Source organism: Mesorhizobium ciceri biovar biserrulae (genome assembly GCF_001618845.1).
Lineage (GTDB): Bacteria > Pseudomonadota > Alphaproteobacteria > Rhizobiales > Rhizobiaceae > Mesorhizobium > Mesorhizobium ciceri.
Map to the genome: position 1 here is coordinate 5,783,562 of NZ_CP015064.1, position 56,220 is coordinate 5,839,781.

The window sequence follows — 56,220 nt, forward strand, 5'->3', positions numbered from 1 at the left end:
CGCGAAAAATAGCGTTGCCACAAGACGGGTCATCTGACACCTCCTTGCGCCAGACGATGTCCCCGAAGCTGTCGCCAGCGCCGTTGCTTGATCTGCCGTACCTCCTTGCGGCAGGACTGCAAACCAAGACGGCAGATGCCCACTTGGTTCCATCACATTAGCGTTCACGCAGATAGGGTCGTCGCCGGACTGCAAAAAGGCCCGGGCGCGAGCGCCCGGGCCTCAAATTCAAAATCAATCTGTTGTCCGGTCAGTTCATCGTCGGGATGACGAATTCGGCACCGTCCTTGATGCCTGCCCGCGCGACCGCAGCCGAAGGCGAGGACGCGTAACCAGGAAATCGTCCGGTCAGTTCATCGTCGGGATGACGAATTCGGCACCGTCCTTGATCCCGGACGGCCAGCGCGAGGTCACCGTCTTGGTCTTGGTGTAGAAACGGAACGCGTCCGGGCCGTGCTGGTTGAGGTCGCCGAAGGAAGACGCCTTCCAACCGCCGAAGGTGTAGTAGGCGATCGGCACCGGGATCGGCACATTGATGCCGACCATGCCGACCTGGACACGGCTTGCGAAATCGCGCGCGGCATCGCCGTCACGAGTGAAGATGGCGACGCCATTGCCCATCTCGTGGTCGTTGGCGAGCTTGATCGCGCTCTCATAGGTCGGCGCGCGCACAACCGACAGCACCGGCCCAAAGATCTCTTCCTTGTAGATGCGCATGTCCGCGGTGACGTTGTCGAACAGGCAGCCGCCCATATAGTAGCCGTCTTCATAGCCCTGCATGGAGAAGCCGCGGCCGTCGACCACCAGCTTGGCGCCTTCCTTGACGCCGGTGTCGACATAGCCCTTGACCCGCTCCAGGGCTTGGCGCGTCACCAGCGGGCCGAAATCGGCGGAAGAGTCGGTCGAAGGACCGACCTTCAGGCTTTCGACGCGCGGGATCAGCTTTTCCATCAGCCGGTTGGCGGTGTCGTTGCCGACCGGGACGGCAACCGAGATCGCCATGCAGCGCTCGCCGGCCGAGCCGTAGCCGGCGCCGATCAGCGCGTCGACCGTCTGGTCCATGTCGGCATCGGGCATGATGATCATGTGGTTCTTGGCGCCGCCGAAGCACTGCACGCGCTTGCCGGCGGCCGTGCCGCGCGAATAGATGTAGTGGGCGATCGGCGTCGAGCCGACAAAGCCGATGGCCTTGATGTCGGGATCGTCGAGGATGGCGTCGACCACGTCCTTGTCGCCATTGACAACATTGAGGATGCCCGCCGGCAGGCCAGCTTCGAGGAACAGTTCGGCGATGCGCATCGGCACGCCCGGATCGCGCTCCGAAGGCTTCAGGATGAAGGCGTTGCCGCAGGCGATGGCCGGCGCGATCTTCCACAGCGGGATCATTGCCGGGAAGTTGAACGGTGTGATGCCGGCGACGACGCCGAGCGGCTGGCGCATCGAATAGACGTCGATGCCGGGGCCGGCGCCGTCGGTGAATTCACCCTTCATCATGTGCGGCGCGCCGATGCAGACTTCGACCACTTCGAGGCCGCGCTGGATGTCGCCCTTGGCGTCGGCGATCGTCTTGCCGTGCTCGCGCGCCAGGATGTCGGCCAGTTCGTCATAGTCGCGGGCGACCAGTTCGAGAAACTTCATCAGCACGCGCACGCGACGCTGCGGGTTGGTTGCGGCCCATTTCGGCTGCGCAGCCTTGGCGTTCTCCACCGCAGCGCGCAGTTCCGCCTGTGATGCCAGCGCCACCGTGCCGCGCACGGAGCCATCCATCGGCTGCATGACATCCTGCTTGCGGCCGCTGGTCCCGGCGACATGCTTGCCGCCGATGAAATGACCATAGTCGATCATGATTTCTCTCCCTTGTTTGTGATGCTGCATTGTCCGCCTTTGGCCGGCGGATGGCAACGCGACGGAGAACGCAACCGTTGTGCGGAAAGTAGATAGCGGTTGACGGACGAGCATCAATTCTCGCAAATGCGGAGACCCGTCTGATAGCAGCAGGGATTGAGAGATTGAGTTCCCACCACAGGACGCGGCGTCAGCGATTGTCATCTGGACCATCCCCATGAACTGGGATGACGTCCGCATCTTCCTTGCCGTGGCGCGTGCCGGCCAGATCCTTGGCGCCGCCAAACGGCTGGAGCTCAACCACGCCACCGTCTCACGCCGCATCGCCGCACTCGAGGATGCGCTGCGGACAAAGCTGTTTCGCCGGCTGACCACCGGCAGCGAGCTGACTCCCGCCGGCGAGCGCTTCCTCGACATTGCCGAGCGCATGGAGGGCGACATGATCGCCGCGCGCTCGACCATATCAGGCGAAGGCGACGATGTTTCCGGCACGGTGCGCATCGGCGCCCCGGACGGTTTTGGCGTTGCCTTCCTGGCCAAGCGCCTTGGCGCGCTGACCGCCCTGCACCGCGAGTTGACGATCCAGCTGGTGCCGGTGCCGCGCTCCTTCTCCCTGTCGCGCCGCGAGGCGGACATCGCCATCACTGTCGAGCGGCCGACCGAAGGCCGGCTGGTGGCGGGAAAGCTGGTCGACTATTCGCTCGGCCTGTTTGCCTCGCGCGCTTATGTCGATGCCAATGGTCTGCCCAAAACAGCGGCCGAACTCGGCCAGCACACCCTTATCGGCTATGTGCCGGATCTCATTGTCAGCCCTTCGCTCGACTACGCGGCCGAATTCAGCGCGGACTGGCGCACCAGTTTCGCCATCTCCTCGGCGCTCGGCCAGGCCGAAGCAGTGCGCTCGGGCGCCGGCATCGGCATCCTGCACACCTTCGTCGCCCGCTCGATGCCGGAACTCGTCCCGGTCGATGTCGTGGCACCCATCCGCCGCGCCTACTGGCTGGTCTATCACGAATCGGTCAGGCCGCTGCGCCGCGTCCAGATCGTCGCCAGCTTCATCACCAAGATGGTGGAGCGGGAGCGGAACCTGTTCGTCTGAGGCATGTCGCCCAAAACTGATCTCGGTTTTGGGCGAACGACATGCATAAACTAAGACGCTAAAGCGCATCGCATGAATCCGATCAAACGCGATACGCTTTGGCCGTGCCGCCTTTTCCTTGCCACAAAACCGGCCAGTGTGGCATCAGGCGTGCGGTCACCGGCCACGGGCAGGTCGCCGGGTGGGAAACCTTTCAGAAAGCTGGCGCGGATAGACATGCGAGCCGTTCTTGCCATCCTGCCGCTGCTTTTCGTTTCCGCTTGCGCCAATCCGTGGACGAAGGTTCCGGAGGCCGAACTGCCCAAACCGATCCGCTACGCCATGGCGCGGCCTTCGCCTTTCGTCTTCGGCAATTATTGCGGCCCCGGCACCCGCACCGGCGATCTGTCGGCCCGACCGGCCGACCGCCTCGACGCGGCCTGCCAGACGCATGATGCCTGCTACATCGCCCGCCACAACCATTGCGACTGCGACGGCGCCCTGGTCGCCTCGGCGAAAGCGATCCGTGACGACAACGCAACGCCGCGCAAGATGCGCGGCGAGGCCGAACTGCTGATCGCCACCTTCGCCATTCCCGTCTGCAAGGTCTTCCCCCAGGGCTTCATGCCGCCGCGCGATCCGGCGCAATTGAGCGCTCTGAAGACCGGAGCGGCCGGGTGAAGGGTCGCGCATTCATCGCCGTCGTTCTGTTCGGGCTGGCTGTCCTTGCCGGCTGTGCCGGTACTGGTCGCAATGCCTGCGATCTCCTGCAAGGCCAGAGCGCTTGCGCGCGACCCGCGCTCTCCGCGGAGACAGCTGGGCCACGGATCGTCGCCGCGCAGTTTTTCGGCGACGCCGGCACCAGCGACTACGAAAAACGCTTCCTGGCGCTGCTCGCCCGCCATCAGCTTGGCGCCATGGACCGCGCCAACGGCACCGGCCCTTTCGGCCACGACCGCCATGAGATCGCCAACAGCGATTTCCAGGCGACCTACCGGACGCTGCAAAAACTCGCCGGGCCGGTCGCCGAAACGCATCTGCCGCCAGCCGGCGCCAACAGCGGCGAGGGTCATTTTGACGGACGCTGGCGGGTGTCGCGACAGACGCTCTACATCGATGCGGCGGCGCGGCCTTCGGCGCCCAAGACCTTCGATTTCTCCGGCCTGCAAGCGCGCAGCGTCGAGATCGTGCTGCGCCAGGCCGGCAAGCAACCGGCCGACATCGAAGGCGTCTGCGACGGCACGCTGGCGATCCGTGCCGGCGGCGCTTCACGCACCATCGCCACGGGCACGGCATTTCGCTTTCGCCTGTCCGGCGAGGACGATACGGTCAGCCTGTTTCCAAGTGACGGCCTGAACCGCTGCGCGGCAAGAATCCGCTCCAGCCTTGCTCCGGCCGGCGCGCCGCTCACCATCCGACGCGAAGAGACCGCCGATCCGGCGCTTGCCGCTTTCGACAGTCGCTACGAGCGTTGCCCGACGCCAGACCCAACCGGCCTCGATCCTCTCAGCCGCGCCTTCTATGCCAGCCGTTGGCTGTCGCAGACCTGTGCCTTGCCGATCGGAAAGCCGCGCCTGCTGCGCAAATCGCGCGATGGCTTCAACGCCAAGGTCGAGGCGCTGATGGGAGCGCCGCTGTCCGACAGCGCCATCGACAAGGGCGACCCGGAGCTGCCGCTCGACTTCTCCAGGGCCCCAAAACTGAAGCTGATCTATCTGTCATCCCTGGAGTTCAAGGCCGACTTCTCCGGCCGCATCATCGAACGGCTGATCCGTCATCATGCAGCCCTCGGCACCAAGGTGCGCATCCTGGTCACCGACGTGCTGGAGCGCGACAAGGACGACGCCATGCTGCATCGGCTGGCGACCGAATTCCCCAATGTCGGGCTGCAGGAATATCGCTGGCGGGCGGACCGGGGCGCGCCGATCGACGAGCAGATTTCACAATTGCACAAGGTCCATCACGTCAAGATGCTGGCGACGCTTGCCGACGATCCACGGCGGTCGCGCGCCATCGTCGGCGGCCGCAACATCCATGACGGCTTCCTGTTCCACCAGCCGATCGATCTGTCGCGCTATCCAGATCTTGAGCAATACGGCAAGACCGACGGGTTCTCGCTGAACTACTATTCGAACTGGAGCGACTTCGACATCGAGTTCGCCGATCCGGCCACGGTCGAGACCCTTGCCGCGCATCTTTCGACAGTGTGGCTGCGCGACGCCGACACCAATCTGGTGCGCCCCTTCTCCATTCCGGTCCGGCCCGACGGCGCCCGTCCTTCAGGCACGGCACGACACTTCATTTCGGTGCCTTACGAGGATGGCCATGCGCTGGAGGACTATTTCGTCGAGTTGGTCGACGCCGCCCAGCACCATATCCAGATCGTCAACCCCTACCTCAACCTGACGCCCAAGCTTGCCCAGGCTGTTGACCGGGCGCTCGCGCGCGGCGTCAGGATCGACATTGTCGGCCGCATCGATCTCAAGGGCGATATCGGCGGCAAGTTCCTCACCGCGCTCAACAAGCTGTTCGTCGAGAAATATGGCGATCGCATCAACATCCGCGAGTTCAAGGCGCCTGACGTGGTGCTGCATTCCAAGATCATGATGATCGACGAAAGGCTGGTCGCCATCTCGTCGGTCAACCTCAACAACCGCAGCTTCTTCCACGACAGTGAGAACGGCATGATGGTGCTCGATCCGGCCTTCTACACCAGGATGAAGCCGATCTATGACGACTATGTCGCCCACTCCAAACCGATCGCCACCAATGTGACGATCCCGTGGGCGTATCGGCTGCTTTTCGACGAGGACTGGGTCCGGCAGGCGTTCTGACTCTCTAGCGCAGATAACGCTCCTGCGCGAGGTCGCGGACGTCGATGTCGGGCACCCGGCTGGAGATGATGTCGGCCAGCACCTTGCCCGAGCCGCAAGCCATGGTCCAGCCGAGCGTGCCGTGGCCGGTGTTGAGATAGAGATTGGAAAGCTCGGTGCGGCCGATCAGCGGCGGGCCATCCGGCGTCATCGGCCGCAGCCCGCACCAGAACGTCGCGTCCCGCATCGCGCCGGCGCCAGGAAAGAGGTCGCCGACCGAGTGTTCCAGCGTGCGCCGCCGCGATTCGTGCAGCCTGAGGTCGAAGCCGGAAATCTCGGCCGTGCCGCCAACCCGGATGCGGTCGCCAAGCCGGGTGATCGCCACCTTGTAGGTCTCGTCCATCACCGTCGACACCGGTGCCGCGGCGGCGTCCTTGATCGGCACGGTGATCGAATAGCCCTTGACCGGATAGACCGGGATCGGCCGCTTCACCCGGCGCATGAAACCCGCCGAATAACTGCCCAGCGCCATCACATAGGCGTCGGCGGTCTTCCAGCCCTTGCTGGTGCTGAGATTGGCAATGCGGTTGCGGCTGCGGATGACGCGCCAGATCGTCACGTCGTACTCGAACTTGACGCCACGGGCCACACAGAGTTCGGCCAGCCTGTCGGTGAACATCTTGCAGTCGCCGGTCTCGTCGTGCGGCAGCCTGAGGCCGCCGACGAACTTTTCGCGCACCCCGGCAAGGCCAGGCTCAGCCGCGATGCAACCGTCCTGGTCGAGGATCTCGTAAGGCACGCCATACTTCTTCAGCACCTCGACATCGCCGCCGGTGCCGTCAAGCTGCTTTTGCGTCCGGAACAGCTGCAGCGTGCCCTGGGTCCGCTCGTCATAGGCGATGCCGGTCGCTTCGCGCAGCGCCTTGAGCGTATCGCGGCTGTATTCGGCCAGCGGCACCATGCGCGCCTTGTTGATCGCATAGCGCTCGGCCGTGCAGTTGCGCAGCATCTTGATGAGCCATGTCCACATATGCGGATCGAAGGCCGGCCGCACCACCAGCGGGCCATGCTTCATCAGCAGCCATTTGATCGCCTTCAGCGGAATGCCGGGCCCGGCCCAGGGCGAGGCGTAGCCGGGCGAAATTTCGCCGGCATTGGCGAAGCTGGTTTCCAGCGCCGGGCCTTTCTGGCGGTCGAGAACCGTCACCTCGTGACCGGCCTCGGCGAGAAAGTACGCCGTGGTCACTCCGATGACGCCGCCGCCCAGCACCATGATCTTCATCGTTTACTCCTTGCCGCGTCGCACGCCCTTGAGGACGCCTGGACGCGGCGCATTCCGATTTGCGCATGATCCCCGGCGAAAATCGATGCCGATTTTCGAGATCATGCAGTGTTGCCTGTTCACGCCGCCGCAGGACCGGGGTCGTCATCCCCTGTCTGCCGCATTCCGGCCCTTTCGCCAAGGGGCCGCCAATCGGCTGCGGCGCTGTAGACGAGGGTGAGCCCATGCGGCCGTCGCGCCTCGGCCTGGGATTTCTCCCTGACGGCACGCCGCGCGGCCTCCGGCTGGTAGAGCACGGTCGCGATCAGGACCGACTCCCGCCTGCCGTCGGCCTGTTCGATCCATGCAGTCTGGCCCTCGGCCATGCCGAGCATGCAAAGCCCCCGCCTTGTCATGATCGACAGGCTGGAGCCGACCGGGCCGCGCACCTCGTTCTGCACCAGGGTCCGGGTCTGGGCGGGGCCGGCATCGACACGGAATACCAGCCTGCTGTTCAGCGTCACGATATCGGATCCGACCGAATCGATCGCGACGACCTCGGCCTTGGAAAGCTTGTCTTCAAGCATTGGAACAATCGGATCCGCGAAAGCCCGCCGACGCTCCAACATGATTTCGAGGACGGCGAAGTCCTTTGTCGTCAGCTGGAAATTCGCGCCTGTCATCGCCGTCTCCATGATCAGGCCCCCTCCCGCCCGCAGGCCGGCGTATCGACCACTTCGATGGTCGCCGACAGTTCCCGGCCGCCACGGCTGCTCCAGCACACCGTCTGCCCAGCGGTCGCGCCGATGAGCGCCGTCCCCATCGGCGTCAGCACCGAGATCCTGTTTTCACTGATGTCTGCTTCGCCGGGATAGACCAGCGTGACGCGCTGGATGTTGCCGCCATCGTTGCGGATTGTCACCGCCGAACCCATCCGCACGACATTGGCCGGCATGGAAGCCGCTGCCGTGACAACGGCACGGTCCATCTCCGAAAGCAATTCTTCGGCCGTCTCGGGCACGCGGTCGAGCGACGCCCGCGCCAGGCCCGTCAGCCTATGATGGTCGGCATCGGTTACCAGAAGCCGGCTCGGTGGACGCAATCCTGTTGCATGTTGCATGGCAAACCTCATGACTTGGCGCATCGAACAGACGCGCGCCTGCCGCCGCGCAAACGGTGGCTTGATGAAAAACCGGCAGCCGCGAAGCTGTCTGGCTCGGGAATGATAATGTCAGGTAGAAATGCCCCGGTTCGGACGGACGCCAAAAGGCGACCGCGCCGGGGCTACGATCCCGCGATCGGGCAGACCCTGAACAAGGTTCTGATATAAGCTGGGTTGCTCATGCATGGAGCCTTGCCGACAGGCGTCCGCTTGTCAAGCGCGGCCAAACCGCTCAACCGCCGACATAGCGCCGATGGAAGCGCGGGCCGAGGCTGGTCAGGATCTCGTAGCCGATGGTGCCGGCATGGCCGGCAGCGTCATCGACACTTTGCGAGGGACCGAGCAGTTCGACGAGATCACCCTCGCGCAGCCTGCCGGCCGGCAGGGCGGAAATGTCGAGAATGATCGAATCCATCGACACCCGCCCGACGAAAGGTAGCCGCACGCCCTCGAACCAGGCGGCGGACGCGGCGCGGCGTTGCCAGCCATCAGCGTAGCCGAACGAAATCGTCGCCAGCCTGAGCGGGCCTTGCGCATGATAGCTGTGGCCATAGCCGACGCCGGCGCCTTTTTCGACGCTTCGCGTCTGTGCCACCTTTGCCTGCAACCGCACCACCGGCAGCATCGGATTGGACTTTGGCGGCGTCGGATTGATGCCGTAGAGGGCGGCACCGGGGCGGGCGAGATCGTAGTGAAAGGACGGCCCAAGAAAGATGCCGGAGGAATTGGTCAGCGAGGCCGGTGCCGCCGGCAGCATCTTGCGCAGCTGCTCGAATGCCAGTCGCTGCAGCTCATTGGCCGGGTGCTCCGGCTCGTCGGCGCAGGCCAGATGGCTCATCACGTAACGGATGTCGATGCCGTCGAAAGCCTGCGGATCGGCGGCGATGCGCTCCACATCCCGGGGCGCCATGCCGAGCCGCGACATGCCGCTGTCGACCTGGACCGCGGCCGGCAGTTTTCGGCCGGCGCGGCGGGCCGCAGAACGCCAGGCTGCCAGTTGCTCGGGGCTGTTGATAACAGCGCAAAGGTTTGCTGCCACGGCGTCCGTCTCGGCACCGGGCGGAATGCCGTTCAACACGAAAATGGCAGGGCCGGCCCCAAGCGAGCGGCGCAGGGCGACGCCTTCGCCCAGAAGCGCAACGAAGAAGATATCGCAGCCTTCGCGCAGCAGTGCCGCCCCGACCTGGCCGGCGCCAAGGCCGTAGCCGTCCGCCTTGAGCACACCAGCGCAGGCAACATCGCCCAACCGCGCCTTCAGCCGCCGGTAGTTTTCACGGATTGCACCGAGGTCGATGGTGAGGATGGCCCCAGCCGCCACTTCGCTTGTGGCGGTGACCTCTTCTGGCGGCGATTTTTGGAGGGCGTCGTTCATGGCGACCGTTCTTGTGGTGGATGGGTTAGTCAGTAGTCAGTAGTCAGTAGTCAGTAGAATTTGGCGCGGACCGCAACAGAACATTCAACCCTACTCCCCTACTCCCCTACTCCCCTACTATCGCACCAGATGCCGGAACGCCGCCACCACATCCTCATAGACATGGCGCTTGAACGGCACGATCAGGTCGGGAAGGTCCTGCATCGGCCGCCATGCCCATTTGTCGAACTCGGCGGTGTGGCCACCCGGCGGCGGATTGATCTGGATCTCGCTGACATCGCCGTGGAAACGAAAGGCGAACCATTTCTGCGTCTGGCCGCGATACCGGCCCTTGAAGGCGATGCCGACGAGATGCTCCGGCAAATCATAGTTGATCCAGTCCGGCGCCTCGGCCAGTAGCGAGACGCCGCGCATGCCGGTCTCCTCATAGAGCTCGCGCTCGGCCGCCTGCAGGGGCTCCTCGCCCTCGTCGATGCCGCCTTGTGGCATCTGCCAGAGCTGCGTCGTGCCGGCAAATTCGCTGTCCGGTTCGGCAATGCGGTGCCCGACCCAGACCAGGCCCTCGGCATTGAGGATCATCAGCCCGACGCAGGGTCGGTAAGGCAGCGTTTCGCGGTCGATTTTGTTCGTCTTTGGCATCAGTCACTCTTTCCAGCCGTCTTCCGAGGGCTAGCCTTTTTGCGGATCGATAGCCACCGCTGAAATCGGCACGATCTCGATGCCGCGCTTCTTGGCCTCGACCACCCAGGATGACACGGTATCGACCGTCAGGTCGAAGGCCGAACCGATGCCGACGGCAGTGCCTTTGGCCCGCGCGGTCGCCTCCAGGCTGTCGAGCTTCTTCAGGATTTCGCCGCGATCCTGCACGGCATCGATCGCCATGTCGCCGGCGACGAAGGGCACGCCGTCCTTCAGCGCCAGATCCGGCGCCAGACTGCGCGACGACGAGCCGTCATCGATATAGGCGAGGCCGCGTTTGCCGAGCTCGGCGATGAACGGCTCCATCGCCGCCGCGTCAGCGGAAAAGCGGGCGCCCATATAGTTCATGACGCCGGTATAGTTGGTCGTCCGCGACAGCGCCCAGTGCAGGCTCTTCAGGTTCTCGTCCGCGCTCGCCGCCACCGTCAGCGTGTTGCGTCCCGGATTGACCTTGGGATAATCGAACGGTTCGAGCGGCACCTGCATGACGATCTCGTGGCCGCTCTGCCTGGCTGCCTGCATCCAGCGGCCGATGCTGTTGCCTTGCGGCGCGAAGGCCAGCGTCACTTCCGCCGGCAGCTTGGCGATGGCCGCCTGGGTGCCGGTCTGCGAAACCGAAAGCCCGCCGATGACGATCGCCACCCGTGCGCCGCGCCCACCCGACCAAGGCCGCGCATAGACGTCGAACGGCCGCCTGCCATCGGCGGCGCGCACCGGCAAAGGCCCGGTCTCGCTGGCCTCGATCAGCGCCTTGTCGGGAATATGCGCGATCTTCAGGTTCTGGCCGACGGTCGACGGGTCGCGAATGACGATCGCTGCCTTGGGCGGCCCATCGCCCTCCTCCGTCTGCACATGGATGATCTGCGGCCCACCTGATTTGACCGGCGCCTCCGGCTTCGGTGCCGCCGGGGCCAATGCAGGCGGCGCGGCGGCAGGTTCGGCCGCCGCGGTCACTTTCGGCGTTGAAACGGCAACCTCTTGCGGCTTACGAAACGGCTTTTCCCTGAGCGCGATCGCGCCGGAGATGCCTGCCACCACCAGCACGGCCACTGTCGCCATGATCGCACCGCCGCTGAGCTTGCCGGCGGCGCGCGGCGGCCGGACTGCCTGTCCGAGCGGGCGTTCGATGTCCTTGCCGATATCAGTCAAGCGTAATCCCCGGGCGCATGGCTCCGAAGGCGAAGCCACTTCGAAACGGCATGCGCGAATTCATCAATCCCGGCGCACCCCCGCGCCATGCCTTGGGAGCTTTGCCTCGCCCCCGAATCAAACTGCCGGAACCTTTCGGTCCCGGCAGCATCGCATTGCTTCCATCATGCTCAAACAGAAAGATGGAGCGGCGCGTGCGCCGCTCCAGATCCCTACTGGTTGAGAACCGCCTTTTGCGGATTGGGCGGGAAGGACGGATCGGTCTTCTGGCCACGCAGCAGCTGCTCGGCATAGATGAGCTGCAGATCGTCTTTCGGATCCGGCGGCACATAGGCCGCAGAGCCCGAACCCGTCGTGCTCTCGTCGGCGCCCTTGATATGGCCCTTGAGATCGGATTCGCCACGCGTCAGATCCCTGCCCTGCAGTTCCGGCGGCAGTGGCTGTTCGACCTTGATGTCGGGCGTGATGCCCTTGCCCTGGATCGACTTGCCGGACGGCGTGTAATAGAGCGCCGTCGTCAGCCTGAGCGCACCATTCTCGCCGAGCGGAATGATGGTCTGCACCGAACCCTTGCCGAAGGACTGCGTGCCGACCACCGTGACGCGGCGCAGGTCCTGCAGCGCGCCGGCGACGATTTCCGAGGCACTGGCCGAACCGCCATTGACCAGGACGATCATCGGCTTGCCGTTGATGTCGTCGACCTGCTTGGGCTTGGCGTCGAAGCGGGTGACGTCCTTGGGGTCGCGGCCGCGCGTCGAGACGATCTCGCCGCGGTTGAGGAAGGCATCGGACACGCTCACCGCCTGGTCGAGCAGGCCACCCGGATTGAGGCGGAGATCCAGAACGTAGCCCTTCAGCTTGTCGTCGGGAATCTGCTTCTTGATGGTGTCGATGGCGTTCTCGAGGTCGTCGTAGGTCTTTTCGGTGAAGGAGGTGATCTTCATGTAGCCGATGTCGTTCTCGACCCGGAACTTGACCGCCTTGACCTTGATGATGTCGCGCACGACCGTCAGTTCGATCGGCTTGTCGGCGCCCTGGCGCAGGATGGTCAGCTTGATCGGCGTGTTGACCAGGCCGCGCATCTTGTCGACCGCATCGTTGAGGGTCAGGCCGCGAACCTCTTCGCCGTCGATCTTGGCGATGTAGTCGCCGGCCAGCACGCCTGCCTTGGCGGCCGGCGTGTCGTCGATCGGCGTGATCACCTTGACCAGATCGTTCTCCATGGTGACTTCGATGCCGAGGCCGCCGAACTCGCCCTTGGTCTGGACGCGCATATCCTGCGCCTGCTCGGCATTCATGTAGGAGGAGTGCGGGTCAAGCGAAGCCAGCATGCCGTTGATGGCATTCTCGACCAGCGACTTGTCGTCGGGCGGCGTCACATACTGTGCCCGCACGCGCTCGAAGATATCGCCGAAGATCGCCAGTTGCTTGTAGGTCTCCGACCCTGCAGCGTTCGCCGCCGAGCCGGGTGCGCCATAGACCAGGCTCATGGCGGACGCGCCCATCAGCGCACCGGCAAACAGAAGCGACAGTTTCCGCATTATTCACGTCCTTCCAGAAAAACGGTCCGCCCACCATGGGGCCGGATCGACGGGTTTTCCATCCTTGCGGAACTCGACATAGAGTTCCGGCGTGGCATTTCCATTCTTCGAAACCGAGGTGCTCGCCACCCGGGCCTCTCCCATCGCACCGATCGGCTCTCCTGCAAGCACTGATTGACCGGTCGCGACGCTGATTCTGCTCATCCCCGCCAAAACGACATGATAGCCGTCGCCTGCGTTCAGGATCAAGAGTTGACCATAAGAGCGAAACGGCCCCGCATAAAGCACATTTCCATCCGCCGGCGCGGTAACGATGGCTCCCGATTGTGTCGCAACCATGTCGCCTAGCATCACCGCGCCGTTACCGTCGTCGGCGCCGAAACGCCGCTTGATGCGGCCGGTCACCGGCAGTGCGATCTGTCCCTGCAGCGCCGAAAAGGGCACCGCGGCGGCAAGTTGGTTGCTTTCCGGAACGGGCAGCGACGCCAGTTCCGCCGGCGCGGATGTCTTGTCGCCATCCGCCGTCTTCTGCTCAGCGGCCTTGGCGGCATCGGCGGCCTTGCGGCTCTTGTCGGCCTGCGCTTCGAGCGAGGCGATCAACTCTTTCAGGCTGCCGGCCTTGGCCGCCAGCGCTTCGGATCGCTGCTTTTCCGCGGCCATTTGCGTTTGCGTGTCGGCTTCGAGCTTCTGCTTGGCCTCCAGCAGCATGCCGAGCCGCTTCTTTTCCGCCGTCTGGTCGCCGACCGCCGCCGTCAGCCGCGCCCGTTCGGCCTCGATCGACGCCGTAATCCTGGTCTGTTCCTTGAGATCGGCAAGCAGGCTATCGGTCTGCTGGCGCAGTTCCGGCACCACCGCGCCGAGCAGGATGGCGCTGCGCACCGACGACAGCGCGTCCTCGGGCTTGACCAGGATCGCCGGCGGCGGGTTGAGGCCCATGCGCTGCAGCGCGCCCAGCACTTCGGCCAGAACGTCGCGCCGCGCCATCAGCGAGGCGCGGATCTTCTGTTCCTGGCCCTTCAACCCTTCCAGCCTGGCGCCGATGTCCTCGATGTCCTGGCCGAGCTTCTGCTCGGTCATCGCCGACTGGATCAATGCGGCGGTGATCGAGGCGTGATCCTTCTTGATCGTCGCGATGTCGGCGGAGAGCTTGGCCAATCGTTCCGACGACAGCGAGATCTCCTTCGAGACCCGTTCGTATTCGGCCCGGCTCTGGTCCGGATCGGGAGCCATGTCGAGCGTGTTTTCCGCCCGCCCCACATGCAGCGACAGCACAAGCACCGCCGCCGCGATGCCGCAGCGCGCGCGCCATGAGCCCGTTCTTGATTTTCTGTCTTCAGACATTGAAGCCCGACTCTATGCGTGGCTTCGTTAACGAACAATCAACCATGTTCGAAACCGCCCACTCGATGCAATGTTACGTTGGCATTGGGGCGGAAATCCGGGTGTGTCGCACCAATTCACCGGCTTACGAGCGATGGTAGGGATGTCCCGAAAGGATGGTGGCCACACGATAAAGCTGCTCTCCCAGCATCACGCGCACCAGTTGATGCGGCCATGTCAGCAATCCGAACGACATCACCAGTTCGGCCTGGTCGCGCAGCGACTGATCGTGGCCGTCGGCGCCGCCGATGGCGATGATCAGCGCCTTGCGGCCACCGTCACGCAACAGGCCGAGGCGCCCGGCGAAATCTTCCGAGGAAAAGCTTTTGCCGCGTTCGTCGAGCAGGATCAGGGCGGTGCCGGGCTGCAACTGCGTCTGCAGTTTCTGGCCTTCCTCACGCCGGCGCTCGTTGGCAGTCTGGCCGCGCCCCTCGGCTATTTCGGCAATGCCGCCAAATTCCAGCCCCACCGCCGGGCCGCTCTTGGCGAAGCGCTCGAAATAGCGGTCGGCCAGCAGCTTCTCGGGGCCGGCTTTCATCCGGCCCACGGCATGAACTGATATCTTCATCCTTGCCTTGTAAGCCGCGCGAACGACTTAGTGGAGCGTTTCTTCCTCGAGGTCCGGCGCCTGCCACATCTTTTCGAGATTGTAGAATTCGCGGACTTCGGGGCGGAAGACATGGACGATGATGTCGCCAGAATCGATCAGGACCCAGTCGGCGCCGGACAGCCCCTCGACGCGCGCGGTGCCGAGACCGGCATCCTTGATCGCTTTGAGAAGATGATCGGCGACAGCCGCGACATGACGGTGCGATCGGCCCGAAGCGACGACCATATAGTCGCCGAGGCTCGATTTCCCCTGGATGTCGATGGAGACAATATTTTCGGCCTTGGAGTCTTCCAGACTGGCAAGGACTGTCTTGATGGCGCGGGACACGGCGTCGTCTACGCTGATCCTGGCCGGCGAAGGCATGATATCGGCCTTCTTCCGCAGTGCTGTTCTCAGTGTATTTCCTTTCGCAGCAAGAACAACCAAATCACCCCTTGAAGCAGGTGACACCACTTAGATAGGCAGAGTTCCCTGACAGTTTCAAGACGGGACCCTGCCTCGCACGAACGTATTGTCGCTCCTGTGGTTCCGCCGCACACCGGAAAAGATCGGAACCCTCGCCGTCGGCATGGGTTATCGGCTCACCGACCAACCGGATTTCCCCCATGCCGATCGACCCGCAAAACGCCTTCCTCAGCGTCCAGGCTGGCCTCGCCCAACTGAGCACGCTGATTGTTTCCTACTCCTTCTCGGCCATCGGTGCCGTTATCCTCTTGATTGTCGGCTATATCGTCGCCGGCCTTGCCGAACGTTCGATCTTCGCCGGTCTCGGCCATATCCATGGTTTCGACGCGACGTTGCGGCATTTCTTCTCCAAGATCGTCCGCTATGCCATCCTGATCCTCGTCACCATCATGGTGCTCGGCCAGTTCGGCGTGCAGACGGCCTCGATCATTGCCGCGATCGGTGCCATTGGCCTCGCCATCGGCCTGGCGTTGCAAGGCACGCTGCAGAACATCGCGGCCGGCATCATGCTTCTGGCACTGCGGCCGTTTCGCATCGGCGAGTCCGTCGAGGTCGGTTCGATTGCCGGTACGATCGAGGAGATCGGCCTGTTCGCAACCAAGCTCAGGACGGCCGACGGGGTCTACATATTGGCGCCCAACTCGACGCTGTGGAACCAGCCGGTGCGCAACTTTTCGCGCAATGGCGTGCGCCGTAGCGACATCACACTCAGCATCGGCTCCTGGAACGACATCGACAGGGCCCAAAAGACCTTGCTTGCCATTGCCGCCGCCGAACGGCGGGTCAAGCGTGAGCCGGCACCGATCGCTTTCGTCGCGACATTGGGCGACAGCACTGTTTCGATTGCCTTGCGCTACTGGACATCGTCGGCCGACTTCTTCGCCACCCAGACCGATCTCACCAAGCGCGCCAAACAGGAATTCGATAGCGAAGGCATATCGATCCCGCTGCCGCCACCGGAAGCCCCGTCGCCGGAAGCCCGTCGACAATAGTCGGGTGGCTCAGTGCCGGCCCTCATCGTCCGGTGCGAAGGCGAGTTCGACCGGCAACGGCGCCTGCGCCGTCATCGGTGCGAAACTGCCGGTTTCGCCGACCGGGACCGCACGCGTCGTGAACACACGCAAAAGCACGAACAGGCAGAAGGCTGCGGCGATGAGAACAGCCACATAGATGAAAGCCTGCGTCCCGAAGACGGTCGACAGCGCCGTCACGATGCCGGGCACGACGAAGCCCGACAACGACCAGGCAAACAAAAGCGAACTGGACAGCGCCACCATGTCGTCCTTGCCGGCGCGGTCGGCGGCGTGCGCACTGGCCAGCGAATAGATCGATTCCGAAGCGCCGTCCCACACGATGTAGATCACAACCAACGCGGCCAGCGCGCCGCCATCGAACCCGAGTGCAAACAGGCCGGCGACCATGGCGAGCGCGGATGCGGCGATCAGCACATAGCGGCGGTCGGTTCGGTCGGAAATCCAGCCAAGCGGGATCTGCAGGATCAGCGTGCCGAGAGGCATCGCCGAAAGCAGCAGCGCCACGTCGGCCTGGCTGTAGCCCTTGGCCGTGGCGTGGATCGGTGCGAAGCCAGCAATCGACATCGACAGGCCGCCGACGGCAAGCATGCCGGCGACGCCGACCGGTGAAACCCGCCAGGCACGGCGCAGCGCCACCGAGGCCGCCTGCGGCGCCGGCGGCTGGGCAAGTTTGGTCATCCCGACAGGGAGGATCGACAGCGCGGTGAAGACGATGCCGATCAGCGGCGCATCCGCTGTCCTGATATCGACCAGCGCTAGCGTCGCGTAGCCGACGCCGAGCCCGGCGACATAGGCAACGTAGAAGAAAGCCATCACCCGGCCGCGGATGGCGTTGGCAACCGCATCGTTCAGCCAGCTCTGCGCGACGATGAACAGGCCACAGATGGCAAAGCCGTAGAGCGCGCGGGCGGCTATCCACAGCAGCGGAAGGACCCCGGCGCCGACAGCGGCGTTGGCCAGCGCGATCAGCGCCGACAGCACCATGAAGGCGCGGGCATGGCCGACCCTTCGCACCAGCGGTCCGGTCAAGATGCAGCCGGCGAGCCCGCCGGCCGAAAGCCCGGTGATGATCAGCCCGGCCCAGGTCGGATCGAAACCTTCTGCGCCAAGCCGGACCGGGATGTAGGCAAACATCAGCCCGTTGCCGACGGCAATCAGCGCCATCGACACGATGACGCTGGCAATCGCGATCAGCGGCGTGGGCTCGGCGCCCTGCTCGGCTTCGCTGCGGTTTTTCCTGGGAATCGACATGCCTGCTCAGGATTGCCCATGAAACGGGCAAAGGAAGCGATAAAAGCGACATGGCCGGGCGGCCGGGCTCACCCCTTCGCCAGCTTGCGGATCGCGCTCGATGACAGCGACGAGCGCGGGCCGTGAATGAAGGTCCAGGCCGGCGCCTTCATGCGGGCAAGCCGCGGCGCATCGCCCTCGTCGATGCGGGCATAGTCGAAGGTCTTGGCGACGACCGAGGACAGGAACGACAGCGTCGCGCCCGGGCGATCGATGACGGCGATCGGGAAGGTCATGACGATCTCGCGCCAGCGCTGCCAGCGATGGAAATCGCGTAGACTGTCGGCACCCATGATCCAGACGAAATCGACACCAGGGTTGCGCGCCTTGACCAGCGCCAGCGTATCGGCGGTGTAGCGGACGTGATGGGCGGCTTCGAAAGCGGTGACCTTGATCTTCGGGTTCTTGGCGATCTGTTCCGACAGCTGCAGCCGTTCGCCCAGCGGCGCCAACTCCCTGGTGTTCTTCAGCGGATTGCCCGGCGTCACCATCCACCACAACTGGTCGAGCGCCAGGCGTCTGAGCGCGATCTCGGCGACCAGCGCATGGCCGGCATGCGGCGGATTGAACGAACCGCCGAACAGGCCAACGGCAAGGCCTTTCTCGGCGTGCGGCATTTTGAAATAGTGGGAGGGGATAGCCTCCTTACCCTCCCCCTTGTGGGGAGGGTCGATCCGCGAAGCGGAGCGGGGTGGGGGTATCGCGGAATTCAGCGTCGTCCCCCCACCCGGCTCGCTATGCTCGCCACCCTCCCCACAAGGGGAAGGGTAAGACCAGCGCTCAAGGTCTCACCTGTCCCGAGCCGCGCACACGGTATTTGAACGACGTCAGCTGTTCGACGCCCACCGGTCCGCGCGCATGCATCTTGCCGGTGGCGATGCCGATCTCGGCGCCCATGCCGAATTCGCCGCCGTCGGCGAACTGCGTCGATGCGTTGTGCAGCAGGATCGCCGAATCGATCTCGTTGAAAAACCGCTCGACGGCTTGCGCATCCTCGGCGACGATCGCCTCGGTGTGATGCGAGGAAAACGTCTCGATATGCTCGATCGCACCACCGATACCGTCGACCAGTTTTACCGCGATGATGGCATCGAGATATTCTGTCACCCAGTCGGCATCGGTGACCGGCTTGGCGTCGAAAAACACTTTCAGCACCTCGGCATCGGCATGGATTTCGCAGCCGGCCGCGCGCAGCGCGTCGAGGATCGGCACCAGATGCGTGGAGGCAACCGGCCGGTCCACGAGCAGCGTCTCGGCGGCACCGCAGACGCCGGTGCGCCGCATCTTGGCGTTGACGGCGATCCGCACCGCCATTTCGAGATCGGCCGAACGGTCGATGTAGAGATGGCAGATGCCTTCGAGATGCGCGAAGACCGGGACCCGCGCCTCGGCCTGCACCCGTCCGACCAGGCTTTTGCCGCCGCGCGGGATAATGACGTCGAGGTTGCCGCCCAACCCCTTCAGCATCTCGCCGACGGCGGCGCGGTCGGTGGTCGGCACCAGCTGGATGGCATCCTCCGGCAGGCCCGCTTGTTTCAGCCCTTCGACCAGGCAGGCGTGGATGGCGGCGGAAGAATTGAGCGAATCCGAACCGCCGCGCAGGATCACCGGATTGCCGGCCTTGAGGCACAGCGCGCCAGCATCGGCGGTGACGTTCGGGCGGCTCTCATAGATGACGCCGACGACGCCGAGCGGCGTGCGCACGCGCTCGATATGCAAACCGTTCGGCCGGTCCCACTGCGCGATCACGTCGCCAACCGGATCCCGCAGCGCGGCGATTTCGCGGATGCCGTCGGCCATGGCGCGGATGCGCGCCGGATCGAGCTTCAGCCGGTCCATGAAGGAGGTGGAAAGCCCGGATTCATGACCATTCGAAACATCGATGGCATTGGCGTCGAGAATGTCCTGCTCACGGGCCACGATCGCCTCGGCCATGGCCAGCAGTGCGGCGTTCTTGGCGGCGGTCGTGGCAATGGCCAGCGGCCGGGCGGCAGCGCGGGCGCGCCGGCCGATATCGGCCATCAGCGCGACAGTGTCATCCCCGGATTTTTCATGCAGTTTCAGCATGGCTCATCCTCCGTTTACATCGCCACCAACCGTGACTTGGTCACCGGCCCCTTTTTGGTCGCCGGCCCGTACTTGGTCACCCGAATGGCTCACCACAAGGTCGTCGCGGTGGATCATCGCCGAACGCGCCTCGTAGCCGAGCACGGTTTCGATCTCGGCCGTCTTCAGGCCCGCGATCCTTACGGCATCGGCGGCATCATAGGCAACCAGCCCGCGCGCGATCTCGCGGCCCTCGGGCGACAGGATCGCCACCGTGTCGCCGCGCGAGAAATTGCCGCTGACCAGCTTGACGCCGGCCGGCAGCAACGATTTGCCCGACAGCAGCGCGCCGATGGCGCCGGCATCGACCGTAAGCCGGCCGGCCGGCTCGAGCTGGCCGGCGATCCAGGTTTTGTAGCCCTTCACCGGGTTGCTGCTCGGCCGAAAGAAAGTAGCGCGCTCGCCGCGTTCGATCGCCATCAGCGGCGACAGCCGAGTGCCCGACGTGATGATCATCGCGGTGCCGGCAGCGGTCGCGATCTTGCCGGCATCGAGCTTCGTGCGCATGCCGCCGCGCGACAGCTCGGAAGCGGCCGCACCCGCCATCGCCTCGATATCAGGCGTGATGCGGTCGACCACCGGAATGAATTTGGCGTTGGGGTCGCGCGCCGGCGGCGCGGTGTAGAGCCCGTCGATGTCGGAAAGCAGCACCAAAAGATCGGCGCCCATCATGGTGGCGACGCGGGCCGCCAGCCGGTCATTGTCGCCGTAGCGGATTTCGGAAGTCGCCACCGTGTCGTTCTCGTTGATGACCGGCACTGCCTTCATCTTCAAGAGTGTCGAGATCGTCGCCCGCGCGTTGAGATAGCGGCGGCGCTCCTCGGTGTCGCCGAGCGTCAGCAGGATCTGGCCCGATTTCAGGCTGCCCTTGCCGAGCGCGTCCGACCAGGCGCCGGCCAGCGCGATCTGTCCCACGGCTGCCGCCGCCTGGCTCTCCTCCAGTTTCAGGGCTCGCTTGCCGAGGCCAACGATAGTGCGGCCAAGCGCGATGGCGCCGGACGAGACGACGAGGATTTCAGCGCCGCCCTGGGCCAGCCCGGCAATGTCGTCGGCGAGCGAAGCCAGCCAGTCGCGCTTCAGGCCCGTCGCGCGGTCGACGAGCAGCGCCGAGCCGATCTTGACGGTGATGCGCCGATATTTTCTCAGCGACTGCATGACCCTATTTGTCCCAGCGCGTCTCGACCGGCGCCGCGATCTGCGCGCGCGCCTCAGCAATCACCGCCATCAGCGCCCGCTGCACCGCCTCGACGCCCTCGCCGGTGACCGCCGACAACAGCATCGGCGCGCGGCCGGCAGCGCGTTTCAGCGAGGCGACCTTCTTCTTGCGCGCATCGGCGTCGAGCGTGTCGACCTGGGAAAGCGCCAGGATCTCGACCTTGTCGGTGAGGCCATGGCCATAAGCGTCGAGCTCGGCTCGCACGGTCTTGTAGGCCTTGCCCGGATTTTCCTCCTGCGCCGAAACCAGATGCAGCAGCACACGCGTGCGCTCGACGTGGCCAAGGAAGCGATCGCCGATGCCGACGCCCTCATGCGCGCCTTCGATGAGGCCCGGAATGTCGGCGATGACGAATTCGCGCGCGTCGATGCGGGCAACGCCGAGGCCGGGATGCAGCGTCGTGAACGGATAGTCGGCGATCTTCGGCTTGGCTGCGGTGACCGCCGCCAGGAATGTCGACTTGCCGGCATTGGGCAGCCCGACCAGCCCGGCATCGGCGATCAGCTTCAGCCGCAGCCAGATGTTGAGCTCTTGCCCCGGCAGGCCGGGATTCGCGCGGCGCGGCGCCTGGTTCGTCGAGGTCTTGAAATGCTGGTTGCCGAAACCGCCATTGCCGCCCTTGGCCAGCAGAAAGCGCTGTCCGACCACGGTCAGGTCGCAGATCAGCGTCTCGTTGTCTTCTTCGAACACCTGCGTTCCGGCAGGCACTTTCAGCGTGACGTCGGCGCCCTTGGCGCCGGTCATGTTGCGGCCCATGCCGTGGACGCCGGTCTTGGCCTTGAAATGCTGCTGATAGCGGTAGTCGATCAGCGTGTTCAGCCCGTCGACCGCCTCCAGCCAGACATCGCCGCCGCGGCCGCCGTCGCCGCCATCCGGCCCGCCGAACTCGATGAATTTTTCGCGCCGGAACGACACCGAACCGGCGCCGCCGTCACCGGAGCGGATGTATACCTTGGCTTGATCGAGAAATTTCATGAGATTGTACAGTTTCTACTAGTGGCTTTGCGGCATTGCTCTAAACCTTGGCCCTTGCTCTAAACCAAGGCGCGGCGAAGGGCGAGGCCGTTTTGTGACAATGGCCATGTGGGGTTGGCCGGAGAGCCGTCGGAATGAAGCTTGTAACCTACAACATCCAGTACGGCATCGGCCTCGACGGGCAGTACGATGTCGGGCGCATCGCCGATGCCGTGCGCGGCGCCGACGTGATCGCTTTGCAGGAGGTGACCCGCAACAATCCTCGGAATGGCGGCCGCGACATGGTCGCCGAGATCGGCGAGGCGCTGCCCGACTATTTCGCCGTCTATGGCAGCAATTTCGAGGCCAATATCGGTTCGCACATCGACAACGGCCGTGCCGTGACGAAAACCTTCCAGCTCGGCAACATGGTGCTGTCTAGGACGCCCATTCATCTGTCGCGCAACCTGCTTTTGCCGCGCAGCCGCAGCTTCGAGATGATGAACTTCCAGCGCGGCGCGCTGGAAGCGCTGATCGAGACGCCGCTTGGTTTCATCCGCTTCTATTCCATCCATCTCGATCACCGCAGCCCCCTCGAACGCGCCAGCCAGATCCAGTTCCTGCGCCAACGCATGCTGAACTATGCGCTCGAAGGCGGAGCACTGTCCGGCGTCGCCGAGATCGGCCTGCCGGAACTGCCGCATCCCGAAGCCTTTGTCGGCATGGGCGATTTCAACATGCTGGCCGGCTCACCCGAATATGTCGAACTCGCCGGCCGGCCGGACCATGAATTCGGCATGCCGCTGACCGCCGACTTCGCCGTCGATGCCGCCTTGCGGCTGAACGCCACCGGCGACGATCTCATCAGTTGGGTCGATCCCAAGCAACCCACCGATCCCAGCCGGCACAAGCGCATCGATTATATCTTCACCAGCGCTTCGCTTGCCAGATCCCTGCAGCGTCTATGGGTCGACCGAAAGGCAGTCGGCTCGGACCATCTGCCGGTGTGGGTCGAGCTGGGCTGATGGCCATTCATCTGGCGGCGTTTTCGCGTTCGACGATCGCCATCATGATCGTATCGCGGTATTCCCCGTCGACATGGACGGCATCGCTCTGCACGCCCTCCCTGACAAACCCGACCTTGTCGTAGAGAGAGATGGCGCGAGCATTGTCGGAATGCACGGAGAGTTCGATGCGGACGAAACCGGCCCTGCGCGCTTGCGCCAAGGTTGCATTGATGAGCCGCAGTCCAAGCCCTCGCCCCCGATAGGGAGGAACAATCCCCATCCCGAGGGAGCCGCGATGGGCATGGATGAGCCGATCATGGCGTGAGATGTCGCACCAGCCGACGACCTCGCCACGAACAACGGCCACGAACCCCGGATCGCCTCTCCCGATACGGTCCATTGCGAAACTTCTGACTTGATCCAGCGGTGGCGCCTCAAGGAAGGACAAGTACTTTCGCTCACGCGCTACGACATCGAGCGCGCGATGAAAGCTTTCGATATCCCCAGGCGTCATCGGGGTGATCGCGGCCGTTTCAATATCGCTGCTGTCGACCATTGGCTTGACCGCCGTCATCCATCAGAAATGCACCCAGTTCCGCAGGCTGGTCCAGGTCTTGCGATCGAGCCGGTAGCGCTCGACGGGAACCTGGCCGGCGACGATCGAGTTCAGCATGCCCTGGCCGGCATACTGGAACCCGCATTTGTGGATGACGCGGCGCGAGGCCGGATTGATGACCCGCGTCGAGGCATGCAGGACCTGGATCGACGTCCTCTGGAAGGCGAGATCGACCAGCGCGTGCGCTGCTTCCGTCGCATAGCCCTTCTTCCAGTGCGGCTCGCCGATCCAGTAACCGAGCTCCAGCCCGCGATCGGTGGTGTTGAGGCCGGCGCAACCGACGAAGGTGTCGGTGCCGGCCAGCGTCAGGGCATAAGCAATGCCGGCCCGGCGCGATTTGGTCATGGCCAGGAAAGAGCGCGCCTCGGCCTCGCCATAGGGGTGCGGCATGCGTGCCAGCATTTCGGCGACATGGCGGTTGTCGGCAAGCTCGACCAGCTGCGCGATATCGCCCTCGTGGGGCGCCCGCATCACCAGTCGCTCGGTGACCAGCACCGGGCAATCTATCGCGTAACTTTCGTCTTCTGAGTCTTCCGCTTCGGCAACCATTTGAAAGTCCTCCAGGCACAAGAAAAAGGGGAGATGGAAACCCATCTCCCCTGATCCTTTTCCTGGCTTTGCCAGACACCGGTTCCCGAGATGGGCGCCGGTGTTCTAGTGCGGAACCGGCTACTCCGCGGCTTTGGCAATCGGGTTGACCGATACGTAGGTTCGGCCGTTGGCTTTTTTGTTGAACGTCACGGCGCCGGTCTCGAGCGCAAAAAGCGTATGGTCCGTGCCCATGCCGACATTGACGCCGGGATGCCACGTGGTGCCGCGTTGACGAATGATGATGTTGCCCGGGATGACGGCTTCGCCGCCGAACTTCTTCACGCCCAGACGCTTGGAATGCGAGTCGCGACCGTTGCGCGACGAGCCGCCAGCTTTCTTGTGTGCCATCTAACTAACTCCGTTGCGCCGCAAGGCGCCTAAAAGGCCTTATGAACGCGTTCGCGTTCCGTTTCAAGTCCGATCCGGCGACCTGGTCGCCAGAAAATTACTTCGCCGCCAATTCCTTGGCCTGCTCGCGCCAGTCCTTGATCTGGTCGGCGCTGAAGGGCATGTGCTCGTCGATCTTGGCGACATCCTTGTCGGTCAGCTTGGCGAGCTGCGCGAAGGTGATGATGCCCTGCTCGTTGAGATCCTTGGCCGCGACCGGGCCGATGCCCTTGATCACGGTCAGATCGTCCGGCTCACCCTTGGGCGCCTTGAACAGCGGCGCTGCCGCGGTCTCGGCTGCCTTTGTCTCGGCTGCCTTGGCCTTGGGCTCCTTCTTCGGCGCGGCTTCCGCCTGCACCTCGGTGGCGGCCTCGGCCTTCACCTTCTTCGGCGCCTTGACCGCTGCCGTCTTCGTCGGCTTGGCGCCACCCAGCAGGATCTCGGAAATCCGCACGGTGGTCAAAAGCTGGCGATGGCCGATCTTGCGGCGCGAATTCTGCCGGCGGCGCTTCTTGAAGGCGATGACGGTGCGGTTCTTGCCCTGCTCGACGACTTCGGCGGTGACCACCGCGCCGTCGACGAACGGCGCGCCGAACGTGACATTCTCGCCTTCGCCATGTGCGAGGACGTGGCCGATCTCGACCATATCGCCGACAGCGGCTTCGAGTTTTTCGATCTTCAGGAGATCGTTGGCGGCAACGCGATACTGCTTGCCACCCGTTTTAATGACTGCGAACATTTTTTGCCTTTCGCTGTTCGGTCGGCCTTGATGAGCCGCCTCTGGCGGTTCAGCCGTCTTTTTGTCAGTCTGCGGGTTCAAAAAACAAGCGGCGCGGAAGAACCCTCCACGCCGATTGCGCGCTGTCCCTAACCGAAGGTTGAGTGCGAGTCAAGGCAAACAGCTGTTGTCGGGACTGTTGTTGGCGGCCGAAGGATCGAGCGTGTCAGCACGACTGCACGACGTAACCGTCGTCGAGGCAAGCACGCGTGACTGGTTACCAACCTACCCAGGCCTCGCCGCCGCTGAACCGTCGCGAATCCGCTGCTTGCCCGGCAAGCCAAATAACTGACGGATTGGCCTTGTAACCTGCCCGTTCAGCCGTTATCTAGTGCGCCGCGCCGGCAACGGCCGACCATGACCGCGGAGAGGTGGCAGAGTGGTCGAATGCACCGCACTCGAAATGCGGCATGGGTGCAAGCCCATCGGGGGTTCGAATCCCTCCCTCTCCGCCATTCAATCCCGAGAAAACCGGACATTTCCTGGGCCGCCTGCCGCATATCGCGCAGCCAATAGGACAAAGCCGCCCAAGCCGGGACACTCTGGCCTTCGCGGAGGCCGTAAAGCTTCGGCGATGGGCAGGCCCATTCGGCATCTCCGCACATCGCTTCTGTCCGCAAGCGCAGCCATGCCGCTGTGAATTTACCAGCCGCTTTAGCCCAAATGGGGAAGAGGCCCGGCCCACGATCTCGTAACGGTTGGTTCGCCCAACCCAGTTAGGAGACCACGATGCGCAAAGCCTCTCTCGCCATCGCAGCTTTCTTCAGCCTTGCCACTGTTGCATCGGCATGCGTGTCGATGGACGGCAACGTCGTCGTGAACAACTGCAATTATCGCGTCATGGGAAATTACAAAGGCTCGGATGGCAGTTGGGGTGGCTTCGGACCCATCCGCGCGGGCGGCCGTGAGGCAATTTCCAAAAGGCGCGATGCCGGCTGGGACATCAGCTATTGCAACTACGATTCCTGGGTGGCAGGCACATGTCGGCCGAAGGATCCCAGGCAGATGTAAGCCGCTTTCAAGCACGTCCCTTCGCGCGCTTGGCTCGTTGCCGACGATGTGGCCGGCATCGAACGCCTGCCACTCTGTCGGCGCACGATAAATCCGTTACTGCTCCTTCTTGAACAGGTCCTGGAAGATCAGCTGGCCCCAAGTGCGGCCGCGTGCGTGCACCAGCGTGCCGCCCTCGTTGAGCTTCCCCAGCTTGACCGGTGCGAACCCGAGTTGTTTGGCCAAGGCCGCCACGGGAGCGATCGCGTCCTCGTCGTCGCTCGACAGAAAGACGACCCGGTGCCCGCCCTCGACGATCGGATCGGCAGCCAGGGTGGCCGCAATCAGGTGATTGAAGCCTTTGACGAGCTTGGCGCCGGCGAACGCCTTCGCGACGAAGGCGGAGGACGGCAGACCGTCCAGCTCTTCGGGGACTGGAAACACGTTCGTCGCGTCGATGATCGTCTTGCCTTCCCAGCTTGGCAGCGCCTTCGCGACATCCGGGTGCGATTCAAAGCGGACAGCCAAAAAGATGATGTCCGCCTTGACGGCGTCCGCCAGTGTTTTCGGGATGATCGTGGGTCCGATCGCGGCCGCGTCGGATGCAAAGCTTTCCGGGTCGCGCGTGGTTGCCACGGACACTTCGAGGCCCTTGCGGGCAAATGCCTTGGCAAGAGCCTGGCCGATCTTGCCGAAGCCGATAATTGCGTACCTCATGTATACTCTCCTTCAGTTTACCAGGCCCTGCGGGCTCGGGATATCGAATGGAATGAACGGCGGGGCGTAGCGGGTCAGATTTGCGCCAAGCCCCCGTCGACGGCGACCTCGCTGGCAGTCATGAAGCTGCTGTCGGGCGACGCGAGAAACGCAGCCGCCGCCCCGATCTCCGCTGGATCGGCCATACGCTGAAGCGGATTCATCGAGGCGAAGACCTTCAAGCCCTCCTCGCCTATCGCTGCCTTCGCGAGTTCGGTCGCCGTCGGCCCGGGCGACAGCACGTTTACCCGGATGCCGGTGCCTTTCAAGTCTTCCGCCCAGGTCCGCGCGAGGTTGCGCACGGCCGCCTTGCTCGCGCTATAGACGCTGAATGCGGGCGCGCCCGTGGTGCCGGCGCTCGATCCGGTCAGGATAATCGAACCGCCCTCGCCCATCAGCGGCAGCGCCTTCTGGACCGTGAAGATCGTACCCTTCAGATTGGTGTTGAAGGTCTCGTCAATGTGCCCGGCGGTGAGCTTGCCGAGCGGAAGCAGGCTTCCCACCCCGGCGTTGGCGAAGATGATGTCGAGGGTTCCGCACTCGGCCTTCACCGCCGCGTAGAGCCGATCGAGGTCGGCCTCATCCGAGACCGAGCCCTTCACCGCGCGGGCATTGGGCCCGAGCTCGGCCACAGCGGCGTCTAGCGCTTCCTGCCGGCGGCCGAAGATGAAGACAAAGGCGCCCTCCTCGATGAAGCGCTTTGCAGCGGCGAGGCCGATGCCGGTGGCACCACCCGTTATAACCGCAACCTTACCATCCAGTTTTCCCATGACTTAATCCTTCCAGGCTCTGTCCTTGGTCGTTCGGGGACGCCCCGAGAACCTCTAGATGGGCCCGCCGGGGTCGCGCGGTGAGTGCGGAAGCGCGCACATCGGTGGTGCAGAATCGATCCGCTTTCAGGATTGACGCCAGTCCGCGACGATCCGTGTCCGCCGTTCGGAATAGCGTCGCCCTTGTCGACACAAGCCACAATATCCCGCCCCTACTGCTGTAGGATGTGTTAGATACGGGCTTTGGAAGGCGCACCGCGCGGTGCCGGATTGCACCATGATCGACTGGGATGACGTTCGCTACTTTCTAGCCGTCGCACGCGGAGGCTCGGTGCGGGCTGCCGGCGCGCAGCTCGGGGTGAATCACTCGACCGTGCTGCGACGCATCGCACAGCTTGAGGAACGCCTCGGGGCGCAAATGTTCGAAAAGCTGCCTTCGGGCTACCGCCTGACCGCTGCGGGCGAGGAGGTCCTCGAGCTCGCGAACCATATGGAAGCGTCGTCGCACCAGCTGGAGACGCGCGTCTTCGGGCGCGACCAGAGCGTACGCGGACTTCTGCGGGTGACGCTGGCACCGCCCCTCGCGACGCACCTGCTCATGCCGGACTTCGCCGATTTCGCGCACCTGCATCCAGACATCGAGATGGAAATCCTGTCGTCCGGCGAGCTGGCAAATCTGACCAACCGAGAGGCCGACGTGGCGATCCGCGTCGTCTACGACCGCAAAACCCTGCCGCTCAATCTTCACGGCCTGAAGGGAGCGGAGGTGTTTGGCGGCGTCTACATGTCCCGCGACCGCCTGGCCGCGTGGCGTGCGGGCGCACCTGATCCCATCCGGTGGATCGTCATAAGCGTTCATGGAATTCCAGAGTGGGCCAGCGCGGGTGAGGTTGGCACCACGGGAGTTCCATTCAGGATCACGGACGCCGAGGCGCAGATCGTTGCCGTACGGCAAGGTCTCGGGATCACGACACTGCCGTGCTTCGTCGGAGATGCCGACCCCCTGCTGGTGAGGGTGCCGGGCACCGACCTGCACCTGTACGGAACGCTCTGGCTTCTCACACATGGGGAGACACGCAAGACGAAGCGCGTGCGGCTCTTCACTGAGTTCGTATCCCGCAGGCTCGCCGCCTACGCTCCGCTTCTCGCGGGACTGTCCACATCGCGCGACTGACGCCCGGCGGGTCGCCCGCGACGCTTGCAGTGGATAGGTGCCTGCAAGCGGACAGCGGAATCTATTGCGGTTGCAAATGCTCGGCCATGAAGTCGATGCACGCCTCAGTCTCGGCCTGATCTGTCGACCGGCCGGCCAGAAAACGTTGAACTAATCGGTCCCTGGGGGGCATGGGCGGTGGAGGAATGGGCGGCGGCGGCACAGGAGGTTTCGGAACGGATGCCTTCTCCGAAGATCCCTCTGCTTCACGGCGCGTGACCAGTCGCTGATCTGACCTCAGGCCGCCTCACCCGACCGGTGCTCGGCAATCGCACTCAGAAAAACCTGGCCGAATTCCTTGAGCTTTGCCGCCCCAACCCCATTCACTTCGGCGAAGGCGTCGAGGTCGTGCGGGCGGCGCTCGGCCATGTCGATCAGCGTGCGATCGGAGAACACCACATAGGCCGGCACCTGGCGCTCCTTGGCGAGCCGCAGGCGCAAGGATTTGAGCGCGGCCAGTAGCCCGGTGTCCACAGCCGACTGCCCGAGATCCTGCCAGGAGCGCATCTTGCCGCGCAAGGCGCGGCTGCGCACCTCGACGCGATAATGGAACGGCATCTCGCCACGGCCAAGCGCATGGCCTTTTTCGGCGATGGCGAGGCCGCCATGGCCGGCCGGATCCGGCATCAGGAACCCGCCGGCGACGAGTTGCCGGATCAGCGATAGCCAGAAATCCTTCTTGTGCGCCAGACCACTGCCGAAACTCGTGAGCCTCTGGTGGTTCCTGGCAAGCACCTTCTCGGTTTCATGGCCGAGCAGGATGTCGATGACATGACCGACACCGAAACGCTCACCGCTCTGGGCGATCGCCGTCAGGATGATCCGAGCCTCGGCTCCGCCATCGGCGCGCGGTGCCTGGTCGAGGCAGGTGTCGCAATTGCCGCAAGGCTGCGCTTCCTCGCCGAAATAGCCGAGCAGCACCTGGCGGCGGCACTGCGCCGTCTCGCAATAGCCTATCAGCGTGTCGAGCCGGCCATGCGAGCGCCTCTTGTGCTCGGGCGGCGCATCCTCGTCGTCGATGAACATCCTGCGCATGCGGATATCGCCCAGGCCGAACAGCATATGCGCCTCGGCGTCCCGCCCATCGCGGCCGGCGCGGCCTATCTCCTGGTAGTAGGCCTCCAGGCTGCCCGGCATGTCGGTGTGGAAGACATAGGCGACGTCAGGCTTGTCGATGCCCATGCCGAAGGCGATGGTCGCCACCATGACGACGCCGGACAAGGTCATGAAGCTGTTCTGGTTGGCGTCACGCGCCTCCTTGCTCATGCCGGCATGATAGGCGAGCGCGGTGACGCCGTTCTTCTCGAGGAAGGCCGCCATCTCCTCCGTCTTCTTGCGCGACAGGCAATAGACGATGCCGCTGCGGCCGGGATGGCGCTCGACGAAGCGCAGCAATTGCCGCTTGCTGTCCTGCTTGGCCTCGATGGCAAGCTTGATGTTCGGCCTGTCGAAGCCCAGCACCAGGGTCTCGACGCGCTCGGCAAACAGCCGGGATTCGATGTCGGTGCGCGTGCCTTCGTCCGCCGTTGCCGTCAGCGCGATGATCGGCACGCTGGGAAAGATGCCGCGCAGACGCGACAGGTCCTCGTATTCGCGCCGGAATGCCGGCCCCCATTGAGAAATGCAATGCGCCTCGTCGACGGCGATCAGGCTGATATCGAGCCTGGCCAGCGCCTCGAGCATGCGCTCGGTCATCAACCGCTCCGGCGCGAGATAGAGCAGGCGCGTCTGGCCCGAGGCGACGCGACGCCATGCGGCGATATTGGCATCGCGGTCGATCGAGGAATTGATCGTATCGGCGGCCACGCCGGCAAGCCGCAAGGCGGCGACCTGATCCTGCATCAGCGCCACCAGCGGCGAGACGACAATGGTGAGCCCGCCCAGGACAAGCGCCGGCACCTGGTAGCAAAGCGATTTGCCCGCACCAGTCGGCATCACAGCCAGCACATGACGCCCGGCCAGCAGCGCGTCCATGACATCGGCCTGCCCGGGGCGAAAATCATCGAAGCCGAACACGTCCTTCAGCACGCGCCGCTTGGGATCCAGCTCTTCTGTCGCGAGGGCCGCCGGTGCCTGCATCACCGCGCGTCCACGGTCGGCGTGCTTATTGGCATGTCATAGTCGAACTCGGCGCAGAAACGTTGGACGCGGGCGAGAAATGCCGGGGGCAGGCCGCCGAGATAGGTCCTGAATTCTTCATTCCGTTCCCATTTTCTCAACGAAGCCACCCGGATCGGATTGTCCGGGTCCTCGCTGAAACGAATGCGCGGTGTCAGTCCGAATGACTGCGCGATTCTGTCCTGCTGCGCATCGGGCGCGCCGATCATGTCTTCGTAGCGGACGAAAAGGATCTGCCGGTGCGGTTGTGCCTTCTTCAGCCGGATCAGCGCGTCGTATTCGGTCAGCCAGCGTTGCGGCGTGACGTGGAACCGACGCTGGTTGCGTGTTTGCGGATGCGAACTTGTCAGCGTGTCGAATGGATGGCGCACGCAATAGATCAAGCCGATGGAGGTCGGTAGCTTCGCCAGATGCGCAAAACCGCGCGCATCGCGCTTGACGACGAGGTTCGATTCCGGCCGGTCCAGCATGTCCAGCATTGCGTATCGCGCTTCGGGCGGATGGACGAAAATGTCCTCGAAACACCTCATCAGCCGCTGTGTCAGCGTCGTCCCGCTGCGTGCGCAGCCCGAAATGAAAATTCTGTTGGCGGGCGTCGCGCGTGCATATGTGCGTCTTTGCATGCGCTGTCTCAGAGACAGCGGCACGAACCGCAGAAACTCCCGCACAACCCTTCGCGCAGCCGCTCCAAACGCAGCCTCAAGCCTGTGAGCGCCCTTCATCCGCAATTCCGCTGGGCCGCGCGGCGCGGAACGCGCCGCTTGGGGTCCATGGCCAAGATGCTCGTCGCCGACATCAGCATCAGGCGGACACCGGGCTGGAATTTCGTAGACTGGAGAGGATGTGGAAACCGGTCAAGACGACTCTCTGGCGTGACGCTTTGGAGTAGCGCAGCCGTCATCCAACCACAACGCCCCCTTTGCAGGAACCTGCCGTTGATGGGGCCATCGGCGCTTGCCAGCCGGATGCCGTGCACATCCGAAAGCAGCTTCCCCTAGGACACCTGCACCCCGCTGGATTCCGCCACGCACCACGATGTAAGCTCCGTCCGGCAAGCCAGGGAGGGCGCGATGCTGCAGACCAGACAGAATGTTCTCGGCGAGCGGTTCCACCTGCAGCGCGCCGCCTTCGAGGCGCAGTCTTTCCCCAACTTTGACGTTCGCAAGGATCGCCTCAAACGCCTGCTCGCGCTGACCGAGCGGCATGAAGCCGACATCTGCACCGCCATCGACACCGACTTTGGCGGCCGTTCCGCGCATGAGACGCGTCTTGCGGAACTGTTCGTCGTACGTGCCGGCGTCCGCCACGCGCTGTCGCACCTCAGGGGCTGGATGCGCGAACGCCGCGTTGCCACCACCATGCCGTTCCTGCCCGGCAGAAATCGCCTCATCCCGCAGCCGCTCGGTGTCATCGGCATCGTGTCGCCCTGGAATTATCCTTTCCAGCTCGCCGTCGCGCCGGTCATCGCGGCACTCGCGGCCGGCAATCGCGTGCTCATAAAACCTTCCGAATTGACGCCGGCTTTTTCGGCGTTGCTGGCCAAACTTGTTGCCGAGCATTTCGCAGCCGATGAGCTCAGCGTCATCAGCGGCGACGCGGAGATGGGAAAGGCCTTCGTATCGATGCCTTTCGATCATTTGCTGTTCACCGGCTCGACCGCGGTCGGACGCCAGGTCGCGATCGCCGCGGCCGCCAACCTGACCCCGGTCACGCTCGAACTCGGCGGCAAGTCGCCGGCAATCTTCGATCCGTCATGCGACCTCGACGCGGCAGTATCCAGCATTGCCTACGGCAAGCTGTTGAATGCCGGGCAGACCTGTATCGCGCCGGATTATCTTCTGGTGCCGAACGGGCAAGCAGGCACGGTCGCTGCCAGGCTCGCAACGGCGATCGCGAAGCTCTACCCGACCCTGCGCGACAACCCCGACTATACCGCCATCATCAGCGACCGGCACCACCGGCGCCTGCGCGACATGGTCACTGAAGCGCGTGACGCCGGCGCCGACGTCACCGAAATCAACCCGGCCGGCGAGGAACTTGACGCCAACAGCCGGAAGTTGCTGCCGACCCTGGTCCGCAATGCCGGCGCAAACCTGCGGCTGATGCGCGAAGAGATCTTTGGGCCGGTGCTGCCCATCGTAGAATACACCGGGATCGACGAGGCGATCGCCCATGTGAACGGGGCCGACCGCCCGCTGGCACTCTACTGGTTCGGCCGCGACAGCGGCAACCGTCAACGCATCCTGCGCGAGACAATTGCCGGCGGCGTCACCGTCAACGACTGCATGCTGCATCTGGTACAGGAAAACCAGCCCTTCGGCGGCGTCGGCGCCAGCGGCATGGGCGCCTATCACGGCGAATGGGGTTTTCGCACCTTCAGCAAGGAGAAACCGGTTTTCATGCAGTCGCGGCTGAGCGCGGGAAGCCTGCTGCGCCCGCCCTACGGCAAGACCTTCGAACGGCTTTTCAGCCTCCTGCGTCACATCACCTGACCGACCGAGCTACGCAGCCCCGGTGCATTAAGACTATCTTCACCACGGTGCGGCAGGGTCCTCATCCTGCGGTGATGTCTTGAGTACCGCGGCGCCACAAGCGCCCAGGCAACAGACCCGCGCCTCTTTCTGGGGTGCGGGTCATTCCCGCTCGATCTCTTACCCCTCGTTAGAGCAATTCCAGGAAAAGTGTGAAGCGGTTTTCCGTCTAGAATGGCGTCAAAACAAAGAGTTAGAGCAGCTCGCCGTTTCCGTGAAACGGTGAAATGCTCTAGCCGAGGAAATCGGCCCGGTGCGGCGTAAAGCTGTCGACCAGCCGCCCCGCTTCCAGCGCCTTGACGCCGTGCACCAGGCCCGACGGCACGATGAAACTCCCGCCCGTCCCAACGATCTCGGTCCGACCGTCGATGGTCACCTCGAAGCGGCCTTCGGCGACATAGCTTGCCTGGACGTGCGGGTGCGAATGCAGGGCGCCGACGCCACCCTTGTCGAAGCCGAATTCGACCAGCATCAACTCGTCAGTGTGCAGGAGAATGCGGCGCCTGTTGCCGTCCGGTGTCGCCGTCCAGGCGCCCTCGCCGGCATGCGCGAAGATCTTTGCGGTCATCGTCGTCTCCTCAGAGCAATTCCAGGACAAGTGTGAAACGGTTTCCGTTCGGAATTGCGTCAAAACCTAGCGTGCCAGCCAGCCACCATCCACCGGCACCACCGCGCCATGCATGTAGTTGGACGCCGGCGCCAGCAGGAAGACGGCGGCATCGCCAATGTCGCCCGCCTCGCCCCAGCGACCGGCCGGGATGCGCGCCAGGATAGCGGCGCTGCGGTCGGGATCGGCGCGCAGCGCCTGCGTGTTGTTGGTTTCAATATAGCCTGGCGCGATAGCGTTGACGTTGATGCCTTTTTGCGCCCATTCGCAGGCAAGCAGCCGGGTGATGCCGAGCACGCCATGCTTCGAGGCGGTGTAGGACGCCACGCGAATGCCGCCCTGAAAGCTCAGCACGGAGGCAATGTTGACGATCTTGCCTTTCCGCTCAGCGGCCAAGGCACGCCTGGCAAAGCTTTGGCAGAGCAAAAAAACCGTCTTCAGATTGACGTCCATGACGTCGTCCCAATCGGCCTCGCTGAGATCGACGGCATCGGCGCGCCGGATGATGCCGGCATTGTTGACCAGCCCGTCGAGCGGGCCGCTTTCGTCCCAGACGCGGTCGAGCAAGGGGCCGGCGGCTGACGTGTCGGCAAGATCGGCGCTCACCGCCTCGAATTGCCCGCCCATCGTTGCGATCTTTCTGGCCGTATCGTCCACCGACGAGCGACCGACGCCGATCACCGTGCCGCCGGCGCGCGCGATCGATACGGCGATGCCCTGGCCGATGCCGGTGTTGGCGCCGGTGACCAGGATACGTTTCCCGGCAAGGCTGAAGGGGTCGCTCACCGCAGATCGCCTAACGCCACCGGGTCGACATCGGTGTAGTCGACATTGTCGCCGGCCATCGCCCAGATGAACGCATAATTGGAAGTGCCGGCGCCGGAGTGGATCGACCAGCCCGGCGACAGCACGGCCTCTTCGTTGCCCATGACGATATGGCGCGTTTCGTCCGGCTCGCCCATGAAGTGGAAGACGCGCGCCGTCTCGGCCAGGTCGAAATAGAGATAGGCCTCCATGCGCCGGTCATGCACATGGCAAGGCATGGTGTTCCAGATAGAGCCCGGCGCCAGCTGGGTCATGCCGACCACCAGCTGGCAGGTCTTTGCGCCATCGGCATGGATGAACTGGAAGATCGAACGCTCGTTGCAGGCATCCTTGCTGCCAAGATCGAGGCGCTTTGCATCGCCGATGCGGATCAGCCGGCTGGGATGAGCCAGATGCGCCGGCGCGCTGAGCAGATAGAACTTCGCCGGCGCCCCCTCGTCCGCTGAGGCGAAGGACACATCCTGTGTGCCCATGCCGAGATAGAGCATGTCGCGCGCCTGCAATTCGAAGGACTGGCCGCCGGCCGTGATGACGCCCACGCCACCGATGTTGACGGCGATCAACTCGCGCCGGTCGAGGAAACCTTTGGTGCCGGTCGGCTTGATCGCCTCCAGTTGGAGCGGCGAGCCTATCGGCACGGCGCCGCCGACGATCATGCGGTCGTAGTGGGTGTAGGTCAGGCTGATGCGGCCGGACTGGAACAGGCCGTCAATGTGGAAATTGTGACGGAGTTCATCGGTTCCCATCGCCGCGGCGGCAACCGGGTCTATGGCAAAGCGGGATGTGTAATCGGTATGGCTCTGGCTCATTTTCGTCCTGACTTGAAATGGGTCATTCGCCGGCGGCGGCCCTGACCGAACTGGCATAGAAAGCCTGCCGCGCATGCAGGCGTTCGCGGTAGCGCTGCTGGCTGGCTGTGAGGTGCGCGCGCATTGCCTCGCGCGCCGCTTCGGCATCGCCCGATGTGATCGCATTGAGGATCACCAGATGTTCGCGCTGCAGCCCGCGCTGGTAGCTGTCGGATTGCGCCAGTTCGGTCGACCAGGGCGAGGTCACGTCGCACGGAATGGCGCGCCGGCCGAGCACGTCGAGCATCTCGACATAGAATGGGTTGTTGGTCGCGCTGGCGATGGCGCGGTGGAAGGCGAGGTCGGCCGGGCCGGTCGGCTCGCTGGCAAGCAGCAGCCGCTCGAATTCGAAGAAGGCTTCCTGGATCGCCGCCTCCTGCGCGGCGTTGCGGCGAATAGCGGCGATCCCGGCCGACTCGATCTCGATTGCCAGGCGTACCTCGAGCACGTTGAGCGCGATCGAATCCTTGGCTCCCATGTCGGCGGCAAGCGCTCCGAACATCGTCGAGATATGCTCGGTGACGAAGACGCCGGCGCCTTGACGCGGCTCGACCAGGCCGTCGGCGGCAAGCTTGGCCAGCGCCTCGCGGATGACGGTGCGGCTGACGCCGAAGGTCTCGGTCAGCTGGCCCTCGGTCGGCAATTTGTGGCCAGGCAGGATTTCGCCCGCCTGCAGCTGCTTGCGGATCGCCGCAACGACGGTCTCCGACAGCTTGGGTTTTCTCTCGACCCTGAGATCGGCGGATGCAGCGGACACGTGATGGTCTCCTAAAGCAATTCCAGGAAAAATGTGAAACGGTTTCCGTCCGGAATTGCGTCAAAACAAAGGGTTAGAGCAGTTCGCCGTTGTGTGAACTGCTCTAGTGGAACAGGTGCGGCAACCACAACGAAATTTCCGGCACGTAGGTGACAAGCATCAACACAGCGAAAGCCGCCCCATAGAATGGCCAGATCGAACGCATCGCCGTCCAGATCGGGATCCGGCCGATCGCACAGCTGACGAACAGCACGGCCCCCACCGGCGGTGTGCACAAGCCGATGCCGAGATTGAGAATGAGGATCACGCCGAAATGCACCGGATCGACGCCGTAGGCCATGACCACCGGCAGGAAGATCGGCGTGGTGATGATGATCAGCGGCGACATGTCCATGAACGTGCCGAGGATGAGAAGCACGACGTTGATCAACAGCAGGATGACCAGCTTGTTGTCGGATACCGACTGCAGGAAGGCGACCAGAGCGGCCGGCACCCGGAGATAGGCCAGCAGCCAGCCAAAGGCGGCGGCGCAGCCGATGATCATCAGCACCATTGCGGTTGTGCGCACGGCAGCGGTGGTCGCGGTGACGAAGTCGTTCCAGCTCATTGAGCGATAGATCAGCAGGGTCACCAGGAAAGCATAGACGATGGCGATGCAGGAGCTTTCGGTGGCGGTGAAGACGCCGGAGCGAACGCCGCCGAAGATGATGCCGATCAGGATCAGCCCGGGAATTGCGGCAACGAGCAATTGCAGCGCCCTGCCGAAGCCGGCGAACGGCTCGGTCGGATAGGCGCGGCGGCTGGCGACCCAATAGGCCGTGACCATCAGAGATAGCGCCAGCAGCAGGCCCGGTATGATGCCGGCGGTGAACAGATCGGCGATCGAGATCCGGCCGCCGGCCGAAATCGAATAAATGATCATGTTGTGCGAAGGCGGTATCAGCAGCGCAATGATGGCGCCGACCGAAGTGATGTTGACAGCATAATCGACGCCGTAGCCGCGCGCCTTCATCTGCGGGATCATCAGCCCGCCGACCGCCGAGGCATCGGCCACCGCCGAGCCGGAAATGCCGCCGAACATGGTCGAGGCGGCGATGTTGACCTGGCCGAGCCCGCCTCTCAGGTGGCCGACCAACGCCCCGGCGAGCGCAACAAGGCGAGCGGCAATGCCGCCGCGCACCATCAGGTCACCGGCGAAGATGAAGAACGGGATGGCCATCAGCGAAAACACGCTGACACCGGAGTTGAGGCGCTGGAACACCACCAGCGGCGGCAGCCCCAGCACCAGAACCGTGGCGAAGCTGGCGACACCGAGGCAGAAGGCGATCGGTGTGCCGATGATCAGAAGAAAGACGAAGGTGCCGAACAGAACCGTCAATGCCATCTAGAGACCCTCCTCGCCCGTGGCGTATTGATCGGCATCGACCGGCAGTCCGGCAAAGCGCCCGGCAAGCCGCTCGAGCGAAAACAGGCAGACAAGCGCGCCGCCCAGGATGACCGGCAGGAAACTGACGCCGCCCGGGAAAGCGAGAGACGGCATCACCGTGTTCCATGTCAGCCGGGTGAGCTGGGCGCCGTAGACGATCATGCCGAGACCGAAGGCGAGCACGACGACATCCGAAATGCTGCGCAGTACCGCCTTTGCGGCGGGCGGCAGGAAATAGAGCAGCACATCGAAGCCCAGATGCGTGCGTTCGCGGACACCGACGGCCGCGCCCAAAAAGATGAACCACCCCATCAAAATCACCGAGAAGGGTTCCGTCCAGCTTGGCGAACTGTTGAGCACATAGCGTGAGAACACCTGCCAGAAGATGATCACCGTCATCAGCGTCAGGCCGATGCCGCTGACCCACAGCGCAAGCCTCGCCAGCCGTGACAGCAGCCGTTCTATTGCCAGCCAGAATGGTTTCATATGCGCGCTTCCCACTGGACGGTGGCGCGCAAGCTCGCGCCACCATTGCCGCGAACGGATTATTTGGTCGCCTGGATGCGCGCGGCGAGATCTTTCAACTCGGGGGTCGAGAGATATTTCTCGTAGACGGGCTTCATCGCATCGATCAGCGGCTGCTTGTCGATCTCACTGACCTTGACGCCGGCTTTCTCGACGATGTCGCGGGACTTCTTCTCCTGCGCGTCCCACAATTCACGCATCTTGACGACGCTGTCCTTGGCCGCCTGCCGCACGATCGCCTGGTCTTCCGGGGCGAGCTTGTCCCAGCTCGCCTTCGACATCACCAGAACCTCGGGCACGATCTGGTGCTGGTCGAGCGTGTAATGCTTGGCGACCTCGAAATGCTTGGCGGATTCGAAGCTCGGCCAGTTGTTCTCGGCGCCGTCGATGACGCCTGTCTGCAAAGCCGAATAGACCTCGCCATAGGCCATCGGCGTGGCGTTGGCGCCCAACGCATTGACCATGTCGACGAACACGTCGGACTGGATGACGCGGAACTTCATGCCCTTCATGTCGGCCATCGAGGTGATGTCCTTCTTGGTGTTGTAGAAGGAGCGTGCCCCGGAATCGTAGAAGGCGAGACCGACAAGGTCGTGAGTCTCAAAGGCTTTCAGGATCTCGTCCCCGATCGGCCCGTCCATGACATGGCGCATATGCTCGACCGAGCGGAACATGTAGGGCAGCGACGGCACCGCGGTCTGCGGAACGATGCCGTTGAACGGCCCCATCGAGACGCGGTTGAGATCGATGACGCCGGTCTGCGTCTGCTCGATCGTGTCCTTCTCCTCGCCGAGCTGCGCCGAATGATAGACCTCGACCGAATAGCGGCCATTGGTGCGCTGCTTGATCAGCTCGCCCATATATTTGACCGCTTCGACGGTTGGATAGCCGTCGGGATGGGTATCGGACGACCGCAGCACGGTTTCGGCGTTGGCGATGCCGACCAGCAACGAGCCGAAAACGAATGTTACTGCCGTCAATTTCGAAAGATGCAACATGACTTCCTCCCTATGAAACCAAAACGCCCGGCTCAGAGCCGGTAGGCCTTTTTCGCAAGTGTATAGGCAAGCTCCCGCGCCAGCTCATGCGCCTCGTCCTCGCGCAGCCGATGCTCGGCGACGAGACGCGCCAGGAACGCGCAGTCGACCCGCCGCGCCACATCGTGGCGCGCCGGGATCGAGGGAAAGGCACGGGTGTCATCGTTGAAGCCGACGGTGTTGTAGAAGCCGGCGGTCTCGGTGGTCATCTCGCGGAAGCGCCGCATGCCTTCCGGGCTGTCGTGGAACCACCAGGCCGGCCCGAGCTTCAGCGCCGGGTAGACACCGGCGAGTGGCGCCAGTTCGCGCGCATAGCTTGTTTCGTCGAGCGTGAAGAGAACGATTGTGAGGTCGCGCTCAAGTCCGACGCAGTCGAGCAGTGGCTTCAGCGCCGTGACATAGTCGGTCCGGGTCGGGATATCGAAACCCTTGTCGCGGCCGAATTTTTGGAAAACAGCCGACGAATGATTGCGCCAGGAGCCGGGATGTATCTGCAGAACCAGCCCGTCGTCGAGGCTCATCTTGGCCATCTCGGTCAGCATCTGGGCGCGGAACAGTTTTCGCTCACGCTCGTCGTCGGAACCACGGCGAACGCGATTGAACAGCTCTTGCGCCGCCGCATCCGAAAGATTGGCGGTCTCGGCCGTCGGGTGGCCGTGGTCGGACGAGGTCGCGCCGAAACTTTTGAAGAAGGCGCGCCGCTGCCGATGCGCATCGAGATAGCCGGCCCAGCTGCCGGTGTCGCAGGCGGTAATTTCGCCGAGCCGGTCGAGATTGGTCGAAAACCCTTCGAAATCGGGATCGACGACAGCATCGGGCCGATAAGCGGTGACCACACGGCCCTGCCAGCCGCTGTCGCGGATCATCTGGTGCCATTTGAGATCGTCGAGCGCACCTTCCGTGGTCGCGATGACCTCGATGTTGAAGCGCTCGAACAGCGCACGGGGCCGGAAATTCTCCCACTGCAGCAGCGTTGCGATGGTGTCGTAGTGGCGGTCGGCGGTCGCCGCGTTCAGCGGTTCGTCGATGCCGAACAGATCGGCAAGCACATGATCGAACCACAGCCGGGTCGGCGTGCCCCGAAACAGATAATAGTGCTCGGCAAAACGACGCCAGATCGTCCGGCCGTCTGTCTCGACAGGCGCGCCGTCCAGCGTCGCCACGCCGAGATCCTCAAGGCGGATGCCTTGGCTGAACAGCATGCGGAAGATGTAGTGATCCGGAACGATGAGCAGTTGCGCCGGATCCGGAAAAGGCTCGTTCAGCGCATACCAACGCGGATCGGTGTGGCCATGCGGGCTGACCAGGGGCAGGTCCTTGATCCCGGCATAGAGATCGCGGGCAACCGAGCGCGAATGTGCATCGGCGGGAAACAGCAGATCCGCATCGGTCAGTGGCACGGCAATCCTCCCAGGGCCGCTATCGGTAGGGGCGGCAAGAAATAATGTCAACATACAAAAACTAGATTGTTGTATGATGACTTTTCGGCCCATTGTGTGGCGGGAAATCGAATGTTACGCCGCTTTGCCGATCCCTGCCGAGGCCACTCATGTCATCCGACCAGACCAGTCGCACTACGACGACCAAACGCCTTTCCACGAAGACGGTGCGCGCACTGCCGGCTTCGATCGCGACGCCTTCGTATGACCGCAGCCGCATCGTCCCGGGCATCGTGCATCTTGGCGTCGGCGCCTTCCATCGCGCCCACCAGGCCGCCTATGTCGACGATTGCCTGGCGGCCGGCGAGACGGATTGGAGCATAACAGGCGTTTCGCTGCGCAGCGCCGACACGCGCGACGCACTCACGCCGCAGGATGGGCTCTACACGCTGGCGATCAGAAGCAGTGGAACCGAAAAACTTCAGGTCATCGGCTCGATTACCGCGATGCTGGTGGCGCCGGAGGATCCGGGCGCGGTGCTGGCCGCGCTGACCGATCCGCGCACCCGCATCGTCACGCTTACGATCACCGAAAAGGCCTATCTGAGGGCGGCTGGCGGCGGATTGGACGCTGCTCATCCCGATATCGCCCATGATCTGGCCAATCCGCAGATGCCGAAGACAGCGCATGGTTTCCTGACCGAGGCGCTTGCCCGGCGACGCGCCGCCGGCACGCCGCCCTTTACCGTGCTCTGTTGCGACAATCTGCCGGCCAACGGCGCCACGCTGCATCGGCTGTTGGTTGAATTCGCCCAGTTGCGAGATGCCGGGCTCGCCCAATCGAGTGATGTCGGAATTGCCGATCACATCGCCCATCAGGTCGCCTTTCCTTCAAGCATGGTCGACCGCATCGTGCCGGCAACCACCGATGCCGATCGGGCGCGGATCGCTGAAGAACTCGGTGCCGAGGACGCTTGGCCTGTCATGACCGAGCCGTTCTGCCAATGGGTGGTCGAAGACAATTTCCCAGCGGGCCGCCCGGACTGGGAACAGTTCGGCGTCACCATGGTTCGCGACGTCGGCCCGTTCGAGGACATGAAGCTCAGGCTGCTCAACGGCTCGCATTCGGCCATCGCCTATCTTGGCCTGCTCAGCGGTCATGCCACCGTCGACCGCGCCTTCGCCGACCCGGCGATCCGGCAATTCGTCGATGCATTGTGGGCGGAAGCCATCCCGACCCTGCCCGAGGATGCCGGGCTCGACCCGAGCGCTTACACCGCGGAGCTCGCTGAGCGTTTTTCCAACACTGCACTTGCCCACCGTACGGCTCAGATCGCCAATGACGGCAGCCAGAAATTGCCGCAGCGCATCGTCGCTTCCGCCATCGAATGTCTAGAAGCCGGTACCGAGCTGGTCCATCTCACGTTGGTGGTGGCTGCCTGGATCGCTGCTTGCGCCGCACGAGGAAAAACCTTGCCGGAGGGCCATTTCACCGACCCACTCGACGCGGCGTTGACGGCACTTTTGGGCGAGCAACTGCCGGCGAACGAAACCGTGACCGCAGTGTTCGACCTCGCCGGCTTCGCCAGGGACCATGCCGAGCGCCAGACCTTGATCGAGCTCGTGGCCGTGCATCTCGTCCACCTGCGACGAGACGGCCCGACATTGGCTTTCGCAGCCTTGGGCATTTAAACAAAAAAGCGAGGCAAGGCCCCGCTTTTTACTCTTTCATCGAACCGAATTTCAAGCCGGCAGGATGGCGCCTTCCAGCGTGGTGAGCTGGCTAAGGAACTGTTCCGCCTTGCTGCGAGCCTCGTCGTCCTTGGCATCAGTGGCGTCTTCTTTGGCTTCCTGGATGCGGCGCGCGAGATCGGCGCGGTCGACATCCTTCACCGCGACAGCCGATTCCGCCAGCAGCGTGCAGCCGGCCGGAACGATGTCGGCGAAGCCGCCGAACACCACATAGCGTTCTTCGCCGCCCGCTGCGGTCTTTACGGTGACGACACCCGGCTTGATCGTGGTCATCACCGGCGCGTGATGCGCCATCACGGTCATCTCGCCTTCGGCTCCCGGAATGACGACGGATTCAACCTGCTCGGAAACAAGCAGGCGCTCCGGCGAGACCAGTTCGAACTTGAAAGCTTCAGCCATGATCAATTTAGCGAATAGCGAATAGCGAGCAGCGAGTAGTCAGAAGAAGAATTCGCCGGCCCATATTCCCTATTCGCTACTCCCTATTCGCTATTCGCTTGATTACGCCGCTTCAGCCGCGAGGCGCTGTGCTTTCTCGACCGCTTCCTCGATGCCGCCGACCATGTAGAAGGCAGCTTCCGGAAGGTGATCGTAGTCGCCGTTGCAGAGGCCCTTGAAGCCCTTGATGGTGTCGGCGAGGTCGACCAGCTTGCCCGGCGCGCCGGTGAACACTTCGGCGACGAAGAAGGGCTGCGACAGGAAGCGCTCGATCTTGCGGGCGCGGGCCACGGTCTGCTTGTCCTCTTCCGACAACTCGTCCATGCCCAGGATGGCGATGATGTCCTGCAGCGACTTGTAGCGCTGGAGGATCGACTGCACCTGGCGCGCGACGCCGTAATGCTCGTCGCCGACGACCAGCGGATCAAGCATGCGCGAGGTCGAATCCAGCGGATCGACGGCCGGGTAGATGCCCTTTTCGGCGATGGCGCGGTTGAGCGTCGTCGTCGCGTCAAGGTGGGCGAACGAGGTCGCCGGCGCCGGATCGGTCAAGTCGTCGGCGGGCACGTAGATCGCCTGCACGGACGTGATCGAGCCCTTGGTGGTGGTGGTGATGCGTTCCTGCAGCGCGCCCATGTCGGTGGCGAGCGTCGGCTGATAGCCCACGGCCGAAGGAATACGGCCGAGCAGAGCCGACACTTCCGAACCCGCCTGCGTGAAGCGGAAGATGTTGTCGACGAAGAACAGCACGTCCTGGCCCTGGTCGCGGAAATACTCCGCAACCGTCAGGCCGGTCAGGCCGACGCGGGCGCGCGCGCCCGGCGGCTCGTTCATCTGGCCGTAGACGAGCGCGGCCTTGGAGCCTTCGCCGCCGCCCTTCTTGTTGACGCCGGATTCGATGAACTCGTGATAGAGATCGTTGCCTTCGCGGGTGCGCTCGCCGACGCCGGCGAACACCGAATAGCCGCCATGCGCCTTGGCGATGTTGTTGATGAGTTCCTGGATCAGCACGGTCTTGCCGACGCCGGCGCCGCCGAACAGGCCGATCTTGCCGCCCTTGGCGTAGGGAGCCAGGAGGTCGAGCACCTTGATGCCGGTGATCAGGATCTGGGCTTCCGTCGACTGCTCGACATAGGTCGGAGCCGGCTGGTGGATGGAGCGCATTTCGATAGCGTCGACCGGGCCCTCTTCGTCGACCGGCTCGCCGATGACGTTGATGATGCGGCCGAGCATGCCCGGGCCGACCGGCACGGTGATCGGCGCGCCGGTGTCACGCACTTCCTGGCCGCGAACCAGACCTTCGGTCGAGTCCATGGCGATGCAGCGCACGGTGTTTTCACCCAGGTGCTGGGCGACTTCGAGCACCAGACGGTTGCCGACATTGGTCGTCTCGAGCGCGTTCAGGATCGCCGGCAGGTGATCGCCGAACTGCACGTCGACGACGGCGCCGATGACCTGGCGGACCTTGCCGACAACGCCGGTTGCCTTGCTGGCCACTGCCGATGTCTTGGCAGCTGCGGTCTTCGCCGGTGCTGCTGCCTTGGCCGGGGCCGCCTTCGCGGCTGCTGCTGGAGCCTTTGCCGCCTTCGCGGGGGCTGCTGCCTTCGCGGCTGCGGCCTTGGGGGCTGCCTTCTGGGGGGTCGCTGCTTTCGCCATCGTCTTTACCCTTTTTCGTCCTTTGTTTCTCACGCGGTCCGGTCGCGGGCAAAAAAACCCGCGGACCGCGCCTAGAGCGCCTCGGCGCCCGAAATGATTTCGATCAGTTCCTTGGTGATCTGCGCCTGCCGCTGGCGGTTATAGGTGATCGACAGTTTGTTGATCATCTCGCCGGCGTTGCGCGTCGCATTGTCCATGGCGCTCATCTTGGCGCCCATCTCGCCGGCCGCGTTTTCGAGCAGTGCCCGGAAAACCTGCACCGAGATGTTGCGCGGAATGAGATCGGATAGGATTTCGCCCGGCTCCGGTTCGTATTCATAGACAGCGTTGCCGCCATCCGTCACTTCCGCCTGAGCCGAAGCAACGCCCGCCGGAATGATCTGCTGCGCGGTCGGGATTTGGCTGATCACCGACTTGAACTGCGAATAGAACAGCGTGCAGATGTCGAAGCCGCCCTCGTTGAAGAGATGGATGACCTTCTTGGCGATGGCATCGGCATTGACGAAACCGAGTGTCTTGACCTCGCGCAGATCGACGCGATCGATGATCAGCGAGGCGTAGTCGCGGCGCAGGATGTCGAAAGCCTTCTTGCCGACGCAGATGATCTTGACCTGCTTGCCGTCGGCCAAAAGCTTGCGGATGTGGTCGCGGGCAAGACGGGCGATCTGCGAATTGAAGCCGCCGCACAGGCCGCGCTCGGCGGTGCAGACGACGAGCAGATGCACATCATCCTTGCCGGTGCCGGTCATCAGCGCCGGGGCATCGCCACCGCCGCCGATCGCCTGGGTGATGTTCGCCAGCACGGAACCCATGCGCTCCGAATAGGGGCGCGCCGCTTCCGCAGCCTCTTGCGCACGGCGCAGCTTCGCCGCAGCGACCATCTGCATCGCCTTGGTGATCTTCTGCGTCGCCTTGACCGAGGCGATACGGTTACGAAGGTCTTTTAATGAAGGCATGCTTCAAACCTGATCCCGTCTTGTCGCTTCGCTCAGGCGAAGGTCTTGGCGAAAGCGTCGATCTCGGCCTTCAGCTTGGCGCGCAGGTCGTCCGACAGTGCCTTTTCTTTGCGGATGGCGTCGAGAACGTCCTTGCCGGCCGCACGCATGTGGCTGAGCAGGCCATGCTCGAACTTGCCGACCTGGTTGACCGGCAGCTTGTCGAGATAACCGTTGACGCCGGCGAAGATCACCGCGACCTGCTCTTCCGTCTTCAGCGGCGAGAACTGCGGCTGCTTCAGGAGTTCGGTCAGGCGCGATCCGCGGTTGAGCAGGCGCTGCGTGGCAGCGTCGAGATCCGAGCCGAACTGCGCGAAGGCCGCCATTTCGCGGTACTGCGCGAGCTCGCCCTTGATCGAGCCGGCAACCTGCTTCATCGCCTTGATCTGCGCGGCCGAGCCGACGCGCGACACCGACAGACCGACGTTCACCGCAGGACGGATGCCCTGGAAGAACAGGTTGGTTTCGAGGAAGATCTGGCCGTCGGTGATCGAGATCACGTTGGTCGGGATATAGGCCGACACGTCGTTGGCCTGCGTCTCGATGATCGGCAGAGCGGTCAGCGACCCGCCGCCCAGATCGTCGTTGAGCTTGGCGGCGCGCTCGAGCAGGCGCGAGTGCAGGTAGAACACGTCGCCCGGATAGGCTTCGCGGCCCGGCGGGCGGCGCAGCAGCAGCGACATCTGGCGATAGGCGACGGCCTGCTTCGACAGATCGTCATAGCTGATCAGCGCGTGCATGCCGTTGTCGCGGAAATATTCACCCATGGTGCAGCCGGCGAACGGCGCCAGGAACTGCATCGGCGCCGGGTCGGAAGCGGTGGCGGCGATGATGATCGAGTATTCGAGCGCGCCGCGCTCTTCCAGCACCTTGACGAACTGCGCGACGGTCGAGCGCTTCTGGCCGACGGCGACGTAGACGCAGTAGAGCTTTTCCTTCTCGGGGCCGTTGTCGTGCACCGACTTCTGGTTGAGCATCGTGTCGAGGATGATGGCGGTCTTGCCGGTCTGGCGATCGCCGATGACCAGCTCGCGCTGGCCGCGGCCGACCGGGATCAGCGCATCGATGGCCTTGAGACCGGTCGACATCGGCTCGTTCACCGATTTGCGCGGAATGATGCCGGGCGCCTTGACGTCGACGCGCTTGCGCTCGACTGCCTTGATCGGACCCTTGCCATCGATCGGATTGCCGAGCGCATCGACGACGCGGCCGAGCAGGCCTGGGCCGACGGGAACGTCGACGATGGCGCCGGTGCGCTTGACGATGTCGCCTTCCTTGATGTCGCGGTCGGCGCCGAAGATGACGACGCCGACATTGTCGGCTTCGAGGTTGAGCGCCATGCCGCGGATGCCGCCGGGGAATTCGACCATCTCGCCGGCCTGGACATTGTCGAGGCCGTAGACACGAGCGATACCGTCACCGACGGACAGCACCTGTCCAACTTCGGAGACCTCGGCCTCCTTGCCGAAATTCTTGATCTGGTCTTTCAGAATTGCGGAAATTTCCGCGGCGCGGATGTCCATCAGCCGACCTCTTTCAGTGCAAGCTTGAGCGAATTGAGTTTGGTTTTGAGCGACGTATCGATCTGGCGCGAGCCCATCTTGACCACCAGCCCGCCGAGCAGCGACGGATCGACGGTGACGGAGATAGCCACGTCCTTGCCGGCAACGCTCTTCAGCGCCGCCTTGAGTTCGGTCTGCTGGACAGCCGTCAGCGCGTGAGCCGACGTCACTTCAGCAGCGGTCTCGCCACGGTGTTCGGCTGATATCTGGCGGAACGCCCTGATCATGCCGGGAATGGCGAACAGCCGGCGGTTGCGGGCGACGACACGCAGGAAATTTCCGGTAAGGCCGGTGATCCCGGCCTTGTCGGCGATCGCCGCGATGGCCTTCGCCTGGTCCTCGCTGGAGAACACCGGGCTGTTGATCAGCCGGGTGAGATCAGCGCTGCCCGCGAGCATGATTTCGAAACTGTTGAGGTCGGCTTCGACCTTGGCCACGGAATTTGCCTGCAGGGCGAGTTCGAACAGCGAACCCGCATAGCGTTCTGCGACACCTGAGATTGGCGATGACAATTGAGCCACGGACCGTCTTTTCTCTTGTCTGACAGGCCGTAGATTGTTGGCGCGAGCAAAAACTCTGGCTAAATCTTTGACCTTACTGCATTTTTTCGAGCACGGAGGCGCGGCTTCCGCTATCCCCGGCCGAAAGTCGATTGCCGTCTAGCACAGGCATTTTAAGACCGCAATGCGTCGTTCCGCATGGTTTTCAGGCACTATTGTCGCATCCGGCGAAAGTCGCCCGTCTTCCATCGCGGAATACCCAATGATTCAAGGCAGAAAGCCGAAGGCGAAGGCGAGCGGCAACGCCGCCAGGACCAATTCCAGCACAATGGAAACCCAATTGAAAGGCGTGTTGGCGCCATCAGACATCATCGACAGCAGCCGGCCGAAGGCAGTGAACAGCCAGGAGAAGCCAAGCGCCATGTAGATCAGCGGCTGCGCCAGCAGGATACAGCACAGGCCGACACCGAGATAAAAGCCGGACATCCTGCCGCGCCCCTCGGCGATCGCGGCAGCCTTCTCTGGCTTGACCTGCAGGCGCAGGGCACGGAAGGCGAGACCCGGCGCCAGGAAGAACAAAAGCCCGAGCAGCACCGTGAAGACGGCGCTCGACCAAGCCAGCCATTCGCCCTGGCTCGTCGGCCATGGAAGCGCAAAATCCATCTTGTCCCCTCGAAATGCCTGTTTTGAAATTCCGGGCATTCTAACGGAGGAAAGCCCCCGCGCCAGATGGGTCCAGGTACTTTAGGCAGCGCGCATCAACCGAGCGCGAATTCCACAGCCGCCTCGGCATGGATGCGCGTCGTGTCGAAGACCGGGATGTCGAAATCCTGCTGGCCGATGAGCATGGTGATCTCGGTGCAGCCCATGATGACGCTGTCGGCCGCCTCTTCGCGGCGCAGGCGTTCTGTCTCGGCGATATAGGCCGCCTTGGATGTTTCGGTGACGATGCCCTGGCACAGTTCCTCGTAGATGACACGGTGCACCATGTCGCGCCCGGCCGCATCAGGCACCACGGGGTCCAAGCCAAATCTGTCAGCGAGCCGGCCTTTGTAGAAATCCTGCTCCATGGTGAAGCGCGTCGCCAGCAGCGCCGGACGCTGCATTCCGGCACGCTTGACCGCCACTGCGGTGGCATCGGCGATGTGGATCAGCGGGATCGACACCGACGCCTGCACCTGATCGGCCAGTTTGTGCATGGTGTTGGTGCACAAAAGCAGACCTTCCGCGCCGCCGGCCTCAAGCTTGCGCGCCGCTTCTACGAGGAGCACGCCGGCACCGTCCCAATCGCCGTGATGCTGCCGCTCGGCGATCTCTGCAAAGTCGAACGACCACAGAAGCAGTTTCGCCGAATGCAGCCCACCCAGCCGTTCGCGCACGATCTCGTTGAGCAGGCGATAGTAGATGGCGGTCGATTCCCAGCTCATGCCGCCGAGCAGGCCAAGGGTCTTCATATGAGTTTCCACATCTCGCTGGCTTGCGGGCAACCTATCGCTGAAAGCGCAACCTTACAAAAAACTTTGCGGGTCGATGTCGACCTGCACCCGGACCGAGCCGCGTTGCTTCGGCCCGTTGGCCAGCATGGCCCTGATAAAACCTTGCATGTCGGCGCGCCGTTCGCCCTGGATCAGCAGCCGGAAGCGGTGACGGCCGCCGAGCAGTGACAGTGGCGCCTCGGCTGGCCCCAGCACGAACAGATCTGACGCCTCGGGTGCGGCGCGGCGCAGGCCACGTGCGTGGCCCTCGGCTTCCGCTCGTGTCACCGCACTGACGATGACACCCGCGAGCCGGCCGAAGGGCGGCAGGGCAGCCCGTTCGCGCTCGGCGATCTCACGTTCGTAAAATGCCTCGGCGTCGCCCGAGACGATCGCCCGCATCACCGGGTGGTCGGGCTGAAAAGTCTGCAAAAGGCCAAGGCTCTTCTTGCCGGTGCGGCCGGCGCGGCCGGTGACCTGGCTGAGCAGCTGGAACGTGCGCTCGGCGGCGCGCGGATCGCCATTGGCAAGGCCAAGATCGGCGTCGACAACGCCGACCAAAGTCATGTTGGGAAAGTTGTGGCCCTTGGCGACGAGCTGCGTGCCGATGACGATGTCGGCCTCGCCATCGGCGATCGCTTCCAGCTCCAGCCGCAGCCGCCGCACGCCGCCCATCAGGTCGGACGACAAGACGATGGTGCGCGCGTCGGGGAAATGCGTCACGACCTCCTCGGCGATGCGCTCGACACCCGGCCCGCAGGCGACCAGATGATCCAGCGTGCCGCATTCCGGGCAGGCTTCGGGGCGGCGCTCATTGTGGCCGCAATGATGGCAGACGAGTTGCCCGCGAAACCGGTGCTCGACCAGCCAGGCCGAGCAGACCGGGCAGCCGAAGCGATGGCCGCAGACCCGGCACAGCGTCAAGGGCGCATAGCCGCGCCGGTTGAGGAACAGTAACGACTGCTCCTGCCTCTCCAGCGTCTGGCGCATCTGGTCGAGCAGCACCGGCGACAGAAAGCCGCCACGCGCCGGCGGCGCCCGCCGCATGTCGACCGCCTTCAGATGCGGAAGTGCTGCCTCGGCGAAGCGAGCGGAAAGCACCGCCCTGTTATATTTACCTTGGCTCGCATTGACCCGGCTTTCGACCGACGGCGTCGCCGACGCCAGCACCACGGGGAAGCTGCCGATATGGCCGCGCACCACCGCCATGTCGCGCGCATTGTAGAAGACGCGGTCCTCCTGCTTGTAGGCAGGGTCGTGCTCCTCGTCGACGACGATAAGGCCGAGCTCCTTGAACGGCAGGAACAGCGCCGAGCGCGCGCCGGCGACGACCCGCACGCCGCCCTCCGCCACTTGCCGCCAAACCCGCTCGCGCATCCGCGGCGGCAGGTCGGAATGCCATTCGCCCGGCTTGGCGCCGAAGCGCTGCTGGAAGCGCTCGAGAAAGGCATGCGTCAGCGCGATTTCCGGCAGCAGGATCAGCACCTGCCTGCCCTGGTCGAGCGCAGCCGCCACAGCCTCGAAATAGACCTCGGTCTTACCGGATCCGGTGACGCCGTCGAGCAGCGCGACGTTGAACACGCCGGCTGCGACATTGGCGCGCAGCATCTGCGCCGCGGCGCCCTGGTCCGGCATCAGTTCCGGAATAGCGTAGCCGGGATCGGGCGCGGCCACCACCGGGCGCGGCGGGATCATCACGGTCTCGAACACGCCTTGCGCCCTCAGGCCGTCGATCACCGTCGAGGACACGCCGGCGGCGTGAGCGAGGCCGGAGCGCGTCCAGGCAAGGCCGCCTTCGGCCGTCTCCAGCACGCGCTGCCTGGCGCCCGTCATCCGGTCAGGTGCGAGAAGCGTGCGCTGCAACCCCTCGATCCACGGTTCGGGGTCGAAAGCCTCCGGCGCCCTGAGCAGCATGCGCGCCACCATGCCGGGCGGCGATAGCGTGTACTGCGCCACCCAGTCGACGAAACGGCGCATCGCGCGGTCGATCGGCGGGCAGTCGAAGACCTGTTCGATAGGACGCAGCTTTTTCGCGTCGACCTTCTCGACCGCGCCATCCCAGACGATGCCGGCGACCTGGCGCGGACCGAGCGGCACGCGCACGATCGAGCCCGGCGCCACGCGCATGCCGGCCGGCACGGCGTAGGTGTAGGGGCGTTCGGCGGGCATCGGCACCAGCACCGGTGCGGCTGCGACAAAGGGCGAATCTTCGATCATGAGGCGTGACCTTGCCCTGACTTTGGTCTAGATCAAAGGCCAACCCCAAATGTGCATGACATGCACATGAAAATCTTCAGGAGACCCGCCATGAAATTTTTTGTCGACACCGCCGACGTCAAGGATATCCGTGAGCTGAACGATCTGGGGCTGCTCGACGGCGTCACCACCAATCCGTCGCTGATCCTCAAATCCGGCGGCAAGATCGCCGAGGTCACCAAACAGATTTGCGACATCGTCAAGGGTCCGGTCTCGGCTGAAGTCACCGCCACCGAATATTCCGAGATGATGCAGCAGGCCAAGGTTCTGGCCAAGATCGCCGACAATGTCTGCATCAAGGTGCCGCTGACGCTGGACGGCCTCAAGGCCTGCAAGACGATCCGCACCGAGATGAACCGCCTGGTCAACGTCACCCTGTGCTTTTCGGCCAACCAGGCGCTGCTTGCGGCCAAGGCCGGCGCCTCGTTCATCTCGCCCTTCGTCGGCCGCATCGACGACATCGGCATCGACGGCATGGAGCTGATCCAGGAAATCCGGCAGATCTATGATAATTACGATTTCCAGACCGAGATCCTCGTCGCCTCGGTGCGCACCGTGAACCACGTCAAGCAGGCGGCACTGATCGGCGCCGACGTCGTGACCGCGCCGCCGGCGACCCTGAAGGCCCTGGTCAACCATCCGCTGACCGACAAGGGCCTCGCCGCCTTCCTCGCCGACTGGGCCAAGACCGGCCAGAAGATCGGCTGACGATGGTGATCGGCTGAAGCCAATTCGTTTGTGATGAAAAAGGCCGGGCAACCGGCCTTTTTCATGTGCGCTCCAAGCAGACTGCCGCTCAAGCCGCCCCGTCATCCTCGGGCGGGCTCGCCGGCTGGCGCCGGCCCATGATGATTTCGCGTTTGCCGACATGGTTGGGTGTGCCGACCAAGCCTTCCTTTTCCATACGCTCGACCAGCGACGCGGCGCGGTTGTAGCCTATGCCGAGACGGCGCTGTATGTAGGAGGTCGAGCACTTCTTGTCGCGCACCACCACCTTGACCGCCTCGTCGTAGATGGCATCGCTGTCTTCGGCTGCAACGGATCCCTTGTCGAAGACCGCGCCCTGGTCCTCGTCGATTTCTTCCTCATCCTCGTCGGCGGTCACGGTTTCCAGATATTCGGGGCGGCCCTGTGCCTTCAGATGCGCGACCACATGCTCGACCTCCGCGTCGGAGACAAAGGGACCGTGCACGCGGGAAATGCGTCCCCCACCCATCATGTGCAGCATGTCGCCCTGGCCAAGCAGCTGCTCGGCGCCCTGCTCGCCCAGGATGGTGCGGCTGTCGATCTTGGATGTCACCTGGAAGGAAATCCGGGTTGGGAAATTGGCCTTGATCGTACCCGTGATGACGTCGACCGAGGGGCGCTGCGTTGCCATGATCAGGTGAATACCGGCAGCGCGTGCCATCTGCGCCAGACGTTGGATCGCGCCTTCGATCTCCTTGCCGGCGACCATCATCAGGTCGGCCATCTCGTCGACGATGACGACGATGTAGGGCATCGGCGCGAGGTCGATTTCCTGCTGTTCGAAAAGCGGCTCGCCGGTGCCCTTTTCGAAGCCGGTCTGCACCGTCATGACCACGGTTTCGCCCTTGTCGCGGGCAGCGGCGGCGCGCTCGTTGTAGCCATCGATGTTGCGCACGCCGAGCCTGGCCATCTTGCGATACCGGTCCTCCATCTCGCGCACCGCCCATTTGAGCGCCGTGACGGCTTTCTTGGGATCCGTGACGACGGGCGTCAGAAGATGCGGGATGCCGTCATAGACAGAGAGTTCGAGCATTTTGGGATCGACCATGATCAGCCGGCATTCTTCCGGCTTCAGCCGATAGAGCAACGACAGGATCATGGTGTTGATGGCGACCGACTTGCCGGAGCCGGTGGTTCCGGCCACGAGCAGATGCGGCATCTTCGCCAGCTCGGCGATGACCGGCTCACCCCCGATCGTCTTGCCGAGACACAGCGCCAGCTTGCAGCTTGTCTTGCGGAAGCCCTCGGATTCGATCAGTTCCCGGAAATAGACGGTTTCGCGCATCTCGTTCGGAAGCTCGATGCCGATGACGTTGCGGCCGGGCACGACGGCGACGCGCGCCGAAATCGCCGACATGGAGCGGGCGATATCGTCGGCAAGCCCGATGACGCGAGAAGATTTGACGCCCGGCGCCGGTTCGAACTCATAGAGCGTGACGACCGGGCCGGGACGAACATGAATGATCTCGCCACGCACGCCGAAGTCTTCGAGCACGCTTTCCAGCAGATCCGCGTTCTGCTCGAGCCGCTCCTGCGACATGTAGAAACCTTGTCCCTCCGGTGGCTGCTGCAACAGCTCTTCCGAGGGAAGCTCGTAGGGATCGCCCGCGGTTGACAGCACCACCTTTCCAGCCCCAGGCAAGCGTGCAGAGCGGGCGCCAACGGCCTTGGCAGGGACGTTCGCATTTGGCGCGGCCGGCGCGGAAACGGCGACGCTTTTGGCGGCTGGAATTGCGACAGGCTGGACCGGCGACGGCGCATTGCTCGCCGGCACGTCAGGTTGGGCGACGGCCTGGTTCGAATTGGCCGGCCAAACATCCGGCAACGGCTTCAAGGCCTGGCCCGGCAGGCAGTCGATGACACGAAACAAGGCGGTGGCATCGGTCCCTGTCGTCGGACGGATGTCGATCGGCATAGTGGTGACTGGCGCTGCGGCGAGCGGCGCAGGCGACGCTGAACCGGTTTGCCGGGCCGGCGGCGAAACGTCGACCAGATAGGGTGCCATAGCCTCGAAGAAGGCATGATCCGAAAGATATGGCCAGCGCAGCCTTTCGGTTTTGATCGGGGCGCCCGGAGCAACGGACGCACGCGCGGATGCCCGTCCCGTTGCGACCGTCCTCGGCGGCACCGGCGCAACGGCTGGCACCCTCTCCCTGGCGCGCACGGGCGGGACAAAAGCAGCAGCCGGCGGCAGTGGCCCTTGCGTGGCGTGCCCGGTCTGCGGCTGGGAGGCAGGGCTTTTCACCGACGCCGGCAATGCCAGGAGCGAGGGCGCGGAGGACGCCCTGCCGACCATGGGTTGCGCAACGGCTTGCTGTGCCGGGCGCGTCGCGCCGTGTTCGACGACACGCTCGTGCTGCGGATGATGCTTCCTGGCCTCATAATCCGGCGTGCGTGTAAAACGCACGTTGGGTGCAAGGAAGAAATATTCCTGCCAGGCAGGGCTCTCGATATCGCCGATTTTCGAAGGCGTGTCGTCCGAGCCACTCCGCGGCTCCATATAGGGCCGCTTGTTGCCGCCGAGATCGACCATAGGCGCGGAATAGCCGGCCTGGCGTGTGGCGGGCTGCCGACCGTCCGGCTCCTTGCGAGCCATACGATCAACGGCGCCTGCGGCGGAAGAACTTCGCTGATCACCCCTGTCGCCAATGCTCTCGAAGCGCTTCCCCTCGGGATCATCAGGCGGTGCGGCCGTCGACAAATTGACCCGGGAAAAACGCTTGGCTTCCATTCTCAAGACTCACTGTGAAATGTCTGCCGAGCAATAGGGAGCGAGTGGTTAACAGTTGCTTCCCGGATGGGTCGCCTACGATCCTGAGCGCCAAAATCTTCGCGAGCGACGCGGCACGATCGTCGCCTCGCCGCACCCACCGCGGTGGCGCGATCTACTCGCTGTGCTATAGCAGGCCGATGGGTCTCTTCGGCCAATCTCTGTTCAGAATCTGGCTCTGTTCGGGAATCTGGTCATGATCCCACGATCATCCCGTCATGCCTGGGGCGCCAGACCGTTTTCGTGAAGCAGATGAGGTGCGCTAGCCGGTCTTGCCGTGCCGGACAAGGTCCTGGGCAATGGACAGCTGCAGCGCTTCCGCCAACTCTCGCGCCGCGCGATTCTCGGCGTCGATCTGCGCCCGGTATGCGGCGAATTCCTGACGCGGCCTGTCGAAGGACGAGGTGATCGAACGCTTGCCGGATGCGATCACCACGCCGGTCTTCGCATCGGCCAGCGTATAGCTGCCGGTCAGCGTCACGGAACCGGCGGTCGGCTCGTCTTCGTCGGTTCCGACCTGCACAAGTGCCGCGGACTCGACCGCTTCGGTCACGCCGAGATTGAGCGAATAGGCCGGCGAGGCCGGCTCGCCGGCGCCTCGTCCAAACCCGAAAATGAGATTGTTGCGCACCTGTTGGCCGTAACGCGTATTGACCGGCTTGATGCCGATCAACGCCAGTTCGGCACTGGCACTGTCCTGCGAACCCGACAGTGGCGCGCTCGAATAGAGCGGCCGCACCGTGCAGGCCGAGACAAGCGCGAGCGAACCTATCAGGCCGGCAAGCGCCATGCGGCGCAGCAAATGGCTCAACTCTGTCTTTTCCCGATCAGGCAACGACATTGACGATCCTCTGCGGCACGATGATCACCTTGCGCGGAGCCTTCCCTTCGAGTGCTTTCTGCACGAAGTCGAGAGCCAATACCGCTTTTTCGA

Annotated in this window: 54 protein-coding genes and 1 tRNA gene (2 of these 55 running past the window's edge); 11 read left to right on the forward strand and 44 right to left on the reverse strand. The window is 63.8% G+C overall.

Annotated elements, in window-relative coordinates; all coding sequences use genetic code 11:
* A protein-coding gene (locus A4R29_RS27325; protein ID WP_024502890.1) for a hypothetical protein crosses the window boundary here: on the reverse strand, positions 1–33 show its start. The gene continues 267 nt to the left of window position 1, outside the view; 33 of the gene's 300 nt are visible here — the first part of the coding sequence; it begins with the start codon at positions 31–33; its stop codon lies off the left edge, out of view.
* Between the two features lie 315 nt (positions 34–348).
* The gene (locus tag A4R29_RS27330) at positions 349–1,845 is read right to left on the reverse strand and encodes a CoA-acylating methylmalonate-semialdehyde dehydrogenase (RefSeq protein WP_013529086.1); all 1,497 of its coding nucleotides are present in this window, start codon (positions 1,843–1,845) and stop codon (positions 349–351) included.
* Between the two features lie 217 nt (positions 1,846–2,062).
* Between A4R29_RS27330 and A4R29_RS27335 the strand changes: the two genes are divergently transcribed.
* The 3 genes from A4R29_RS27335 (at position 2,063) to A4R29_RS27345 (ending at position 5,757) form a co-directional block, all read left to right on the forward strand.
* Positions 2,063–2,944, forward strand: a complete 882-nt coding sequence (locus tag A4R29_RS27335; RefSeq protein ID WP_013529085.1) for a LysR family transcriptional regulator — start codon at positions 2,063–2,065, stop codon at positions 2,942–2,944.
* A gap of 216 nt (positions 2,945–3,160) precedes the next feature.
* The gene (locus A4R29_RS27340; RefSeq protein ID WP_013529084.1) at positions 3,161–3,604 is read left to right on the forward strand and encodes a phospholipase A2 family protein; all 444 of its coding nucleotides are present in this window, start codon (positions 3,161–3,163) and stop codon (positions 3,602–3,604) included.
* Positions 3,601–5,757 (forward strand): phospholipase D-like domain-containing protein, encoded by a 2,157-nt coding sequence (locus A4R29_RS27345; RefSeq protein WP_063173267.1) that lies wholly within the window; start codon positions 3,601–3,603, stop codon positions 5,755–5,757. The genes A4R29_RS27340 and A4R29_RS27345 overlap by 4 nt, the downstream gene beginning before the upstream one ends.
* A gap of 4 nt (positions 5,758–5,761) precedes the next feature.
* Here A4R29_RS27345 and A4R29_RS27350 read toward each other — a convergent pair whose 3' ends face one another.
* The 10 genes from A4R29_RS27350 to rsfS form a co-directional block, all read right to left on the reverse strand.
* The gene (locus A4R29_RS27350) at positions 5,762–7,018 is read right to left on the reverse strand and encodes a D-amino acid dehydrogenase (RefSeq protein WP_024502886.1); all 1,257 of its coding nucleotides are present in this window, start codon (positions 7,016–7,018) and stop codon (positions 5,762–5,764) included.
* A gap of 119 nt (positions 7,019–7,137) precedes the next feature.
* On the reverse strand, positions 7,138–7,692 hold the full coding sequence (locus A4R29_RS27355) for a GreA/GreB family elongation factor (protein ID WP_081714251.1): 555 nt from the start codon (positions 7,690–7,692) through the stop codon (positions 7,138–7,140).
* Between the two features lie 2 nt (positions 7,693–7,694).
* Positions 7,695–8,117 carry a nucleoside diphosphate kinase regulator gene (gene rnk / locus A4R29_RS27360; protein ID WP_027162554.1) on the reverse strand — a complete coding sequence of 141 codons (423 nt, stop codon included), beginning with the start codon at positions 8,115–8,117 and terminating at the stop codon, positions 7,695–7,697.
* A gap of 274 nt (positions 8,118–8,391) precedes the next feature.
* Positions 8,392–9,531, reverse strand: a complete 1,140-nt coding sequence (alr, locus tag A4R29_RS27365; RefSeq protein ID WP_063173268.1) for an alanine racemase — start codon at positions 9,529–9,531, stop codon at positions 8,392–8,394.
* Positions 9,532–9,648: 117 nt separating this feature from the next.
* Entirely contained in the window at positions 9,649–10,170 is a 522-nt protein-coding gene (locus A4R29_RS27370; protein WP_013529078.1) for an RNA pyrophosphohydrolase, read from the reverse strand.
* A 30-nt stretch (positions 10,171–10,200) separates the two neighbouring features.
* Positions 10,201–11,379 carry a divergent polysaccharide deacetylase family protein gene (locus tag A4R29_RS27375; RefSeq protein ID WP_027163441.1) on the reverse strand — a complete coding sequence of 393 codons (1,179 nt, stop codon included), beginning with the start codon at positions 11,377–11,379 and terminating at the stop codon, positions 10,201–10,203.
* Positions 11,380–11,591: 212 nt separating this feature from the next.
* Positions 11,592–12,923, reverse strand: a complete 1,332-nt coding sequence (locus A4R29_RS27380; protein ID WP_024502881.1) for a S41 family peptidase — start codon at positions 12,921–12,923, stop codon at positions 11,592–11,594.
* Positions 12,924–14,261, reverse strand: a complete 1,338-nt coding sequence (locus tag A4R29_RS27385; RefSeq protein WP_063173269.1) for a murein hydrolase activator EnvC family protein — start codon at positions 14,259–14,261, stop codon at positions 12,924–12,926.
* Between the two features lie 124 nt (positions 14,262–14,385).
* A complete protein-coding gene (gene rlmH, locus A4R29_RS27390; protein WP_013529074.1) occupies positions 14,386–14,868 on the reverse strand; it encodes a 23S rRNA (pseudouridine(1915)-N(3))-methyltransferase RlmH in 483 nt (160 codons plus the stop codon).
* Positions 14,869–14,895: 27 nt separating this feature from the next.
* Positions 14,896–15,273 (reverse strand): ribosome silencing factor, encoded by a 378-nt coding sequence (rsfS, locus tag A4R29_RS27395; protein ID WP_013529073.1) that lies wholly within the window; start codon positions 15,271–15,273, stop codon positions 14,896–14,898.
* A 242-nt stretch (positions 15,274–15,515) separates the two neighbouring features.
* Here rsfS and A4R29_RS27400 point away from each other — a divergent pair, with 242 nt between their 5' ends.
* Positions 15,516–16,367, forward strand: a complete 852-nt coding sequence (locus A4R29_RS27400; RefSeq protein WP_013529072.1) for a mechanosensitive ion channel family protein — start codon at positions 15,516–15,518, stop codon at positions 16,365–16,367.
* A gap of 9 nt (positions 16,368–16,376) precedes the next feature.
* On the opposite strand, the gene A4R29_RS27405 is transcribed toward A4R29_RS27400, so the two are convergent.
* The 5 genes from A4R29_RS27405 to obgE form a co-directional block, all read right to left on the reverse strand.
* Positions 16,377–17,660 (reverse strand): MFS transporter, encoded by a 1,284-nt coding sequence (locus A4R29_RS27405; RefSeq protein ID WP_063173270.1) that lies wholly within the window; start codon positions 17,658–17,660, stop codon positions 16,377–16,379.
* A gap of 68 nt (positions 17,661–17,728) precedes the next feature.
* Positions 17,729–18,316 carry a nicotinate-nucleotide adenylyltransferase gene (locus A4R29_RS27410; protein ID WP_013529070.1) on the reverse strand — a complete coding sequence of 196 codons (588 nt, stop codon included), beginning with the start codon at positions 18,314–18,316 and terminating at the stop codon, positions 17,729–17,731.
* A 163-nt stretch (positions 18,317–18,479) separates the two neighbouring features.
* Complete coding sequence (locus A4R29_RS27415) at positions 18,480–19,766, reverse strand: glutamate-5-semialdehyde dehydrogenase (RefSeq protein WP_063173271.1); 1,287 nt, start codon at positions 19,764–19,766, stop codon at positions 18,480–18,482.
* A gap of 3 nt (positions 19,767–19,769) precedes the next feature.
* Positions 19,770–20,960 carry a glutamate 5-kinase gene (proB, locus tag A4R29_RS27420; RefSeq protein WP_063173272.1) on the reverse strand — a complete coding sequence of 397 codons (1,191 nt, stop codon included), beginning with the start codon at positions 20,958–20,960 and terminating at the stop codon, positions 19,770–19,772.
* Positions 20,961–20,964: 4 nt separating this feature from the next.
* The gene (gene obgE / locus A4R29_RS27425) at positions 20,965–21,996 is read right to left on the reverse strand and encodes a GTPase ObgE (protein WP_013529067.1); all 1,032 of its coding nucleotides are present in this window, start codon (positions 21,994–21,996) and stop codon (positions 20,965–20,967) included.
* A 134-nt stretch (positions 21,997–22,130) separates the two neighbouring features.
* Here obgE and A4R29_RS27430 point away from each other — a divergent pair, with 134 nt between their 5' ends.
* The gene (locus tag A4R29_RS27430; RefSeq protein ID WP_013529066.1) at positions 22,131–23,000 is read left to right on the forward strand and encodes an endonuclease/exonuclease/phosphatase family protein; all 870 of its coding nucleotides are present in this window, start codon (positions 22,131–22,133) and stop codon (positions 22,998–23,000) included.
* A gap of 7 nt (positions 23,001–23,007) precedes the next feature.
* Here A4R29_RS27430 and A4R29_RS27435 read toward each other — a convergent pair whose 3' ends face one another.
* The 4 genes from A4R29_RS27435 to A4R29_RS27450 form a co-directional block, all read right to left on the reverse strand.
* Complete coding sequence (locus A4R29_RS27435; RefSeq protein ID WP_063173819.1) at positions 23,008–23,538, reverse strand: GNAT family N-acetyltransferase; 531 nt, start codon at positions 23,536–23,538, stop codon at positions 23,008–23,010.
* A gap of 21 nt (positions 23,539–23,559) precedes the next feature.
* Complete coding sequence (locus tag A4R29_RS27440; RefSeq protein WP_063173273.1) at positions 23,560–24,147, reverse strand: GNAT family N-acetyltransferase; 588 nt, start codon at positions 24,145–24,147, stop codon at positions 23,560–23,562.
* Positions 24,148–24,267: 120 nt separating this feature from the next.
* On the reverse strand, positions 24,268–24,537 hold the full coding sequence (gene rpmA, locus A4R29_RS27445; protein ID WP_013529063.1) for a 50S ribosomal protein L27: 270 nt from the start codon (positions 24,535–24,537) through the stop codon (positions 24,268–24,270).
* A gap of 97 nt (positions 24,538–24,634) precedes the next feature.
* Positions 24,635–25,315, reverse strand: a complete 681-nt coding sequence (locus A4R29_RS27450; protein WP_013529062.1) for a 50S ribosomal protein L21 — start codon at positions 25,313–25,315, stop codon at positions 24,635–24,637.
* A gap of 404 nt (positions 25,316–25,719) precedes the next feature.
* Between A4R29_RS27450 and A4R29_RS27455 the strand changes: the two genes are divergently transcribed.
* Positions 25,720–25,809 (forward strand) — tRNA-Ser (locus A4R29_RS27455).
* A gap of 274 nt (positions 25,810–26,083) precedes the next feature.
* A complete protein-coding gene (locus A4R29_RS27460) occupies positions 26,084–26,365 on the forward strand; it encodes a hypothetical protein (protein WP_063173274.1) in 282 nt (93 codons plus the stop codon).
* A 96-nt stretch (positions 26,366–26,461) separates the two neighbouring features.
* On the opposite strand, the gene A4R29_RS27465 is transcribed toward A4R29_RS27460, so the two are convergent.
* Together A4R29_RS27465 and A4R29_RS27470 are read right to left on the reverse strand one after the other, a co-directional pair.
* Positions 26,462–27,061: an NADPH-dependent F420 reductase gene (locus tag A4R29_RS27465; RefSeq protein WP_063173275.1), complete on the reverse strand. Its 600-nt coding sequence runs from the start codon at positions 27,059–27,061 to the stop codon at positions 26,462–26,464.
* 74 nt (positions 27,062–27,135) lie between these two features.
* On the reverse strand, positions 27,136–27,870 hold the full coding sequence (locus A4R29_RS27470) for an SDR family NAD(P)-dependent oxidoreductase (RefSeq protein WP_063173276.1): 735 nt from the start codon (positions 27,868–27,870) through the stop codon (positions 27,136–27,138).
* 277 nt (positions 27,871–28,147) lie between these two features.
* Here A4R29_RS27470 and A4R29_RS27475 point away from each other — a divergent pair, with 277 nt between their 5' ends.
* The gene (locus A4R29_RS27475; protein WP_063173277.1) at positions 28,148–29,044 is read left to right on the forward strand and encodes a LysR family transcriptional regulator; all 897 of its coding nucleotides are present in this window, start codon (positions 28,148–28,150) and stop codon (positions 29,042–29,044) included.
* Positions 29,045–29,320: 276 nt separating this feature from the next.
* Here A4R29_RS27475 and recQ read toward each other — a convergent pair whose 3' ends face one another.
* Positions 29,321–31,162, reverse strand: coding sequence for a DNA helicase RecQ (gene recQ, locus A4R29_RS27480; RefSeq protein WP_063173278.1), 1,842 nt, complete (start codon positions 31,160–31,162; stop codon positions 29,321–29,323).
* Positions 31,162–31,824: a sulfotransferase family protein gene (locus A4R29_RS27485; protein ID WP_244506870.1), complete on the reverse strand. Its 663-nt coding sequence runs from the start codon at positions 31,822–31,824 to the stop codon at positions 31,162–31,164. The genes recQ and A4R29_RS27485 overlap by 1 nt, the downstream gene beginning before the upstream one ends.
* A gap of 447 nt (positions 31,825–32,271) precedes the next feature.
* Here A4R29_RS27485 and A4R29_RS27490 point away from each other — a divergent pair, with 447 nt between their 5' ends.
* Positions 32,272–33,693, forward strand: coding sequence for a coniferyl aldehyde dehydrogenase (locus tag A4R29_RS27490; RefSeq protein ID WP_063173280.1), 1,422 nt, complete (start codon positions 32,272–32,274; stop codon positions 33,691–33,693).
* Positions 33,694–33,964: 271 nt separating this feature from the next.
* On the opposite strand, the gene A4R29_RS27495 is transcribed toward A4R29_RS27490, so the two are convergent.
* From A4R29_RS27495 to uxaC, 8 genes are all read right to left on the reverse strand, one after another.
* A complete protein-coding gene (locus A4R29_RS27495) occupies positions 33,965–34,300 on the reverse strand; it encodes a cupin domain-containing protein (RefSeq protein ID WP_013529048.1) in 336 nt (111 codons plus the stop codon).
* A 66-nt stretch (positions 34,301–34,366) separates the two neighbouring features.
* Positions 34,367–35,125 (reverse strand): 2-dehydro-3-deoxy-D-gluconate 5-dehydrogenase KduD, encoded by a 759-nt coding sequence (gene kduD, locus A4R29_RS27500; RefSeq protein WP_063173281.1) that lies wholly within the window; start codon positions 35,123–35,125, stop codon positions 34,367–34,369.
* A complete protein-coding gene (kduI, locus tag A4R29_RS27505; RefSeq protein WP_063173282.1) occupies positions 35,122–35,973 on the reverse strand; it encodes a 5-dehydro-4-deoxy-D-glucuronate isomerase in 852 nt (283 codons plus the stop codon). The genes kduD and kduI overlap by 4 nt, the downstream gene beginning before the upstream one ends.
* 22 nt (positions 35,974–35,995) lie before the next feature.
* Positions 35,996–36,769, reverse strand: coding sequence for a FadR/GntR family transcriptional regulator (locus A4R29_RS27510; RefSeq protein ID WP_063173283.1), 774 nt, complete (start codon positions 36,767–36,769; stop codon positions 35,996–35,998).
* Positions 36,770–36,872: 103 nt separating this feature from the next.
* On the reverse strand, positions 36,873–38,153 hold the full coding sequence (locus A4R29_RS27515; RefSeq protein WP_013529044.1) for a TRAP transporter large permease: 1,281 nt from the start codon (positions 38,151–38,153) through the stop codon (positions 36,873–36,875).
* A complete protein-coding gene (locus tag A4R29_RS27520) occupies positions 38,154–38,681 on the reverse strand; it encodes a TRAP transporter small permease (protein ID WP_013529043.1) in 528 nt (175 codons plus the stop codon).
* 59 nt (positions 38,682–38,740) lie between these two features.
* Positions 38,741–39,718, reverse strand: a complete 978-nt coding sequence (locus A4R29_RS27525; RefSeq protein WP_024504231.1) for a TRAP transporter substrate-binding protein — start codon at positions 39,716–39,718, stop codon at positions 38,741–38,743.
* A 32-nt stretch (positions 39,719–39,750) separates the two neighbouring features.
* Positions 39,751–41,211 (reverse strand): glucuronate isomerase, encoded by a 1,461-nt coding sequence (gene uxaC, locus A4R29_RS27530; protein ID WP_063173284.1) that lies wholly within the window; start codon positions 41,209–41,211, stop codon positions 39,751–39,753.
* A 95-nt stretch (positions 41,212–41,306) separates the two neighbouring features.
* On the opposite strand from uxaC, the gene A4R29_RS27535 reads away from it, so the two are divergent.
* Positions 41,307–42,827, forward strand: coding sequence for a mannitol dehydrogenase family protein (locus A4R29_RS27535; protein ID WP_063173285.1), 1,521 nt, complete (start codon positions 41,307–41,309; stop codon positions 42,825–42,827).
* Between the two features lie 51 nt (positions 42,828–42,878).
* Here the strand turns inward: A4R29_RS27535 and A4R29_RS27540 are convergent, their stop codons facing one another.
* The 8 genes from A4R29_RS27540 to A4R29_RS27575 all read right to left on the reverse strand — a co-directional run bounded on the left by A4R29_RS27540 (position 42,879) and on the right by A4R29_RS27575 (position 51,730).
* The gene (locus A4R29_RS27540) at positions 42,879–43,286 is read right to left on the reverse strand and encodes a F0F1 ATP synthase subunit epsilon (protein ID WP_013529039.1); all 408 of its coding nucleotides are present in this window, start codon (positions 43,284–43,286) and stop codon (positions 42,879–42,881) included.
* A gap of 102 nt (positions 43,287–43,388) precedes the next feature.
* Positions 43,389–44,981, reverse strand: a complete 1,593-nt coding sequence (atpD, locus tag A4R29_RS27545; RefSeq protein ID WP_024504228.1) for a F0F1 ATP synthase subunit beta — start codon at positions 44,979–44,981, stop codon at positions 43,389–43,391.
* A gap of 71 nt (positions 44,982–45,052) precedes the next feature.
* Positions 45,053–45,937 (reverse strand): F0F1 ATP synthase subunit gamma, encoded by an 885-nt coding sequence (locus A4R29_RS27550; RefSeq protein ID WP_063173286.1) that lies wholly within the window; start codon positions 45,935–45,937, stop codon positions 45,053–45,055.
* A gap of 32 nt (positions 45,938–45,969) precedes the next feature.
* Complete coding sequence (atpA, locus tag A4R29_RS27555) at positions 45,970–47,499, reverse strand: F0F1 ATP synthase subunit alpha (RefSeq protein ID WP_013529036.1); 1,530 nt, start codon at positions 47,497–47,499, stop codon at positions 45,970–45,972.
* Positions 47,499–48,059, reverse strand: a complete 561-nt coding sequence (locus A4R29_RS27560) for a F0F1 ATP synthase subunit delta (protein ID WP_063173287.1) — start codon at positions 48,057–48,059, stop codon at positions 47,499–47,501. Before A4R29_RS27560 ends, atpA begins: the two co-directional genes overlap by 1 nt.
* A 246-nt stretch (positions 48,060–48,305) precedes the next feature.
* Entirely contained in the window at positions 48,306–48,701 is a 396-nt protein-coding gene (locus A4R29_RS27565) for an AGROH133_08824 family phage infection protein (protein ID WP_013529034.1), read from the reverse strand.
* A gap of 95 nt (positions 48,702–48,796) precedes the next feature.
* On the reverse strand, positions 48,797–49,492 hold the full coding sequence (locus tag A4R29_RS27570) for an aspartate/glutamate racemase family protein (RefSeq protein WP_013529033.1): 696 nt from the start codon (positions 49,490–49,492) through the stop codon (positions 48,797–48,799).
* A gap of 54 nt (positions 49,493–49,546) precedes the next feature.
* A complete protein-coding gene (locus A4R29_RS27575) occupies positions 49,547–51,730 on the reverse strand; it encodes a primosomal protein N' (protein WP_063173288.1) in 2,184 nt (727 codons plus the stop codon).
* A 90-nt stretch (positions 51,731–51,820) separates the two neighbouring features.
* Between A4R29_RS27575 and fsa the strand changes: the two genes are divergently transcribed.
* On the forward strand, positions 51,821–52,477 hold the full coding sequence (fsa, locus tag A4R29_RS27580) for a fructose-6-phosphate aldolase (protein ID WP_013529031.1): 657 nt from the start codon (positions 51,821–51,823) through the stop codon (positions 52,475–52,477).
* An 88-nt stretch (positions 52,478–52,565) separates the two neighbouring features.
* Here fsa and A4R29_RS27585 read toward each other — a convergent pair whose 3' ends face one another.
* The 3 genes from A4R29_RS27585 to leuS form a co-directional block, all read right to left on the reverse strand.
* On the reverse strand, positions 52,566–55,247 hold the full coding sequence (locus A4R29_RS27585) for a DNA translocase FtsK (protein ID WP_063173289.1): 2,682 nt from the start codon (positions 55,245–55,247) through the stop codon (positions 52,566–52,568).
* Between the two features lie 301 nt (positions 55,248–55,548).
* Entirely contained in the window at positions 55,549–56,127 is a 579-nt protein-coding gene (gene lptE, locus A4R29_RS27590) for an LPS assembly lipoprotein LptE (protein ID WP_063173290.1), read from the reverse strand.
* Positions 56,114–56,220 carry the final stretch of a leucine--tRNA ligase gene (gene leuS / locus A4R29_RS27595; protein ID WP_063173291.1) on the reverse strand. 2,518 nt of this gene lie beyond the right edge of the window, so 107 of the gene's 2,625 nt are visible here — the last part of the coding sequence; the start codon falls outside the window, past its right edge — the gene reads right to left on this strand; it ends in the stop codon at positions 56,114–56,116. Before leuS ends, lptE begins: the two co-directional genes overlap by 14 nt.

What these genes read in the sequence shown, in the direction of transcription:
- A4R29_RS27330 (WP_013529086.1), bottom strand. Translation starts at nt 1,845, where the DNA reads ATGATCGACTATGGTCATTTCATCGGCGGCAAGCATGTCGCCGGGACC.
- A4R29_RS27335 (WP_013529085.1), top strand. Translation starts at nt 2,063, where the DNA reads ATGAACTGGGATGACGTCCGCATCTTCCTTGCCGTGGCGCGTGCCGGC.
- A4R29_RS27340 (WP_013529084.1), top strand. Translation starts at nt 3,161, where the DNA reads ATGCGAGCCGTTCTTGCCATCCTGCCGCTGCTTTTCGTTTCCGCTTGC.
- A4R29_RS27350 (WP_024502886.1), bottom strand. Translation starts at nt 7,018, where the DNA reads ATGAAGATCATGGTGCTGGGCGGCGGCGTCATCGGAGTGACCACGGCG.
- A4R29_RS27355 (WP_081714251.1), bottom strand. Translation starts at nt 7,692, where the DNA reads ATGGAGACGGCGATGACAGGCGCGAATTTCCAGCTGACGACAAAGGAC.
- rnk (WP_027162554.1), bottom strand. Translation starts at nt 8,117, where the DNA reads ATGCAACATGCAACAGGATTGCGTCCACCGAGCCGGCTTCTGGTAACC.
- alr (WP_063173268.1), bottom strand. Translation starts at nt 9,531, where the DNA reads ATGAACGACGCCCTCCAAAAATCGCCGCCAGAAGAGGTCACCGCCACA.
- A4R29_RS27370 (WP_013529078.1), bottom strand. Translation starts at nt 10,170, where the DNA reads ATGCCAAAGACGAACAAAATCGACCGCGAAACGCTGCCTTACCGACCC.
- A4R29_RS27385 (WP_063173269.1), bottom strand. Translation starts at nt 14,261, where the DNA reads ATGTCTGAAGACAGAAAATCAAGAACGGGCTCATGGCGCGCGCGCTGC.
- rlmH (WP_013529074.1), bottom strand. Translation starts at nt 14,868, where the DNA reads ATGAAGATATCAGTTCATGCCGTGGGCCGGATGAAAGCCGGCCCCGAG.
- rsfS (WP_013529073.1), bottom strand. Translation starts at nt 15,273, where the DNA reads ATGCCTTCGCCGGCCAGGATCAGCGTAGACGACGCCGTGTCCCGCGCC.
- A4R29_RS27400 (WP_013529072.1), top strand. Translation starts at nt 15,516, where the DNA reads ATGCCGATCGACCCGCAAAACGCCTTCCTCAGCGTCCAGGCTGGCCTC.
- A4R29_RS27405 (WP_063173270.1), bottom strand. Translation starts at nt 17,660, where the DNA reads ATGTCGATTCCCAGGAAAAACCGCAGCGAAGCCGAGCAGGGCGCCGAG.
- A4R29_RS27410 (WP_013529070.1), bottom strand. Translation starts at nt 18,316, where the DNA reads ATGCCGCACGCCGAGAAAGGCCTTGCCGTTGGCCTGTTCGGCGGTTCG.
- A4R29_RS27415 (WP_063173271.1), bottom strand. Translation starts at nt 19,766, where the DNA reads ATGCTGAAACTGCATGAAAAATCCGGGGATGACACTGTCGCGCTGATG.
- proB (WP_063173272.1), bottom strand. Translation starts at nt 20,960, where the DNA reads ATGCAGTCGCTGAGAAAATATCGGCGCATCACCGTCAAGATCGGCTCG.
- obgE (WP_013529067.1), bottom strand. Translation starts at nt 21,996, where the DNA reads ATGAAATTTCTCGATCAAGCCAAGGTATACATCCGCTCCGGTGACGGC.
- A4R29_RS27430 (WP_013529066.1), top strand. Translation starts at nt 22,131, where the DNA reads ATGAAGCTTGTAACCTACAACATCCAGTACGGCATCGGCCTCGACGGG.
- A4R29_RS27435 (WP_063173819.1), bottom strand. Translation starts at nt 23,538, where the DNA reads ATGGTCGACAGCAGCGATATTGAAACGGCCGCGATCACCCCGATGACG.
- A4R29_RS27440 (WP_063173273.1), bottom strand. Translation starts at nt 24,147, where the DNA reads ATGGTTGCCGAAGCGGAAGACTCAGAAGACGAAAGTTACGCGATAGAT.
- rpmA (WP_013529063.1), bottom strand. Translation starts at nt 24,537, where the DNA reads ATGGCACACAAGAAAGCTGGCGGCTCGTCGCGCAACGGTCGCGACTCG.
- A4R29_RS27450 (WP_013529062.1), bottom strand. Translation starts at nt 25,315, where the DNA reads ATGTTCGCAGTCATTAAAACGGGTGGCAAGCAGTATCGCGTTGCCGCC.
- A4R29_RS27460 (WP_063173274.1), top strand. Translation starts at nt 26,084, where the DNA reads ATGCGCAAAGCCTCTCTCGCCATCGCAGCTTTCTTCAGCCTTGCCACT.
- A4R29_RS27465 (WP_063173275.1), bottom strand. Translation starts at nt 27,061, where the DNA reads ATGAGGTACGCAATTATCGGCTTCGGCAAGATCGGCCAGGCTCTTGCC.
- A4R29_RS27470 (WP_063173276.1), bottom strand. Translation starts at nt 27,870, where the DNA reads ATGGGAAAACTGGATGGTAAGGTTGCGGTTATAACGGGTGGTGCCACC.
- A4R29_RS27475 (WP_063173277.1), top strand. Translation starts at nt 28,148, where the DNA reads ATGATCGACTGGGATGACGTTCGCTACTTTCTAGCCGTCGCACGCGGA.
- recQ (WP_063173278.1), bottom strand. Translation starts at nt 31,162, where the DNA reads ATGCAGGCACCGGCGGCCCTCGCGACAGAAGAGCTGGATCCCAAGCGG.
- A4R29_RS27485 (WP_244506870.1), bottom strand. Translation starts at nt 31,824, where the DNA reads ATGCAAAGACGCACATATGCACGCGCGACGCCCGCCAACAGAATTTTC.
- A4R29_RS27490 (WP_063173280.1), top strand. Translation starts at nt 32,272, where the DNA reads ATGCTGCAGACCAGACAGAATGTTCTCGGCGAGCGGTTCCACCTGCAG.
- A4R29_RS27495 (WP_013529048.1), bottom strand. Translation starts at nt 34,300, where the DNA reads ATGACCGCAAAGATCTTCGCGCATGCCGGCGAGGGCGCCTGGACGGCG.
- kduI (WP_063173282.1), bottom strand. Translation starts at nt 35,973, where the DNA reads ATGAGCCAGAGCCATACCGATTACACATCCCGCTTTGCCATAGACCCG.
- A4R29_RS27515 (WP_013529044.1), bottom strand. Translation starts at nt 38,153, where the DNA reads ATGGCATTGACGGTTCTGTTCGGCACCTTCGTCTTTCTTCTGATCATC.
- A4R29_RS27520 (WP_013529043.1), bottom strand. Translation starts at nt 38,681, where the DNA reads ATGAAACCATTCTGGCTGGCAATAGAACGGCTGCTGTCACGGCTGGCG.
- A4R29_RS27525 (WP_024504231.1), bottom strand. Translation starts at nt 39,718, where the DNA reads ATGTTGCATCTTTCGAAATTGACGGCAGTAACATTCGTTTTCGGCTCG.
- uxaC (WP_063173284.1), bottom strand. Translation starts at nt 41,211, where the DNA reads ATGTTGACATTATTTCTTGCCGCCCCTACCGATAGCGGCCCTGGGAGG.
- A4R29_RS27535 (WP_063173285.1), top strand. Translation starts at nt 41,307, where the DNA reads ATGTCATCCGACCAGACCAGTCGCACTACGACGACCAAACGCCTTTCC.
- A4R29_RS27540 (WP_013529039.1), bottom strand. Translation starts at nt 43,286, where the DNA reads ATGGCTGAAGCTTTCAAGTTCGAACTGGTCTCGCCGGAGCGCCTGCTT.
- atpD (WP_024504228.1), bottom strand. Translation starts at nt 44,981, where the DNA reads ATGGCGAAAGCAGCGACCCCCCAGAAGGCAGCCCCCAAGGCCGCAGCC.
- A4R29_RS27550 (WP_063173286.1), bottom strand. Translation starts at nt 45,937, where the DNA reads ATGCCTTCATTAAAAGACCTTCGTAACCGTATCGCCTCGGTCAAGGCG.
- atpA (WP_013529036.1), bottom strand. Translation starts at nt 47,499, where the DNA reads ATGGACATCCGCGCCGCGGAAATTTCCGCAATTCTGAAAGACCAGATC.
- A4R29_RS27565 (WP_013529034.1), bottom strand. Translation starts at nt 48,701, where the DNA reads ATGGATTTTGCGCTTCCATGGCCGACGAGCCAGGGCGAATGGCTGGCT.
- A4R29_RS27570 (WP_013529033.1), bottom strand. Translation starts at nt 49,492, where the DNA reads ATGAAGACCCTTGGCCTGCTCGGCGGCATGAGCTGGGAATCGACCGCC.
- A4R29_RS27575 (WP_063173288.1), bottom strand. Translation starts at nt 51,730, where the DNA reads ATGATCGAAGATTCGCCCTTTGTCGCAGCCGCACCGGTGCTGGTGCCG.
- fsa (WP_013529031.1), top strand. Translation starts at nt 51,821, where the DNA reads ATGAAATTTTTTGTCGACACCGCCGACGTCAAGGATATCCGTGAGCTG.
- A4R29_RS27585 (WP_063173289.1), bottom strand. Translation starts at nt 55,247, where the DNA reads ATGGAAGCCAAGCGTTTTTCCCGGGTCAATTTGTCGACGGCCGCACCG.
- lptE (WP_063173290.1), bottom strand. Translation starts at nt 56,127, where the DNA reads ATGTCGTTGCCTGATCGGGAAAAGACAGAGTTGAGCCATTTGCTGCGC.